This is a genomic window from Psychrobacter proteolyticus, assembly GCF_038155145.1.
GTDB lineage: Bacteria > Pseudomonadota > Gammaproteobacteria > Pseudomonadales > Moraxellaceae > Psychrobacter > Psychrobacter proteolyticus_B.
Map to the genome: position 1 here is coordinate 1 of NZ_JBAKAY010000007.1, position 57,671 is coordinate 57,671.

Genomic DNA, 57,671 nt, shown 5'->3' on the forward strand with positions numbered 1-57,671 from the left:
TAATAGTCTGTCAACTTCTTTTTTTAATTTGTTTCAACAAGTTAACTGGGTTATTAATGTGTAACCTACACACTAGCTACTTCCAGCTCGTCTTGATGAGGTGCGTATTATAGACGGTTTATCTTTTGTGTCAACCCGTTTTATTAATGTTTTTGAAGTTATTTTAGGAGATGAATAAATCTGTATTTCTTTCAATGGGTTATGATTTAATTAATTTCAATAGGTTTAGAGACTGACTATAGATGTGCTTTTAACTATACTTTCTATCATCAAAAACGCTTAGCTTTGTTAGATAAATACCTTTTACTATCTTTGAGCTTTATCTTCTATTAGTGCAACCATTTCTCTATTTCCATTTTATAACTTACCCATCTTTTCAAAAAACGCCTTATACGCCGCGACTTTCTTATCCAACGATAATGGATAGGCACGTGAGGTTGACGGTAATCTATATAAGGTTAAGTCATTAACATCCGTTTTTTTATTATTCGCATTCTGCCATTGATAAGGGTAATCCATACTTTGATTGGTTTTCGGATGCTTTGATTTAGCAATTGGCTCATCTAATAACCCAAGTAGCACTTCGGTCGCCTTACCTCCTGTCGTAAACAATGACGCTACCTTCGGCACTTGTGGCAAGATAACCTCTAAATCAACAGGTGTGACTACTGTTAGATTTTTATCCGAAGCATTACCCGTCTCACGGATCGCCTGCTTTACTGTCGGACAAGAAGCAATGCCACGTTCAAACATAAAATCTCGGATACGCTCAGGGTCAAAGCGTTTTTCATCGCCTACTCTAAAGTAGTCAGCATCGTCAAAAAACACTCGGCCATATATCCGCCACATATCATTATAAAAATTGGGATAATGAAAGCTCATCGCCCATTTATCAGCAGTCGGTGGAAACGTACCCATCATCATGACCGTGGCATTGGGCGGTAAGACAGGCTCGAAAGGATGGGTTTCAAGCTCTGTGGCTTTGCTATCAGACAATTTCGATTCAGTATCAGTGGTTTTTTGAATGCTTGGTGTTTTTATAGTCATGATATTCTTCATCAGAAAAGCGGTTTTTTTGGTATCATAGCAAGTCTAAACACTACCTCACTTATAATCACGTTATATAGTCAAACTTAGTCGGTTCAATCAGTTGACTTAAGACAGCGCGATATCATTTTACTTAGCCTGAATTGCTTAGGCTTTGATGGCAGCTGTGAACGCAAATATTGTCATTGCGATAAATGAGCACTGTCGTAAAGTAGTTAATTAGCTTGACTGTGAAGGATTTAACTTTACTATTTATGAGCTAAGGATATGGTTAAAGTGCGGTAAGTGTTTGTATCTTTTATACTAATAGCAACCGCAGTAACTGCGCAAGCATCAGACAAGAAACCAAGAGAGTACTTATGAGTGACTTAAACAGCGATTTAAAAATTACGGTAATCGATCATCCACTAGTCCGTCATAAACTCAGCCTTATGCGCGAAAAAGACTGTAGTACTTATAAATTTCGTACATTGACCAAAGAGCTTGCGCGCTTGATGGCTTATGAAGCAAGCCGTGATTTTGAAATCGAAACTTTCCCAATGGAAGGCTGGTGTGGCGAAATTACTGGTGAGCAAATCATCGGTAAGACGGCAACGATTGTACCGATTTTACGCGCAGGTATTGGCATGCTTGATGGGGTGCTCGACTTGATCCCTACTGCTAAGATTTCTGTGGTCGGCCTACAACGTGATGAAGAAACGTTGCAGCCAGTACCGTTCTTTGAAAAATTCGTGAGCCACATGGACAAACGTCCTGCGCTGATCATTGATCCAATGCTAGCCACGGGCGGCTCAATGGTTGCGACCATCGAGATGCTAAAGAAAAACGGCTGTACTAACATTAAAGCATTGGTATTGGTGGCTGCACCTGAAGGCGTACGCTTGGTAAATGAAGCGCATCCTGACGTGACTATCTATACCGCTGCATTAGACAGCCATTTAGATGAACACGGTTACATCATTCCAGGTCTAGGCGATGCTGGTGATAAGATTTTTGGTAAGCAGTTATCGAATAGATAAGTTGCATTAGGGTAAATAAAGCCGTCATCAAAATTATGGCAATAGCAGACAACATCAATAATAAGGAAAGATAATGAACGTATTGATTACAGGAGCGAGCGCGGGGTTTGGTAAAGCGTTGGCAGAACGTTTGGTTGCTAACGGCCATCGCGTGATTGGTTGCGCCAGACGCCTTGATAAACTGAATGCCTTGGCAGAGACTTTAGGTGAGACTTTTTTACCCGTCGTTATGGATGTGAGTGATACGGCTGCTATCCCGCAAATCATTGCTGACTTGCCTGATGATTTTAAACAAATCGATGTCTTGGTCAATAATGCAGGATTAGCACTGGGTACAGATCCTGCTCACAAAGCCAGTCTTGATGACTGGATGCGTATGACTGATACCAATATTAAAGGCTTGATGGCGCTGACCCATGCGGTCTTGCCAGCGATGGTTGAGCGTGACAGTGGTTATGTCATCAATGTCGGTTCAATTGCTGGTAGCTGGCCTTACTTTGGTGGCAATGTTTACGGCGCAACTAAAGCGTTTGTAAAACAGTTCAGCTTAAACTTGCGAGCGGATCTGATTGGCACCCAAGTGCGTGTGACCAATCTTGAGCCTGGTAATGTGGCTGGCACTGAGTTTTCAAACGTGCGCTATCATGGTGACGATGACAAAGCTGCCAAGGTGTATGACGGCTTTAAAACCATGACAGGTGGAGATATCGGTGATATTTTGTTATGGCTAATTGAGTCACCTGCTCATATCAACGTTAACCGTCTAGAAGTAATGCCAGTCGCCCAGACCTATAATGGATTGACGATTGCCAAGCAAGATTAATATTAACTGCTCGACTAGTTTTAGTGTCAATGTTGATTATCAATATAACACTTATCAACACCGAAGCTGTTAGCGTATCTCATAAGATCGAAGCAATATAGAGTCATCTATATTGCTTTTTTTTATGTCTTCAATAGCTTGCTCATTGACCAAACGCAAATCCTGAAAGTCCAAAATCAACATTTCGTTACGCAGACGTTCACTAGTGCGTTTATTGTGACGTATCGCAAACCCTAATACTTGCTTACCAGTGATGGTTATCTGATTAATAATTATCCTTGAATTATTCACTTTCAGCTTTTTGGACAAATTCTCAGACATTGTCTGAGCATTTATTATTGCCGTCGCTGGATTCACCGTAGTGGTTAACGTCTTAGTCTGTCGTACACTTTTGGGCATATCTCCTGCAAAAAACAATACCTGACCTAATGGTAAATACTGCGCATGCCGTACTAATTCTTGTCGGAACAATGCAGGCATATCTGTATTAAAACTGTCTTCTGTCTGCTGATAAAATGCGGTAAAGTTACGATGCAAATAACGCCCGAACACCGTAGTATTAATCCATTCTTGATAGACATCGTCTGCCAATAACTGCTTGGTAAAAGCACTGGCATCAATTGTGATATCTCTACTCAAAGTAGCAGACAACATCGATAGCAAAAGCGCCTGCGGACTGGTAAATGTCTGCTGCTGCCATACTTGTGGATATAGGCTACTATCGAGTAATGGCAATATTGATCTGCTCATGCACTTATATCCTTGTCAGTTGACGCTACTGCTTTTACCGCCAGCCAAATTCTATGCTATGGTCAGGCGACAGCTTTAATATAGCAGTCTTTTATTCGCGGTATAACTATTTTGTAGCTGTGTACTCTACCGCAATACTTTCTTAGCTAAATTGACCGAGACAGCTTGAAAAATCAAAGTGATATCACTCTATGAAAAAAGACCTCATACCCTTGCCTACTCCCTACCAGCTAAAGACCATTACTGTCCAAACAGCTGATGGAACGCTGCTGCCCGTCTCTGTCATTGGCAAAGGTAAACCTGTCCTATTAATGCACGCTTTTGGTATGGATGCGAGGCAATTTTTACCATTTATTTTACCGCTAATTCAGCACTACTGCTTTTACTTGCCTCATTTTAGAGGTTTTGGTTTGGCTAGTCATCTGACTTTACCAACGTTTGATTTTATTGAGCAATATGCACAAGATACCCAAGATGTGTTTGAATACGTGAGCAAAGAAACTGGCTTTGAGGCTTTTCCTGTGGCCGCGATATCGATGGGAGCATTGGTCATGTGGGCATATTTTCAGCGCTTTGGTACTCAGCGCGTCAGTCATTATCTGAACATTGATCAAGCACCGATTATTCATAATCAGCCAGACTGGCAAGGTGGCGGTGTATTCGGTACACGACAAACCGAATTGTTTGCGCAATTTACACGGTTGATTACTGACACTGCTCCTTATCTACAAGCCGAACAAGTGATTGACTTCCGTCACCTGCCCTATCGATTAAAAGTAAACTTATTAGACATGGAACGCTCTTTTTCTCTGCTCTCTGTCAGTAGCAAACCTTCGCAATTATTGGTAAAAGCCCTCAGTTATCGGGCACCACACAAAATCTCATTAATGGAGCACGCGACTTGGCAACATAAACTGCGCTGCCTATCAGCTTATGTTGCATTGCCCTACGATTACCGCGAGGTTTTGCCCACTATCAATATTCCGACTACTTTACTAATTGGCGCGCGCTCGCAATTATATAGTGCAGAGTGGCAACAGCGTTTGACCACTCTGCTGCCCAATGCGCACAGTATTATTTTGCCAACATCAGGCCATGCCGTGCCGATGGATGCGCCCGTTGCATTTTATAAGGTATTGAAAGAGTTTCTGAGCGCTTAATGATGGGTTTTTTATGAGCTAAATCTAATCTAAATTAGTGACTAGATATTAATCATTTAATGGCTTAATCAATTCAAATCGTGGAATTTCTTTACCATCGACCGTGACCGTTTCAGCGAACATCGCAAGCGGACGTACCCACACGCCATATTCACCATAAAGACAACGATATACCACGAGCGACTCTTCAGTCTCTGAGTGCCGCGCCGTATGCAGCATTTGGTAAAGGCTGCCTTTATAGTGGCGGTAAATGCCTTGGGGAATGGTTTTAGTCATAGCAAACTCCTACTATTAAAAAATGGCTGCTAATTATCGCTTCATAAAAAAGGTCGACAATGACTGCCGACCTCGCTCTTAATCATTTTTATAGATTATCTAACCAACCGTCACTTTCGCATAAGCTTTTTTACCTGCTTGAATCACGACCGTCTGACCTGAGGTTAGACTAAAGCCGCCATCAACGACTTCGCCATCTACTTTTACCGCGCCACGTTTTACCATGTCTTTGGCAGCTGAGTTGTTTTTAGCGAGCTTAGCTTGATTCAAGATCTGAGTGATAAATAACGCATTTTGCCCTTCTAGATCCAACATGATTTCTGGCAAGTCAACTGGTAGCTCGCCATCTGCTAAGACGTTACCGGCAGATTTGTGCGCATTAGCAGCGGCATCAGCATCATGGAAACGCTCGATTAATTCTTCGGCTAAGATACGTTTGATTTCTTGTGGGTTACGGCCACCTTCCATTTCACGCATCAAGCTTGCCACTTCCTCCATTGGCTTAAAGCTTAAAAACTCAAAGTAGCGATGGATCAGTGTGTCCGGCATCGACAGGATTTTTTGATACATGGTGCCTGGTGCATCATAGATAGCGACATAGTTGCCCAGTGATTTGGACATTTTGTTAACACCGTCTAACCCTTCTAAGATTGGCACAGTGATACACACTTGCTGCTCTTGGTCATAGCGTCCTTGCAACGTACGCCCCATCAACAAGTTAAAGGTTTGATCAGTACCGCCTAGCTCAACATCAGCTTTTAGCGCGATAGAATCATAGCCTTGCACCAATGGATAGAGAAACTCATGGATTGAAATAGGCGTTTGCGAGGCATAGCGTTTAGAGAAGTCATCACGCTCAAGCATACGTGAGACCGTCTGCTGACTGGCAAGCTGAATCATATCAGCAGCGCTCATGTCTTTGAACCACTCAGAGTTAAAAACCACGCGAGTTTTTTCTTTGTCCAAGATTTTAAATACTTGCTCAGCATAAGTCGTGGCATTGGCTTTGATTTGCTCATCGGTCAACGGTGGACGCGTGCTGTTTTTGCCAGAAGGGTCACCAATCTTTGCGGTATAATCGCCGATTAGAAAATAAATCTCATGACCCAAATCTTGAAAATGCTTAAGCTTATTGATCAATACTGTGTGACCTAAATGCAGATCTGGTGCGGTAGGATCAAATCCTGCCTTGATACGTAGCGGACGATTTAGCTTTAGCTTAGCCACTAAATCATCTTCAGATAATATCTCTTGCGTACCGCGCTGAATAAGGGCCAGTTGTTCTTCTAGGGTGTAAGTTTGATTGGTCATGATGCTCTCTATATATCACTTTAATTGGGATTTTTATGAATGACGGTTACTGGCTCAACACCTTAGGAAGTTTAGAACCTCAAAAGGTCAGAAAAAATGCTAGAATTTGACGGATATACTAGCGTTTTTTAAGGTAAATTGCCATGACCAACCCCGCATCGATTGCTGATACTGACCATAATGCCCTCGCAGACTTGCTTATGAATAATGGTTTGGATAACCCTTCAGACGATATTGATGGTTTGCCCTTTAATAATTCGAACTATGCCACCCTAACTGATGCACTTGAGCAAACGGTGTTTGAAAGCTTTGATGATGGTTTATATATTGGCATGATGTCTGGCACCAGTTTGGACGGTATGGATGCTGTCCTTTGCCAGTTTAATCCTGAGATGAGCAACGAAGACAACACTCAACCGCCGATGCGATTGCTTACGACCTATAGCCAAGATTTTCCGCCACGTCTGCGTGAAGTGTTACTGGCATTATGTCAGCCGAATGGTGTGAATCAACTCGTACCAGAGGCCGATGAACCAAACAGTGAATTGGATTGGTTCGGTTGGGCAAGTCGCACGTATGCTGAGTTCGCGAGTGAAGTGGTCAATACTTTATTGCAGCAATCAAATACCGATCCTGAGTCAGTGCTAGCGATTGGCTGTCATGGACAAACCGTACGCCATCGCCCGCAGATGGGATTCACGTTGCAACTGGTCGATGCCAATATCATCGCTGAGCGCACAGGCATCAGCGTGGTCAATGATTTCCGACGTCGTGATATGGCCGTTGGTGGTCAAGGCGCGCCTTTAGTACCTGCATTTCATCAGGCATTATTTGCCAATCCCGATAGCACACGTGTGCTATTAAACTTAGGTGGTATTGCCAATATAACCGTCTTGCCAGCCAATGAAAAAGACCAAGTTGTTGGCTACGATACGGGTCCTGCCAACTTATTATTGGATGCGTGGATATCTTTGCATACCGACAATGCTTATGATGCAGGTGGCGCTTGGGCTCAGTCTGGATCCATCATTGAACCGCTATTACAGCAACTTTTGGCACATCCGTTTTTTGCTCAGTCTCATCCCAAAAGCACAGGCCGTGAGGATTTTAACTTAACTTGGTTGCAGGGTGAGCTACAGGCTTTTGAGCAAGCCAATGCTAACATCAGTTACTCAGCAGCCGATGTGCAAGCAACCTTGACTGAGCTAACGGTCATCAGTGCCAGTACGCAAATCAATATGTTTGTCAGCACTTCAAAAAACAGCTCAGTATGTGTTTGCGGTGGCGGCGCATTTAATGACTATTTAATGGCACGCCTGCAAGCACACCTACCCCATTGCACAGTAAAAACCACTGAATATTTAGGACTTGCGCCAACATGGGTAGAGGCGGTTGCTTTTGCATGGTTAGCTAGACAAACATTGATGGGTGAAACTGGTAATTTACCAGCGGTAACGGGTGCAAATAAAGGCGTGGTATTGGGTCAAGTATGTTTTGCCTGACCAGTTAAATTTTAGTTTACATACGTGCACCTATGTGTTTTATAATGACTTTTGAAACGCCATCCTCTTAGGACCTGTAAGTATAGGATATATCGCATGAGCCAGAATAGTAGTTCACCTATCGACCAAGCCACCACTGATGACACAAATAATATGACTGCAGCACCTGTACATAAATCGCGTCAAAAACCACCTCACTACGAGCGTTCTGATGATACGCGTGTGGTAGTCACAGGTATGGGCGCCATTACGCCGCTCGGTCTAGACGTCGATAGCTCATGGACCAAATTGCTCAATGGCGAGAGTGGTATCTCACCGATTACACATTTCGATGCCACCGGCTACCGTGCGCAAATCGCAGGCGTGATCAAAGACTTTGATGCCAAGCAATATATGAATGCCAAAGATGCGCGTCGCTATGATGAGTTCATGCATTATGGGGTTGCCGCTTCTGCCATGGCCCTAAAGCACGCTGGTTTTATCGATGAAGTCAGTGCTGCTGATGCGCCTGTGCAAGGCGTTGACCAAGATCGCTTCGGTATTATTTTAGGTTCAGGTATTGGCGGTATCCAAACAATCGAAAACAGCCGTGATACCCTACACGAAAAAGGCGCGGGCAAAGTCTCACCTTTTATTATTCCAGGCTCTATCGTCAATATGGCCGCTGGACTGGTAGCGATTAAGCATAAGTTAAAAGGCCCAAACCTTGCGACCTCAACAGCTTGTACCACGGCGACTCATGCTATGGGTCTTGCTGCTCGTTTGATTGCTTACGGTGATGCCGATGTTATGTTGGCAGGCGGTAGTGAAAAAGGCTCTAGCCCACTTGGTATAGCTGGCTTTAGTGCTATGCATGCACTCTCTACGCGCAACGACGAGCCAACCAAAGCCTCGCGTCCATTTGATAAAGGTCGTGACGGGTTTGTCCTTGGTGATGGTGCTGGCGTGGTGGTATTAGAAAGCCTTGCTCATGCTAAAGCGCGCGGTGCAACGATATTGGCAGAACTAGTCGGGTTTGGTATGAGTGATGACGCCAGTCATATTACTGCACCACCAGAAGACGGTAGCGGTGCGGCAAGAGCGATGCAAAATGCACTAAATGATGCTGGTATCGAATCATCAAGCGTAGGCTATGTCAACGCTCATGGTACCAGTACCCCTGCGGGTGACGTGGCTGAGTCTATTGCTATCGAAACTGTATTCTCTCCTGTAAAAGACAGCATCCTAGTTAGCTCAACCAAGTCGATGACCGGTCACTTACTTGGTGCCGCTGGTGGAGTTGAAGCTATCTTTACAGTATTAGCCCTACAGCATCAGCATGTACCACCTACGATTAATCTAGATGATGTCGAGGACAACTGTAACCTTGATTATGTGGCTAATCAATCACGCAAAGTTGATAACTTGCAGTACGCAGTATCCAACAGCTTTGGCTTTGGTGGTACCAATGGCTCATTGGTATTTGCTCGCTGGCCTGTCAGTCAATAATAGCTACCCATCTACAGCGCAGCGCATGGTAATGAGTGCGTTGTAACGTTGGTGTCAGATTTGCTACGTTTGTCCACTTGCAGCCCCTTATCGTACTTGCGTATGATAAGGGGTAATTTTTGGAACATTTATGGAAGATACCATGTCAAGCTACTCATTTTCCCATCAGTTTTATCAACGCTGGACGTGTGCACCTGAGCCAGTACGCGCAGCGATTACCCAAGAACTAAAAGATATCACTACTCTACTGCAATCTGATACCTCATTTGAAGACTTCACTTTTAACACCCATGATTTAGATGCGCATGTAGACGAGCTATATGACAATTACAATGCAGAGCAAGCCATTGCTAAAGCAATCACGGACAAACAAGAGCAAGAAGACGCAGCAGCTGCAAAACAAAAACTAGAAGACGAGCAGAGGAAAAAAGAAGCAGAAGAAGCCACACGCAAGGCAGAAGCGACTCAAAAAGAACAAGAAAAAAATACGCAGTCAGCGTTAGAGAAAGACAACGAACTGGCTGCTACCGACGTAGCTAAAGTAAACACAGATAAAGTCGTGGCAGATAATGCCGTTACTGACGATTTTGTTACTGATAATTCTAGCGCAAAGACTGAAAAAAATGCATCAGAAGCAAAAAATACTGAAGGCAATGCTAGCGATAATAAAAGTGCTGATAACAAAACCATTAGCGAACAGGCACATGCGCTTAGTGATAACCACATTAAAGATATTAATAATAAAGCCAGTGCAGCGATTAATTTGGCCTTAAAAGACGCGAAGCTAGATGCAACACATCAACAGCTAATCCGCGAGCTAGAAACACAGGTCGATGACTATCTAAGTGAGCAAATGATGCTAATGTCTGAAAACCTAAAGTCTTGGCTACGTGCTGAGGTCACTCAACACTTTAGCGAGCAGAGTGATTCAACTACTAATAACGAAGCTGCTAAGAAAAATATTCACTAATAGTGATTGTTTTTCAGTGTTAGACGTATATTTAGAAACAGCCGCTCAGTACTAAGTACTAAATAATGAACACTAAAAAGCCCCGTAAATAATTTACGGGGCTTTTTAGTACTTTTAGTTAATGTTTTGAGCTTGGTATTAAATAGCTTTAGTACGTTCAGTCAACCATTCAAGCGCTGCACCTTCAACACGATCTTTTAGCTCTGCGAAGACTTGGCTATGATAGTCATTTAGCCAATCAATCTCGGTTTGATCCAACAGTGACGGCTCAATCAGACGCGTATCGATTGGGCAGTAAGTGATGGTCTCAAAGTTCAAGAAATCACCAAACTCTGTCTCAGTAGGCTTGGCAACTGGCGTATTCACTACCAAGTTCTCGATACGAATACCCCATTTGCCTTCGCGGTATAGACCTGGCTCATTACTAGAAATCATACCTTCTTTCATCGCACGCTCTTTTGGTGTGCTAGCGCTATAAGCGATGACTTGTGGGCCTTCGTGTACGTTTAAGAAATAACCAACGCCGTGACCCGTACCATGACCATAGTCCATCTGTGCTTGCCACAACGGCGCACGGCAAATAGCATCGATCAATGGTGAGGCGATACCATCAGGGAAATGAGCACGAGCTAGCGCAATGTGGGCTTTTAGCACAATAGTAAAGTCGCGTTTATGCTCGGCAGTGACTTGTCCAATACCGACTACGCGGGTGATATCAGTCGTACCGTTTTGATATTGTGCGCCTGAGTCAATCAGTAGCAATCCGCCTTTGCCCTCGGCCACATCAAGGTAGCTGAATTTTTCTGGCGTTGCACGGTAATGTGGCAATGCGCCATTTTCGTTAAAGCCTGCGATGGTTGGGAAGCTTGGCGAGACATAATGCGGCTGACGACTGCGCACGTCTATCAGCATACTATCAACATCTAGCTCACTTAAACGCTCGCCGTTTGCTAGACGCTGCTCAAATGTAGCAAAAAACTCAGCTAAGGCAGCGCCATCTTGACGCATCGCTTCACGGACATGATCGATATCTGCATCTGATTTTACAGATTTGAGTAATGTACTAGGCGCCATTTGCTCAATGAAGCCAACATCATCTGCCATTTTTGAGAGCGTACCTACTGCGACTTTGCTCGGATCTAACAGTAGTAAATCGTCTGGTGTTAATGCACTCAATGCCTCTTGCACAGCAGAATAGTCAGCCAATGTGATACCACTGTCTTTTAAACTCTGTGCAATATCTTCGTTTACTTTATTAATATCAACAAACAACGTTGCTTTGTCGGCGTCAATCAACATATGTGACAAGAATACAGGATTATAATCAACATCCGCACCGCGCAAGTTCGTCAACCAAGCGATATCGTCTAAGCTTGAAAGTAAATGATGGGTCGCACCCGCTTCTGCCATGCCTTCGCGCACTGCAGCTAGCTTTGAGGTGGCAGACTGAGCAAGGAACTGCTCATCATGAGCGTATAATTTGGCCGCTGGTAGTGCTGGACGATCTGTCCAAATCTCTGTCAGCACATCACGCTCAGTGATCAAAGTAATATCATTGGCATCAAAAGCATTTAACAGGCGATCTTGCTCAGCGATAGATAGCACATTGCCATCTACTGCTACGCTATCCCCTTCTTGCAAATGCTCGGCTAGCCAATCGATATGATTTGGCTGACCTGGCGCAAGCTTTTCTAAAGTAATACCTGTGCCTTCTAACTGGTCGGCAGCATGTACCCAATAACGGCTATCCGTCCATAGACCTGCAAAATCAGCAGTCACAACCAGCGTACCGACAGAACCGGTAAACCCTGATAGCCATAAGCGTGCTTGCCAGTACTCTGGTAGATATTCAGATAAATGTGGATCAGCAGAGGGTACGATAATTGCGGTGAGATCTTGCGCGGCTAAGGTGCTACGTAAGTTAGCAATACGTTCGTGAATGGCTTGTTTATTCATTGAATGTGTCCTTATAGAAATTATAAAAATATGATGATGGAGCGATTATTTACAATCGTCTTGTTCTAATAGTCATCTTGTTTGAGTTGTTAATACCGCTTTAGTTTTAATAAGATATTTATCATTGATAGCAATTATTCAAGCAAAAAATCTACTTATTTAGCTATCTAATTATGTTTGTTTGGGTAATTACTTCTACTTATTGAGAATAAAAAATTGAGATTAATATTGCGTCACTGGGGTTCACAGTGCCCTATCATTAGATGTTTGGGCAGATAGTAAGCTTTCAATGGCTTGTGCCAAATATCTCATCAACTAAAACAATAAAACGTGCTACCAGTAATGGTAACACGTCTCATCATGTGTCACTTGTGCTGTTGTTAATCACAAATGTACATCAGATTATCTTATTGCTTGGCCAATTGTTTCTCATGCTCGCTTTCTTTAAGCATTTTATTGATAGGTTTTGCTAGTATCAATAGTAGTACAGCGGTAACTACCAAGAAGATGGTCATGGTAGTAAATAGACCTGGTAAGCCTTCGATTTTGTCAGCAGATACATGCCCACCAAAGAAGGCGGCAACCAAGTTACCCATAGCGATAGAAGCAAAGAACAGCCCCATCATTTGGCCTTGCATACCCTCTGGCGCTAGCTTAGTCATGGCAGACAACCCAACTGGGCTTAATGCTAACTCACCTAGCGTCAATAATAATAAACTACCAACCAACCATAGTGGTGATGCCAAGCCAGCACCAGGCGATAAAATGCTTTTAGAGGCGAAAATCATCAAGGCAAAACCTGCCGCTGCGAGTAGCATACCGAGTGCAAACTTAGCCATACTGCTCGGCTCAAGTCCTCGGTTACCAAGCTTGACCCAAACAATACTAATGATGGGAGCTAAGATCAGAATAAATAAAGGGTTCAATGACTGAAACCAAATACTCGGTATCTCAAAACCTAAAACATTCAGATCAGTATAACGATCGGCAAATAAGTTAAAAGACGTTGGCTGCTGCTCAAAGCTTGACCAAAACAGCGTCGAGCCAATGATTAAAACAAAGCAAATTAGCAAGCGTAGTTTGTCTGTCTTATCCAATCGTGGTGAGATAAACATAATAGCGAAATACAAGATGACCACCGCAGCAATGATATACGTCATATACTCTGCAACCATCTCAGGATTGAACGATATCATGCCGGTAGACACTAATAGCACTGCGGCTACTAGCAAGGCGACAAAACCACCAACCCAGCGACCGATGTTTTTGTAATGGTCGTTAGATTTTTCCCACTCGGCTGAGATACCTTTAGCACGTGCATAACGCGTTAAGTTCTTTTGCGCGAAAAAACGATAGATCAATAATGAAACTAGCATACCCAAACCACCAACGCCAAAGCCGACATGCCACATGCCTTTTTCTTTGAATACGCCAACGATAAGTGCTGCCAATAACGCACCGATGTTTATACCCATATAAAATAAGGTAAAACCGCCATCACGGCGAGAGTCACCTTTGGGGTACAAGGCACCGACCATCACTGAGATACAGGTCTTAAATAACCCTGAACCCAAGACAATACAGATTAAACCAACAAAGAATAATGTCATGCCAAACATCGCTGAAAGCGCGATACACAAGTGACCAAGGGCAATAATAATACTGCCCCACCATAACGCACGCTCTTGACCTAACCAGTTATCTGCTAACCAACCACCTGGTACTGCTGCTAAGTATAACGAACCCGCAAAAATACCATAAATAGCAGAAGCGGTGACTTCATCGAAGCCAAAACCGCCACTGCTCACTGTTGCCACCATAAATAGAACTAATAGTGGACGGATACTATAATAGGAGAATCGCTCCCACATTTCGGTAAAAAACAATGAGCGTAAGGGCGCAGGATGTCCCATAAAGCCATTGTCTAGTGCTTCTAGCTCTGCTGCACTAGCCCCCGATTTTGTTTCTGTGCCCATAACTTTATTCCTTTAAAGATCATATTTGTAATGACCAAACCCCTGATTATTCAGATGGACGGTCATATAGGCGGAACATTGTTTCACTTGGTTATAATCAAGTAAAGAAAAAATTGGTCAAAAATTACACAAATACCTATAAAAAAAGCCCGCTCTCAATGGTTGAGAACGGACTCTTTGTATAGGTATCTAAGACAGTAATATTATGCTTATAGCACTGTTGATACAGACTTCATAATGCAGCTCATTTAACAATCGAGTAGCACTATTTTAGCTCATTTACATAGTCATACTACAGCTTACTGTGCTGCGGCCTCATCAGTAGCGTCGCTAGCGTTCCCAGCATCTACATCACTATCCGCTTGCTCAGCTGTCAAATCAGCATCGGCAACAGCAGCTTGGCTTACAGTACCAGAGGCAGTTGCGGTACCAGCTTCTGCGGTTACAACTGCACTATCCGCATCTGCCGCCGGGGTTACGGTTGCATCTGCTGCAGTATCAGGTGCTGTAGCATCTGACGCTTCTTCTGTTGTTGCAGCTTCTGCATCGGCTGGAGCCGCTTCTTCAGTAGCAGTGGCTTCTGCTTCATCTGCCGCAGCTGATGCTTCAGTTGTCTCAGCAGTGATATGCTCGCCTGCTGGACGCAAAAATGCAGAAACACCAATAAGTAAGACAATACCTAAGAACATGGCAATGCCACCTAAAGCGAATAACAGCTCTTTTTTTGGATTGTTATTAACGATACCTTCTGACATACCTTATCCACCTTGCACAAAATATTTGAAATATTGACCTATTATATCGCAATTTATACTGATTTGTGAAAACCCTTAAGTATTTAAAGGGTTTATTATCCACAATTTAAATATTCATTTTTGGCACTTGTGACAGCTAACTACTTAATCAGTTATCTATTATTCGCTATCAACACATCTTACTCAACAATACTACTTAACCAAACGTACTGGAGTCTTAGTACGTTTACCCAAATAGCTAAGTATCAGCAACAGAGCCATGATAAACAAAATAGGATACTGACCAAAGCGCATGAATGGCGTATTGCCAACTCGTGCCTGAATATCACCGCGCAATACAGTACGCTCAAACTGCGGTGCCCGCTCTACAATACGACCTTTGTGGTCAATAATAGCCGTCACACCTGTATTGGTCGCACGCATAAACCAGCGACCGTTCTCTAATGCGCGCATCTGTACCATCTGTAGATGCTGTAGTGGGCCTGCTGACGTACCAAACCAAGCGTCGTTTGAGATGGTCAATAAGAAGTCCGTGCCAATCGCGTTTTTGCGCGTGGTATCTGGATAAGCCACTTCGTAACAGATGGCTGCGCCTAAATTATGCCCTCGCACACGTAGCGGTGACTGCTGATCACTGCCGCGACTATAGCTCATAATGTCTTGGCTACCTGCCAGATTAGGCAGAATATCAAGCACGCCTTGGAATGGAATATATTCACCAAATGGCACCAGACGTTGCTTCTTATACAGCCCCTCTGCCTGTGCCCCTAGCGCAACCACGCTATTATAGAACGGCGGATATTTATCTGTACTGGCATCAAACGCTGCTTCATCCTTATAAGGAATACCTGTCACCCATGTCGTATCAGTCTCTTTGGCCATCGCGACCATTTCACTGATAAAACCAACAGCTTCTGTCTGAAACATAGGAATCGACGATTCAGGCCACAGCACGATGTCACGCCCCCACTCGTCACGGGTCAACGTTGCATAGATTTTTAGCGTCTCAATCTGATACTCGGTGAGCCATTTTAGGTCTTGAGGGATATTACCTTGAATCAAAGATACCGATAAATCAGGAGTACCTTTTGGTTTGGTCCACTGCGGATTGATCAACCATAGCGTGCTACTAATGATAAGCAAAGCTATCGATGGAATCATATAGCCACCGCGGCGACGCAACAGCTCAACGATACTGGCAGCTAGTAGTACCGCCACGAAAGAAACTGCAAAGACACCAGCCACAGGCGCGAGCGAAGACAGCCAATACTGCTCAGTAAACGCGTAACCAACGAATAGCCAAGGAAAGCCAGTAAACAACCAAGTTTTCATCCACTCTTGGAGTATCCACAGGGCAGCAAAAGATAACGGCTGCTTGCCGACCACACGATTAAAGATTAGCGCCAAAAAGCCATGGAACAAACCCATGCCTAGACCCATGAGCGCAATCATAATCAAAGCAAGCCATGCGGGTGTATCGCCATAAACGTGTATCGAGGTGTATAGCCAAAACGCGCCAACACACCACAGCCCCGTACCGTAAGCCTGACCAATTAGAAAGGCGCGGCGACCTGTCATCGCTGGTACCAATAACGCATATAAGATGGCAGGTGATACCAAGGCAACTGGCCAAATGCCATAAGGCGCGAGCGCGAGTATGAAAGCTGCCCCTGCCAGCCAAGCTATTAGTACCGTCAACCCCATATGTAAACCTTTTGGCTTATCGGGGTTCAGACGTTTTTGCAAATCAACAGTAGACAGACGCATAGCAGTTATCCAAAACCATATTTTCTAAAATTTCTCAGCTAAGCGATGAGATAACACTCACGCGAAACCTGACTGCATAATGCTTTATGCAGGGCCACAAATAAAACCCACCCATGATACCAGTCAAAACCTGCAAGTGGGTAAATTTGCGTAGCTAAAACCTCATTCTAAAGACCAAAAGGCAGAAAGCAAAAAACACGATTTTTCATCGTGTTTTTTATTAATTTGCTAACAAATTTTATTCATTGACCAACTATCATGACACTATACGCAAGCTAGTGGCTGCCTATCAATATCTGTTGCTCGGCATTGGTTTTGGTCAGCTCTAGATTTTGGATAAATCGCCCTTCTACATCGGTAATGGTAATTTTCCAATCATCTATCACAACGCTCTCGCCCTCTAAATCACCAACGAAGCCAAGTGCTTGCATGACCAAACCGCCCATCGTATCGACATCGGTATCGTCAAAACGACTACCTAGCTCATCATTACAGTCTTCAATTACTGTAGACGCTTGGACACGCCATGTATTTGGCTTTTCTGGATCAGGGACGATGTTATTGATATCGCTATCTTCATCAAAGTCATCGTGCTCATCGACGATGTCGCCAACGATTTCTTCCAACAAATCTTCCATGGTGACCACACCACCAAAGTTACCAAACTCATCAACGACAATCGCCATGTGTACTTGGGTACGCTGCAATGAGCGTAGCAAGGTATCAGAACGAGCCGTCTCACTGATATATAACGGCTGGCGCACCAAGTCTCTGAGACGCTTACTATCAATTTTGTCTTCTTGGTTGCGGACCATATGTACCAGAATCGGAATCAAGTCTTTTGCTAATAAGATACCGATGACGGCATCATCATCTTGACTGTCAAAAACAGGATAGCGCGAGTGAGTGGTCTCAAGAATAATATCCATCACTTCGGCAAGACTGGTGCTCTCGTGCAGACCAATTACTTGCGGACGCGGCGTCATGATTTCGCGGACTTGTGTCGCAGGCAAATCTAGCACGCCTTCTAACATATCGACCGTATCAGGCTCTAAAAACTGGCGCGAGTCTTGTACCAGACGAATCAATTCATCACGGGTTTCGGGGGCGGTCGATAGCCAGCGTTTTAAGCCGCGCATCGACCAACTACTCGGGCTGGGAGTGTCGTCAGACATGGTGGTGTGATTTAACCTCTTTAGTTAATAAAAATTAGAATAGTATTCAATAGAAAAACGAACAATACTCAATAAAAAAACAAGTAGAGCCTAGATGGGGATAAAAGTAGCAAATAAAACAGCTGGTTTGTTATTAATTACTGCATGAATAACAAATTTGCTAGTACAAATTAGCTTCACTTTATCGCAAGGCTCACCGACATTCAACGACAAATTCACTCAAATTGTATTGTCAGCGTGTTATAAACTTTGCTATGGTCAAAGCCTTTATTTATCAAAGCAAACCCTATGTCGCTACGTTCCGTTTTTTCTCGCTTACTCTCGTCGCGTTCACCCAGTCGACAGACAGACAGTCTTGGTTTAGAGAGTCTGAACTTAAAACGCAAAACATTAGAACGTAAACAGTCAAAGCCTACATGGCGCCAGCGTCTTGTGACTTTTTTAATTGCCGTTACGTTATTGTTATCAGCGCTATGGTTATTACTCGCGATTTGGTATCAATACGGCGTCAGCTCAGTATTGACGTGGCTTGCGACAATAGCGATTGTAGGTATATTAGCTGCGCTGCTAAGTACGCGTTATTGGGATGCCGTCACAAGAGTATTGCACAGCGACTCATTGTCTAATAAAAAAACAATTAGCAAAGGCACAGCAACCAAGCTACTTATCGGCATATATGGCGCTGTTTGGCTTGTGGGTCTAGGTTGGTTTTTTTCTATCGAACCTAAACAAGATCGAGAATGGATGGCTGAAGTCAGTCAGCGAGTCTCCTATGAGCGCGATGCGACTAACCCTGATTTGATTACCTTAACCAATGTTCGTAACTTTGATTGGCAAACTGAAGAAGACGCCACCGAGCACTGGGATACCCGTACAATTGATCTGTCTAAACTCTCTGGCGTCGATGTGACCAACTCTTATTGGATGGGGCCGCTAATCGCTCATACCTTAGTTAGCTTTCGATTTGAAGATGATAGACCACTTGCATTCTCATTTGAGATACGTAAAGAAGATGGCGAGTCTTTTTCAGCGCTTGCTGGGTTTTTTCGACGTTATGAGCTGAGCCTGATTGCTGCAGAAGAGCGCGACATCATCTATACCCGTAGCAATGCGCGCGGCGAGCAGGTTTATCTGTTTCCTATTAGCAATTTGCAACAGCATGAGGTGAGGTCGCTGTTTGAATCTTATCTGACTGCGGCTGATGATTTGAACGCTAAACCTGCTTGGTACAATACACTGATTAGCAACTGTACCAATATTATCTTTTATATGGCGCGTATCGTCAGTGGCGATCGTTTGCCATGGGATTATCGAATTTGGGTCTCTGGTTGGTTACCGAACTATCTATATGATGTGGGCATGTTGGATGCGGCTCCAGAAAAGGACAACCAGCCTTGGTCAATGAACACGTGGTATGAGCGTACCCATATCAACCCAAAAGCAAAAGGCTTTGATAATCAAGTCAACTCACAGTCTGATATCGATAGAGATAAAAACAGCCGTAAATTCTCACAGCAGATTCGTCAAGATATTCCGATACCAGCATTGGCTAACTCGCAAGCCAGTGCTGAAGCAAAGGCCAAATCTACTGCTCAGGCATCTAACTAACTGTAGACTAAGGGTTAACCCAGTTAACCACCCGCGTTTCCATCTCTTCATCAGACATACCGATTTCCGTGACACAGCGACCGGCGACGCCCACGTTGGCCGCTCGCATTTGTTGTTGTGTTACCACAGCATCCCCAGTCAATAATAAATGCCAACTTGGTAAGCCCTGCCCTTTATACAAACGCTTATAAGCGCAGTGCGATGGTAGCCACATCATCTTGGGTAAGTTGTCCATAGTCAGCTGAATACAGTCTGGTACGTGCTCCTGACGCGTTGCATAGTGACTGCAATATCCCGTCGCGCAGTCCATCAACTGGCAGGTGACATCGGTATATTCGACCAGCTCCTCATCCACATTGCCGCTTTCATCTTCATCGATGTATTTAATCAAGCAACAACTGCCGCAACCATCACACAGCGCTTCCCACTCGCTATGGTTTAATTCTGTTAACGCAAATCGCGACCAAAACTGCGGACGTAGTGGCTCAGACTCATACTTAGAGTCAGCATCAGCAGAATCGATATCGGTACTATCAGGGAATAAGCTCACCGATTGCGCAGGCTTGGCCGTCGCATCGAGATCTAAGTTCAAGTCAGATTGGTCATTATTTTTGTTTAACAAATTTATAGTCATAAAGTCGCAGTAGCATTTTGATAAAGAGCGTTACAGTATTATAGCTGTTTTTGCTAGACATGGGCGTTAAGGTAGTACGAGTTAGAAAAACGAACCATCACAATGACGAATAATTAAAACTCACAACATAAAAAAGGACAATAATATGTCAATTAAGACGTTTGAATTAATCAGTACTACCGAAAACGGTGTAGAACTTATCAGCTATGTAGCACTACCAGAAAACGCTTCAGATGAAAATCCAGCAGCAGGTATCTTGGTTGCACCAGAATGGTGGGGCGTGGTCGATCATCCAAAATCAGTGGTTGAGCGTTTGGCAGAAGCGGGCTATGCAGCAGTTGCTATGGACGTTTACGGTGAAGGCAAACTAACTACCGATGCGGCAATGGCAAATATGTGGATGGAGCAAGTACTGGCCGATCAAGACATGCTAATGGCACGCTGCCGCTTGATTTTGAATGATTTCAGCGATCAGTTATCAGTCGATGGTGACAACCTAGGCGCAATCGGTTACTGCTTCGGCGGTAAAGTCGTACTAGATATGGCTCGCGAAGGCATGCCGCTAAAAGCGGTTGCTACGTTCCATGGTAACCCAACGCCAAAACAGCCAGCAGACAAAAACTTTGCAGCAAAAGTGTTGGTCGCTCATGGCCGTGATGACTCAATGGTATCAATGGATGCTATCGAAGGTCTAAAATCAGAGCTAGACGCAGCCGATGTTGACTACACTATCGACGTTTATGACAACGCTAAGCATGGCTTTACCAATCCGCATGCTGATGAGCGCGCTGCTAAAAACGAAGTAGATCTTGGCTACAATGAAGCTGCTGCTAAACAAAGCTGGGAAAACATGCTTGAGTTTATGAAAGCCAATCTAGCATAAAAAATGATTTGGTATAAAGATCATCAAAAAGGGTAGCTTAATTATTAAGCTACCCTTTTATTTTGAGCGTCATTTTAGCATCTGTCTTTTAGTCCAGTAATCAGAGCAGTCTTGTACTTCCTATTAAATCACGTCATTATCACTTTACTATAAACTGGATTGAGTGACGAAGATGTTATATCTAATGGTGACCCAGTTGGGCTGGCTGGCTTTTACGATTTTATTGATCGTAGTGGTCGCGTTATATACTAGGATAGCTCGAAAAATCGAGCATCTACGCCGTGATGTAACGACGCTGCAAGCTGAGCTTGAGCAGCAAAGACAGCGTAGTATGACGCCTCCGTCGGCACCTTTAATCGATAAAAGCAATTACGCACGCAACACTGCTACTGACGATCACGACCTTAAAGGCAATGCTCCTAAAGACAGTGACGCTAAAGAAATAGCTTTTGATTCACAACACTCTTCTCCAGATAATCAGCTGCCTGTATCACCACCACCGCTTCCTACCGTTGCTTCAAACTCGACCATACATACAGCGTTAAATATATCTAATGATAAACCTATAAACAATAACGCCTCGATAAACACGCAAAACACAGCGCCTACCGCACCGATTGAGCCTGATGAACGCTCACTACTTATTGTGACCTCGCTGATTCATTCAATCAAAAACTGGTTTTTCGGTGGCAATTTAGTCGTGCGAGTCGGCGTATTGGTGCTATTGGTAGGTGTGGTGCTCCTGCTTCGCTTATTAAGCGAATATATCGAAATTTCGATTGCCACAAAGCTGCTAGTAGTTGGCGTTATAGGATTAGCATTGGCAGCGCTTGGGTTAAAGCTGACCGCAAAACGTTTCTCATATGGGATTACGCTACAAGGCGCAGGCTTAGCAATTGCCTATCTAAGTACTTTTTTTGCTTACAGCGTTTATGAAATTATTACTAGTATTCCAAGCTTTATCGGACTTGGGTTATTGTCTGCCATTACCATTGCTCTCGCCGTACGTCAAAACGCCTTCCCATTAGCATTACTGGCATTATCGGGTGGATTTTTTGCACCGATTTTGACCAGTGAAGATACTGGCAGCTTGGTTATCTTATTCAGCTATTATCTACTGCTAAACGTCACCATTGCTGTTATTGCTCATTATCGACCGTGGAAAATATTAAATCTATTCGGTGTGACTGTGACATTTGGCTTGGCATACTATTGGGGTATCAGCGAAAACCTGAGCGCCGTCATTGAAACGCAGCGCTGGTCATTGGTAGCGTTAGTAACCTTACACTGGCTGCTTTACTTGTTTGTCGTCATTCGTTATGCACAGCAAATCATCACCTATAATGCGCTAAACGAGAAAAACCTCAGTCATGCTGATAATACAAATGACACAAAACACTTGGACAAAGACCATGTAGGCAGCTCCTATGTATTCCCTATTGATACGGGCTTACTATTTTCAGTACCGCTACTGGCTTTTGGTTTATTTTCTGCCTTACTAAATGATATCTCTAACGCCCTTACGATTACCAGTGCCATTTTGGCTATGGTTTATCTTGGGATGGGCTGGTTGTTCATCCAGCGCAGTAGACGCTATGCTTTAATCACCGAAGGGATGCTGGCATTAGGATTAGGATTTTTTGCGCTCGTTATTCCGCTGGCGCTAGATGCTGAATGGATTGCTTTTGGTTGGTCTGTACAAGGGTTGGCGCTAGTATGGTTTGGACGACGCTCGCTGCGATCGTGGTCTGTATTATTCGGCTTACTATTACAGCTCGTCAGCATTGGTATGCTAGTGACAACAGCGATATTCTCTAGCAAAGACTATCCTGTTTTAGCCTTTAGTATTTCAGCGCTCGGTTATCTAGCGACCGTCTTTATATTACGTGCTAGCAATTCCCCTGCTGTGCTGCTTAATAGCTTAGATAGTAGTAACAACCTTAATAGCCTTAACAATAAAGGCACTACAACATCCTCAGTCATACAATCACTGGACGACACATCAGATGTATTGACCGGCTATGCGCGTGCGCTGGGTGTCAGTACGCAAGCTGCGCAGCAATGGCTGACCTCCATCGATAGTCAGAGCCGCGTATTCAAATTCGTTTGGCATAGCCCTAGATTCATCAAATTTTTGACATTGACCGCGATGGCTTGGATGCTACAAGTACTAATGCTTGATTTGCATCATTGGTTTGATATCTGGCAATCAAGCACGACCGTAATTGCACTAGCAGCACTCATCAGCTTGATCGCTTATTCGATCATCAATCGTTATCGTCCATGGGCAGAAATTAGACAGCTTAGTCATGGATTATTAACTCTGTTCTACTTCATGCTAATACTGCAACTACCACAAAAGTTTGAGCGAAATTTAACATGGGCAACAGCGGAATGGTTGGTGTTCCTAGGCTTAATAGTCGGCTGGCTGGTCATGGGTCAGCTATGGCTAAAAACATGGTCTGATACATTGTCTGATAATAAGAATACCTCACGTTATACTGCTGCAAGCTGGCTAGGTACGGGTATCTTACTTATTGCTGCCGCGGCGCATTATGGCCTACCAGACTCTGGTGGCGTAATGGCTTTCTTGTTTCCAGCAGTACTCATATTAATTGGGTTATGGTTCAATCATCGTTATCTCAGTCAAAATACAGAGAACACATCAACTAATAAAGTTTCGAAACACGGTCTACTGTATTGGTTTGATTGGCAACAGGCACTATTAGGATGCGCTGCCATTTTTGCTCCCATTGCTTTACTGTGGGTTGTGCTTACCAATTGGTCTTATGACGGTGTGATTTGGGGACTGTCTTATGTTCCATTATTCAACCTATATGACATCACATCGTGGCTGACGTTATCGGTTGGTTTTAGTCTGTATTACATCAGCCAACGCCGCCACAATGAAACCATTATCGAGCCGAGTGCAGCTGCCAAATCTAAGCGCGTATTCACCGCTGAGAACTTGCTAATTATATTGGGACTGATCAGTTTTTGGTTGATCTCCAGCATGCTGGTCAGAACGCTACACGCCTTTATTGGTACGCCACTTTGGAATGACTATCAAGGCGGCGCATGGCAGAGCGAGCAAGTACAAACAGGAATGACAATTTTATGGACGCTCTTGGCATTGGTCGCCACCATCATGGCGAGTCGCTATTGGCAGCGCGCGCTTTGGTTTATGGGTATTGGATTATTAGGAGTCGTCGTACTTAAGCTTGTCTTGGTAGATTTGTCACAGACTGAGGCAATTTGGCGAGTCATATCCTTCCTTGGCGCAGGCAGTTTAATACTATTAATTGGTTACCTTGCCCCATTACCACCCGCGCATGAGGAAACAGAAAACCAAAATCAGGCGTAATGACAAAGCTGGTTGGGTGAAATTGTGCCGTGAGCAAGGTGGTTCTGTAGTAAACTGGACACCATTAGAAAGTAAACGTTGATTGTTTTACTTTTAGCATTTTTTATAAAAGGTTATGAAAACAGATGGATAAGAGAGCAAGTATTCAGTGGTTCCCTGGGCATATGAACAAAGCCCGTAACGAAATCAAAGAAGTCATGCCGCAGATGGATTTGGTCATCGAGGTCATCGATGCGCGTATTCCATATAGTAGTGAAAACCCAATGGTCGCAGCACTACGCGGTGAAAAGCCTGTTATCAAAATCCTGAACAAAGCTGACCTTGCCGATCCTGAGTTGACGCAAGCTTGGATGGATTATCTCGAGCAGCAAGATGGGGTCAAAGCCATTGCTTGCGATACTGAAAAAGCCAATGATGTAAAACGCATCATCGCCATCTGTAAGCATCTCGTACCCAATAAAGTCGGGACTGGTCGTCAAATCAAAGCGATGATTATGGGTATTCCAAACGTTGGCAAATCAACGCTGATCAATACGCTAGCAGGACGCGCTGTGGCAAAGACAGGCGACGAGCCAGCCGTGACCAAGTCGCAGCAGCTGATTAAGCTCGACGATGACATCATGCTCTATGACACGCCTGGTATGCTATGGCCGAAAGTTGAAAACGAAAACTCAGGTTATCGTTTAGCAGCGACAGGCGGTATCCGTGATACGGCTTTTGACTTCGCTGATGTAGCCAGCTATACCGCTGAATACCTAATGCAAGCCTATCCTGAGCTGCTAAAAACCCGCTATAAAATTGAAGAGCTGCCAAAGACTGATTGGGAGTTTTTTGAAGTGGCTGGACGTAATCGCGGCTGTGTACGCGCGGGCAACCAAGTCGATACTTATCGTATGTCTGAGATTCTCATTAACGAATTGCGTAGCGCGAAGATTGGTCGCATCACGCTAGAAACACCAGCAATGACTGAAGCTGAAGAAATCGTCGTCGCAGAACAGCGCATCGCTGCTGAAGAGAAGAAAAAGGCGAAAGAGGAAGAAAAGCGCTTGCGTCGTTTGAAAACACGGAAGAATAGGAAGTAGGTTTAATAAACGTAAGACCAATCATGTAGAAGTGAAAATTTTCCCGTCAGGCAAAGAAACCAACCCTAGCAAATAATAAAACACCAACCCATGTTTCTTTGCCAATGGTGCAATTACTCTAGCAGCTTCTTGCATATTACTATCTGGCAGCGGCAGAGAGACAGCAAAGGTATCCTGTAGCTGTACATGAGCGACCGTTGCTCCAAATGCTAATGAGAGCTCGAATGATAAATCACCTTCATGGGCAAATTGCTGTAGCTCAGTGGCGAATTTTAATATGTTTTCACTATGAGCGCTGACCTCTACCTCTAGCAGCTGCGGTAGTAATACACCTGCACTATCGTAAGAGATAGGCAGATACTCATCGCCATCACCCAAACTCGCATCCCAAACATAAAACAAAGCATATTCAGTCATAATCAGCTACTCTAATGGCTCTACGGTAGATAAAATCTCTAAAAGCCTATCCCAACGCTCATTCATTCTATTCTTAGCATACTCGTTTGGTGAGTTATCTATCAGATCACGATACTGTATAACCAAATTATCGAAGTCCTCTCGACCTGCAAGTTTGGCTAAAATAAGGTGTTTATCCACACACTCACCATAGCTGTGCCCTCTTGCAATCCTGTTGTGCAGTAACAAAAAAAGTTGATTATAGCTGTCTATTTTATCTACTTCATCCAGTTTACTGGCAAACTCAGTATTGATAAACTCAGGAATCTGTTTTTGCTTATCTGCAAAGTTTCTATCGCATACATTAATGCAATGTAGCTTTAAATAAGGAAACTGCTGTCTAAGCTCAGTTGGCGGCGATACTTTGTCATAAATCTCTTCAAACGCTGATGATACAAAATAAGCATGAATTTTTAATCTAAAATAGCCGTTCTTACCTTCCGCTCCTCCGGTTAGACGCACATGACCATAAGGCATGGCTTTAGTACAACCATCGACTTTAAGAGAGTCATTAACGTTAGCGCTTGATATTTGGCTGGTTTGATAACCATAGCGTTCTAAGCAATCATGCATGAATGGGTGCAGTATTTTTTCAAAATCTTCTCTATCTCTGGGAACGTCTGCCTCTGGCTTATAGATGTCGGCAGACTGTTTTACAAGCGCCCGCTTTTCTTTTAGCAGTGTCATCCCTCGTGCGATGTTAGGCGGATAGATCGTACCATCTGGATAGGCGACCATACCCCGCGTGTCATAAAACACTAGCCCTAATTCTTCACATAAAGGGGCGATAACATCTAGCGCTTCACCGTGCATTGCTTCAGGTGTGGGTATGGCGACGCAAGCGGTCTTAGGATGTGTTTTCATCTCTAAATTTGTATTTACGTAGGCTTCATAAAAGACTTCTGAATAATCCGAGGTTCTGGCTTCGTCCACGAGACGATCTGCCAGCTCAATGATATTTGGGCTGATAGTATCCACTGGCTGCTGGCGCAAAGCTTCAAAGTCGTGCGTTGCTTGTTCCCATGAGCTGTCTTTACTTGGTATACAAGTAACTTGCTGGATATCCCAGACAAAAAAGGTTTGTGCTGACAAGATACTATCTCCTAAACTATTAATGGAAACACTGGTTCTACTTATTATCAAACCGAAAGTGCAAAACACATAATAACTAACTAATACTCTTCTTTAAAAATAACAAACCATTGCATAGCGAGTCAGCCCACCCCATAAATTAGTTAACCTTTTATGGTCTAATATTTTTTATTAATTGACAAGGATTATTCTTGCCTACTTTATTCTCTCAATCACCTACTGCTCTTAACTCCTTCGCCCCACGCCTACTCGATTGGTTTGCCGAAAATGGTCGCCATGATCTGCCTTGGCAACAGCACCAAACTGATACGCCAAATCCTTATATCGTATGGTTATCAGAAGTCATGCTTCAGCAAACGCAAGTGACCACTGTACTGCCCTACTTTGCGCGTTTTATGGATACCTTTCCGACTGTACAAGATTTGGCTGCAGTAGAATGGGATTTGGTTGCTGAGCACTGGGCAGGTCTTGGCTACTATGCGCGCGCACGTAATTTGCATAAAGGTGCTAAGCAGTTGGTAGAGGTCATCGCCGAAACGGGCGAGTTTCCGCAGACGCTAGCAGGATGGGAAGCGATTTCGGGCGTTGGACCATCGACTGCTGGCGCGATTATGTCGATGGGATTACATCATTATGGCGTCATCTGTGATGGTAATGTCAAACGAGTGCTGACACGTTGGGCCGCTATCGACGGCGATATCACTAAATCTGCTACCACCAAAGATTTATGGGCATTGGCAGAACGACTGACACCGACAGAGAACTCAGGACTATTTGCGCAAGCCATGATGGATATGGGTGCGACATTATGTACCCGTAGCAAGCCTGCGTGTCTATTGTGTCCATTGAAAGAAGACTGCCTAGCCCATGCGCAAGGGCGCGAGACTGATTATCCCGTCAAAGCAAAAAAACAGCCAAAGCCAAGTAAGTTTAGCGATGCGTTGCTGATAGAAAGCGTAGACGGTGAGATACTATGGCTACAACGCCCTAACAACGGCATCTGGGGTGGATTATGGAGTTTGCCATTACAGTTCGTGGAAAAAGTTGACGGTAAAACTAATAACAAGGCTACCGTTAAAAAGACACTAGCTAACGATGACAAACTATCGAATATGCCAAATGACGTACGTAGTAATGAAAAAGTATACGAAGCAGAATTTACCACTGCTGAGCAAATCATTAATGAGTGGCTCATAAAAAATGAACTGGTGGCAAAATCAGTTAGCAATACCTTGCTCGATGATGCTCCTATCAAGCATTCGCTGACGCACTTTCACTGGTATTTGACCCCGCGTAAATTGACGATTGACGCGACGCAGGTAACTGAGCTAAATCAAAAATTAGCAGCGGCTGAAATTGAATTTAAGTGGCTAACCGAACAAAAAGCGCAAGACAGCCTAGGACTGCCTCGCGCGATGGTTAAAATCTTAGAATAAAAATTGGAATAAAAAAAGCGACTCACTATTAATAATGAGTCGCTTTTTTATGATGATAATATAAAGATAACTAAGCCTACAGTACTCTAAGACTTTGGCACACGTAAACGCATGAGTCCTTCTTGTTGCACGGTAGCGACCAGTTTGCCATCTTGCCAAAACTGACCATGATTCAAGCCTTTCGCATTAGACGTGGTATCGCTCCACATGTCGTACAGCATCCATTTATTCAAATCAAAATCACGATGGAAATGCATTGAGTGATCGATACTAGCAGCTTGTAGACCACTGGTCATAAAACTCACACCATGTGACATTAGCCCTGTGCCAACCAAATAAAAGTCCGACGAGAATGCCAAGAGTGCTTGCTGAATAGCCACTGGCTGATTGCCCAATTCACGAATACGTAGCCAGTTTGCTTGCTTGGGTTTCATAGGTTCTGGGCTAATCGGATTACGCGGCTTAACTGGCTTAATCTCGACATGACGGCGGCGCATAAATCTTGCTTTTAGCGCTTCTGGCACTTTTCCGACATTTTCTTCTTTTAGATCTTGCTCTGTCAGCAAGTCTTCTGGCGGTGGATAGACAGGCATATCTTCTTGATACTCAAGCCCATCTTCCATCGGTGAAAACGAGGCAATCATTGAAAATATTACTTGTTCAACAGGTGGCTTACCGCGTACTTCTTTGTACTGAATAGCCGTGACTTCACGTGCAGACAAGCTACGACCATCACGCAATCGACGGACTTGGTATATCACCGGTTGGTTGATATCGCCACCACGCAAAAAATATCCATGCAGTGAGTGACAAGGTTTGTCTTTATCTAATGTATGCGCCGCTGCCATAATCGCTTGAGCGAGCACTTGCCCACCAAATATACGACTGCCCACATAGTCATGGCTTTTACCCTCAAACACATCAGGGGTAACTTCAATAAGCGCGATAGTAGCTAGCAGCTCATCAATCAGTTGTAGATTATCGGACATGACGATATGTTTCCTTATTTTTATCAAAAACGCTCAGCATCTGATGATATTGATGCCATATAGCCATCATATTTGAATGTAAAATAATGCGAGATCACTTGTTAAAATCTGTCGAAGGAGACCTTAAAATAAACATACAGACATCGTTAGCGATGTTATCACCGAATATTTATTTTCTATAGAAAAGGTAAACATCTTACCCAATATTGGTGGCTTTGACTAGTTACTGTCGGCTTACTCATAAGTATTGCTTATCTGTTTTTGCCAAACAAATCGCAACTAAGGAGCAAAACAAGTAATCTCAACCATAAAAAAACGAGATGTATAATAACACCTCGTTTTTGACAAATACGCCGATGTTTATGGCTTAACTGCTACGAGTACGCGAATAGAATCCGGTACTAATGACAGGTTACCAAGTGCTTGCTCACCTTGAGCTTTAAGCTGCTCTAAACGCTCAATCTCTTCAGGACGTACGTTTGGATTGATCGTCTGTAGATGTTTTAGACGCTTGATTTCACGTGACCACTGCTGGCTAAAGCGGCTACTTGCTTGCTCACCAATTTCAGCGATCTGCTGACGAGCAATGTCTTCAGCTTCGTAATAACGCTGCTCAATCACATCGCCGCGTACTTTAATGACTTGGCGGGCACGGTTTTTATCCAATCGCTCAACGTGCGGCATAATCATCTCAGCACTGATACGAGCCGATAAGTCACTGCCCTGCTCACTGATAAAGACACGGATATTTTGTGTGGACAAAGTCGCTGGCAGATTAAGCACTTTTGGCGCAATCGCTTCAACACGGAAATTCACCTCTAGCAGTACCATACCTTGCGGAACAGCGGCACTTTTTAGCATAGCAACTGTCGTGTTACCGAAGGTGCTAGTGCTCGCTAGCTCATAAATCGCACGCATCAATGGATGCTCGTGAGTGATAAATTCGATATCTTCACGTTGAAGCGCTTGCTCACGCTCAAAGGTCAGGGTCATACCGTCTTCATCACCAAGTGGCAAACCATCAATATAGTCACTGATCTCGGTGCTATCGATAGGTGCGATCACCCACGAGCCATCACGCTGGATATTATGATCGATATTAGCAGACGCAAAGAAACGCTCAATGAAATGCGGTAGCAAATTATTACCATCGAAGTCACGCATAGCATCGGCGATACGACCTGCGACACGCGGACGGCATGAGTTGTACTCTAACAGGCGATCACGACCAGCTTGTAGCTGTGCTTCTAGTCCCAAACGTGTCTGTAGCGCCTCGTCAATGATGTCTTGCAAGATGACATTGTTTTCAGCGGTATCAGCACCCTCAAGCATTGGTTTTAGCTCTTGGATATATTGCTCTTGTACACTTTGGGCAGTTGGCGATATCTGATTGAACATGTTCAGCGCATCGTTATACCACTGATACAGACGCTCTTGCGCTGTACCCTGTACGTAAGGCACATGTAGCATGATTTGCTGTGTCTGACCGATACGATCTAGACGGCCGATACGCTGCTCTAAGGTATCTGGATTAGCAGGCAAATCCCATAGTATTAACTGGCTTGCAAACTGGAAGTTACGACCTTCTGAACCAATTTCTGAGCATAGTAGTATCTGCGCACCTTCACTATCTGCAAAGAATGCGGCCGCTTGGTCACGCTCAAGCAAAGTCATCTGCTCAGTAAAGATAGCTGTTTTGATACCTGCATGCAGACGCAGTACCGCTTCTAAACTCTCTACCGTCGCGCCACTACGAGCAATTAATAGCACTTTTTGATGCTTAAGCTCACCGCGTAAGATATCAATCAACCAAGAAACACGTGGATCATTTTCTAGCCAGCCACCATCTGGTTGGTTTTCTTCGCCCCATAGCTGCTCACGCAACTTACCATTGGTTTGATAGCTGTCTTTCCATGCTTCAGGTAATGGCAGTGGATATGGTTGGCTACTACGCCCGTAGAAACCTTTGACACTCTCACGCGTATTACGGAACAAAATACGACCTGTACCATGACGATCTAATAGCTCGTTTAGCGCATGTGTACGCAGCTTTTCATCTTCATTGATTGAGGACAACTCTTCAATACTAATATCTAATAAGCTACTTAAGGCAGCGATTTGGCCTTCATTCAATGGCTTTTCTTCTATTAAGACACCAGCAACTGCTGCTGTCTCTGCAAAAGCTTCTTGACCATCGATAAACTCATCTAAATCATCAAAACGATCTGGATCAAGCAGACGCAAACGGGCAAAGTGACTTTGCGCACCAAGCTGCTCTGGCGTTGCTGTCAATAGCATCACGCCTGGCGTTTCTTCAGCGAAATCTGCAATCAAGTCATACTTATCATTGCCGCCCTGTGCTTCATCCCAATGCAGATGATGCGCCTCATCAACGACCAATAGATCAAACCCTGCATCCATCGCTTGATCATATAAATCTGGGTGATCGAGTAACAGATCCATACCACCAATAATACATTGCTCAGTGGCAAAAACGTTTTGTTCAGGATCGTGTTCTTTAATAGCCGCAGTACGCACTAGATCAAACAAGGCAAAGTTTAGATTAAAGCGACGACGCAGCTCAATCATCCATTGATACTGCAAGCTATCGGGCACTAAAATCAACACACGCTCAGCTTTACCCGTTAGCAATTGCTGATGAATAATCATGCCCGCTTCGATAGTCTTACCAAGGCCAACTTCATCAGCCAGTAGTACACGCGGTGCGATACGCTTGCCAACTTCATGTGCGATATATAGCTGATGCTCGATGATATCGACACGTGCACCCATTAGGCCTTTTAGTGGATGGCCTGCCAACGCTGACTGCATGCGCAAGATATCTTGACGCAGCTCATACCAATCACCACGTTCAATGCGGCCAGCAAGCAAACGCTCAAGTGGCTTAGCCAACGTGATATTGGCAGCAAGGCGGGTTTCCATGATGCCGCGCTCGTGCTCATCGACGCCATATTTCAGTACGCCCATTACTTCATCAACGGCATTGACCGTATAGCTTTTGCCATCTTGATCGTAGATACTATCGCCCACCTTAAACACCACGCGCGATAATGGCGCAGAGTTTTTTGCGTAGACGCGTGTCTCTTCACTTTGCGGAAATAAAATATGCACACATCGGTCGTCAACATCGATGACCACACCTAAGCCAAGCTCAGACTCCGTATCAGATAAATAACGTTGACCAACGGCGAATTCAGTACTGTGCAATGAAGCAATAGAGATAGTCATAAGGCGATGTCTTTTGTACTCAGATAATGAAATTTAGATAGCAATGGTAGATTGTGATAGCGGTAAGATTACAAAGAACATAAATCGTCAATAGACGCAAAATAAATGTCGTAATCTTAGTAGAGCCAGCAGCTCAGTCACACCATTATATAACGTTAGCGGGTAGATGAGTGCGTTAAGTTGAATTTTCAAGAGCAGATTTATACAAGATGACGCGAATGCTAAGCATAAGTTGGTCATATAAAACAATAAGATAACGACTCGCAAGTATAGAAAAAACATTTACATCAGAAAATTGTTTCTATACTGTTACTTTATGAAAATAGATGTGTTTTTCGTTACGTCAATTGTTCATGTTTATAACTAAAAAATAGTATTTAGCACTTTCCTTCTACTTATCGACCGCTATCAATGTTCACAGGTAGATGGATTTACTACTTGTTATAGGGACTTAGTTTGTAGATAAACATATGGGTTGCGCCCTTCCTTAGAAGTAACGGCTTCACATCGTTATGCCATTTGTTCAGACATCTAGAAATCAAGTTATTCAGTATTAATAATCGCAGCTCTTTTTATACTAAAAATACTGCTAATCGTATTTTTTGTACTTTATACAATTCAAGGATGAATACATTTATGAGTGCCTCCAAAAAAGTTGGCTTATTTAACCAAGTCAGTACCCAAGTTACCATTATTTTGTTTCTTGCTTTTGCCGTTGTTGTTGCCGTTGTGGTTTACATTGTCGAAAAAGAAGGCTATGAAAAAATCAGACTTGAGTCAGGAAAATTAGTGGCTCAACGAGGGAATACCGCCGTCAACAGCATCTCGGCAGATGTCAATCGCGTCATGCGTAGCGCGTTGCAACTACAGCAAAGCGCTCAAACACTGCCAATCGAAGAAAATATTTTGCAGACTAGCACGGCTAACGCTTTTGATAAGCGGGATTATAGCTTATTAGGTAGTGGTGGTATTTGGCCTGATAATGGTGCGCTCGGAGACAGTACGGCGACCCATCCCTTTTTGATGGTGCGCCAAGATGGCGATTACCGAGCAATATTAACGGATCCAAACCCTGCTAACCCTTATTACAATGAAAACTGGTTTAACAAAGTAAAAGTACTCAGACCTAATGGCTGTATATGGGCTGACGTAAGCCCCACTCAAACCAAAGGTGAATTGGCAATGAGCTGCGGTGTCGCTATTGAACGTGACAATCAGTTTTGGGGTGCAAGTACCGTTAACTTTACGCTCAACCAGCTACAAGAAAACATCGTTAAGCTGAGTGAAAGCTCTGGCTCAGGTTATATTTTATTGATTGATAACAGTAATAAGGTTATCGCCTCATCTAACCCTGAACGCTTAAAATATATTGACGAAGAAACTGGTGTCCCACTGGATATCAAACAAGTCATTGATTCAGACCCTGCGTGGCAACCTATCTTAGATTTTTTAGATGCTCAGCATAGCGAGATTATCAAACAAATTGCCGCAAAAATGCCTCCTGAAATACAACAAGTCATTGCAACACTTGATAAAAATGAAGCTACTGCTGTTAGTAGTTCTGAGCTTATCAACTACGCCGCTTATTTGAATGCTAATGAAAGCAATACAAGCACGATGGACAGTCGCTTGCTACAAAGCTTCGATCTAACCAATGACAGCTACTACAATGGTAGTCAGGCATATGTTTTCCAGATTCCTGAGACCTACTGGAAACTAATCGTAGTTCAACCAGATGCTGCCGTTAATGCTATCGCAGATAACTTAAGCAAAAACCTGATCAACTTAATCATGCTAGCGCTATTTATAACCGCTGCACTGATCTATTTCATGCTGACATTCTTAGCTTTCAAACCATTGAAAAAGACCACAGACAAAATCACTCTCGCAGAAAAGCTAATCGATGATAAGCAATATAACAAGCTTAGTGACGTTAAATTTGCAGGCGGACGTAATGAAATTGGCCTAGTAAACCACTCTATCAGTGAGCTACTCCATCGTATCCAATCTAATGAAGGTAAGCTTGCCAATATCAATCAACAGCTAGAGGTTAAAGTCGAAGAACGCACCGCTGAACTGCAAGACACATTAAAAGAGCTGAAAAATTCTCAGCTACAGCTGATCCGTTCTGAAAAAATGGCCACACTTGGTCAGATGGTTGCAGGCGTTGCTCATGAAGTAAATACACCTTTATCTTATGTACAAAACAACCTCGAAATCATCGGTCAATTGACTGAGCAATACGAAGAGCTGATTGAGTTGGTACAAGGGTTAAAAGGCGTTCAATCTGAAGCAGCTGCTGCTGATGACAAAATAGATAAACTGTTAGCAGATATTGTCCGTGCTTCGGATGAAATCGAAGAAGATGATTTATCGTCTGAGCTAAAAGAGCTGATTAAAGACTCTTTGTTTGGGGTGGAACAAATTACCGAGATGGTACTTAACTTACGTAACTTTGCACGCCTTGATGAGTCAAAAGTGAAAACCATTGATGTACGCGAATGTATAGAATCTTCTCTCAAAATTGCTGGGAACTCTATCAGACATCAAGATATTGTCACCAATTTTGGCCCAACACCTGAAATCAAATGCTCACCATCGCAAATCAATCAGGTATTAGTCAACCTATTAAACAATGCTTCGCAAGCAATGGAAGGCAACCCTGATGACAAGATTGAGGTGCGTACCTACGCTGATGAAACCAACGTCTACATTGAAGTAACTGATAATGGTAAAGGCATGAGCCAAGCAGTATTGGATCAGATATTTGAGCCCTTCTTTACTACAAAAGCGGCAGGTGAAGGCACTGGCCTCGGCATGGCAATCAGTCAGCAAATCATGGAACAACACAATGGTACGATTACCGCTACATCTACTGAAGGTGTTGGCACGGTGTTTACTTTAACCCTACCCATCAACAATAATTTAACGGAACAAAGTATGTCGGCATAAGCAACACGCTTATTATATTGTCGGCGCAGCTCAGTTGTGCGCTGTGCTGACAACAGACATAACACTTACAATCTAGCCTCTATTATTCATCGTAAGGATACGATCATGAATGAAGTTAAAGACAACATACAACCCTCTGCTCTAAGTACTGGACCTAAACCGAAAATTGCGTTTATTGACGATGAACAACGCATTTTACGTTCTATGAAACTCCTCTTTCGTAAAACTCATGATGTTTTTATCACGACCGATCCCACTGAGTATATCGACTATATTAAAAACAACCATGTATACGTAGCAGTCAGTGACCAACGCATGCCTGAGCGTGTCGGTGTCGATATCTTACGTGAAGTAAAAGACATATCACCGTCTACCATGCGTATTTTATTAACAGGCTATGCCGATTTGAATGCCATTATTGGTTCTATCAACGATGGAGAGATTTATCGTTATTTGACTAAGCCCTGCAAGTCTGAAGAACTCATCGCTGTGGTTGGGCGTGCCACTGAAATCGCGTTGACCTATAATCCAGATGAAGATGCCGATCAGATTGATAGCTCAGACAATAAGCAAACCTTGTTGGTTATCGATGAAACAAATGAGCTAATCGAACAAATTCGCAAGCAGTTCTCCAATAACTATAAGGTACTGCATGCTGAAGGCTTAGAAGAGGCTTATGACTATCTGGCAAACTACGACATTGGTGTATGTATTACTGACATCAATGTTAGTGGCGAAAACATCGCACCAATAATCTTCACTTTAAAGCAAGATGCACCGCATTTGGTCGTTTTGGTGCAAACTGAGTTTCAAGATGCAGGTTTGTTGATTGATTTAATTAACAAGGGTCAGGTCTATCGATGCTTGCCGAAGCCGATGCGCGCGAGCTTGCTAGAGATTAGTGTTAATCGTGCTTTTCAACATCATACTAAACTCAAAGCGAGTCCTGACTTAGTAAAACGTTATGAAGTCGAACACGACCCTGACAATGATGTGCGTATTGATTTGAGTAATCGCGTACGCAGTTTCATTGGCAAATTGCGCAAGCGTTTTTCTTTTTAGTATCTGTTATTAGCAATGTTTGCAAAGTTAGCTTGATAGCGCTTGTAATGCAAGCTGTATCAACGAAAAAACTCATTATCTAACTATAAGACCTCTACTTCGATATTGAAATAGAGGTCTTTTTTTTGTTTAAAATAACATCCATTTTATAGATACTGCTTTCACGCCAAAAATAGAGTGAAAATTCCTTTTTACTGCTTGCTTCTTTTTGACTAAAAATATCAACGTGCTACATTAAGCCGATAAGGATTCATGCGATAGCCGTTTATTCGCTAATTATCTATAAGACAACAATAAATAAGGACTAGCCATGCAAGCCGTTTTTTTAGATAAAGGTACTTTTTCTGAGGGTATTGATTTGCCTGCGCCAATGGGTGTGAGCGATTACATCACTTATAACGACACGCCAAAAGACACGGCTGTTATCATTGAGCGTTGCAAAGATGCTGACATTATTATCACCAATAAAGTGCAAATCGGTGCAGAAGTAATAGAGCAACTACCAAAACTTAAGCTTATTCAACTGACTGCTACTGGCATGAATAACGTTGATCAAGCCGCTTGCGATAAGCACGGTGTTGCGCTGTTCAATGTCGCTGGTTATGCGGTCAAAAGTGTGCCTGAGCATACCTTTATGCTGATGCTAACCGCCATGCGTGCTGGTATTCATTATCATCAGAAAGTCGCTGATGGTACATGGCTAGCAAATGGCAATTTTTGCCTGCTGGATATTCCGCTGATTGATTTGGAAGATAAGACGTTAGGTATTATCGGTATTGGCACCATCGGCAAGCGCGTAACCGAAATCGCTCGTGCCTTTGGTATGACCGTACTGTGGGCGGAGCATCAAGGACGTGAACCGCGCAGCGACGACTATACCGCGTTTGATGAAGTATTAGCGCGTGCGGATGTGATCAGTCTACACTGTCCATTGAATGAACAAACTGAGCATCTTATTAATAAAGATACTCTGGCAAAAATGGTTAAACAGCCGCTCATCGTCAACGTCGCACGTGGCGGCATCGTTGATAGCCAGGCATTAACTGACGCGGTTAATAATGAGCAAATCATCGGCTATGCTAGCGATGTGTTTGAACAAGAACCGATCGCTGATGATGACCCACTGCTCAGTATCAGTGACCATCCGCGTGTTATCTTTAGTCCGCACAATGCATGGGGCAGCAAAAGCGCCCAAGAGACCTTGTGGCAGATGTTAAGCAAGCAAGTCGCTGATTTCATCACTAACCATCATCAATAATTACCAAGATACTAACGACTAAATCGTAACCAATCGTCTTTTATCTTGCGATACTTAAGCATGATTCGATCGCTTAGATAGTTATTGGTCACGAACCAAGGATAGCGATCGCCTTGCTTAGGTAGCTCGTCTTTGCCGCGTCTGACATAACCAGACGATAGCGAACCCATCACGGTATCTGCTTGAGCACAGGCTGTCATATCGGCAGTCTGTGCTTGTGGTAATGCGACTTGATAGCGATTTTTGTGCATATACCCCAGCAGCCTCACTACATACTGACAGGCCAAATCGATTTTTAGTGTCCACGAGGCATTGGTATAGCCAAACAGTGCCGCCAGATTAGGCACGCCTTCTATCATGACTGCCTTATAAGTCATACGCGTGCCAATATCGACAGCTTGACCGTCGATATATACCGCTGCCCCGCCCAACATCTGTAGCTTTAAGCCAGTCGCGGTAACGATGATATCAGCGTCGAGATGCTGACCAGATTGCAGCATAATCCCTGTTTCAGTAAAGTGGCTGATTTGATCGGTCACTACTGTTGCGCGTTTGTCCTGCAGGGCTTTGAATAAATCACCGTCAGGTACCGCACATACTCGTTGATCCCATGGATTATAGTCAGGCATAAAATGCTTGCTATCAACGCCGCTACCTTTTAACTCTTTTTTCACCCCATTTTTTAAGACTGCTTTCATCACCTTGGGTGCGTGAGTCGCAACTTTGTACAGGCCTTGCTGTCTCAACACATTGCGCGCGCGCAGTACCGTATAAGCTTGCTCTTTTGATAATGGTGAAAACTTGCCAGATAGCCAGTCAATAGCATGGTCATCACCCGGCACGCTTGCCACATAGGTCGGCGTACGCTGCAGCATCGTGACATGACGCGCACACTGATTACTGTCTTTATCTACTAGCGCAGGTAGCAACGTCATCGCTGTGGCACCACTACCAATAACGACGACTTTTTTATCATTATAGTCTAGATTATTCCAGTGCTGCGGATGAACGATTTGACCGTGGAAATCCTCCTCTCCATCAAAATGAGGGCGATAGCCTTGCTCATAATCATAATAACCAGTGGCCCCTACGATAAAGTTGGCAGTCTTAACAAACATCTCACCGCTTGCATGGTTTTTAATAGTTGCTGACCACTGTTGATCCTCACTAGACCATGATATCTGCTGAACTTCATGCTGATAGTGGATATGTTCGGTCACCCCAAACTCGCGTGCCGTATCAGCGATATAGCGTTTGATATCATCGCCTGCTGCAAGCATTCTATAATCAAGCCACGGCTTAAAGTTATAACCAAAGGTCAAGGCGTCAGAGTCAGAGCGAATCCCCGGATAGGTAAATAAATCCCATGTACCACCCAAATCAGCACGCTTTTCTAAGATAGCAAAGCGCTGTGGAAGTTTTTGCTTATTAGTCGGTTTTGCCTGCTTTTGCTTTTTGGGAGCTTTATGTCCGAATAAACCTTTATGCTGCTGTTGCTGTAAACGGCAAGCCATACCAATACCTGCAATACCCGCACCGATAATCAATACTTCATAGTCGGCTACCTTATCCGTCTTTGAACTTCTACCTTTAAAACGGTTTTTGATAGCCTGTTTGGTAGTGGTGATATCAAGCATACTTTCATCCTTGTATTTGCATGACTGGCATTTTGTAGCTGGCTTTAGAGCCGTTATTTATCGCATCTATTAACAGCACGCGGCAAAATCTAATTCTTAAAATGGGCAGGGACTTTCCCAGTCCATCCAAGCACCCAGTACCGGATGCTTTAAACGTAATTGCTGTGCATGTAAGTTCAATCTTGGGGCTATCTCTAGTGCGGCACCTTCAGCATAAATCGGATCGCCAATCATCACATGATCGACATGGACCATATGTACGCGTAGCTGATGGCTGCGGCCCGTGACTGGCTTTAGCATAACCCGAGTGACTGCCTCGCCATTACAGGTTTCATGAGCCACAACTTCGTATAGCGTTAGCGCATGCTTTGACCAGTCGTGATCGACGATATGGCGCGGTTTGGTACTTGGCTCATAACGCACTGGCACGGATATCTCACCAGTTGCTCCGACCTGCTTCCACTCACCAAAGACACGCGCTTGGTATTTCTTTTGCGGTAGACGCTCAATGAATTGCTTACTGATATTGGTTTGCGCTGCTGCATTTTTTGCAAAAATAATCAGTCCCGACGTGTCCATATCTAAGCGGTGAATCAATTTTACGGCTGGATTGGCACGCTCAAGACGAGCAAGCAGACTGACTTTGAGTGTTTTACCATCGACGCTTAATAGGCCTGCAGGTTTATCAACTACCCAAATATCATCGTCTTCGTAAACCGTAATGTCTTGCGCAAAATTTTTAAAAAATTCAAGCGGATAAGCGCTTTCTTGGGCATTGAGTGCATTAACTTCTTCATCGGTAAAAGGCATAAATTTAACTACTTATGTAAATTGGTTTTAAGATAAGGATTTTTGATGGTTAATCTTTTGGACATGATAGCTATATTTGGCACGATAGCCATTTTAAGAACAATGGTTATTTGGATAAAAGGGCAAAAATTTGGCTGATTTTTAACGTTATTAATACCGCTAGCTGCCAATCACTAGCTACTAATCAATAACTACTATATAAACGAGGTAAACATAAAACTTCTATCGCACTGAGATACATACTTTGATAAGGATAATCGTATTAAATAACAGATTAGACACTCTTGTGCTGCACCGTTTCGATTTATTGTGCTAATACTAGTTGTTAAACAATTTAACCAGCCTGTATCTGTCAAATTAGGGCAAACATGTTAATATAATGGCACATTTTCACCCCTTCTAAACAATTCTTTGACCACCAACTGATTTATTATTAAACCAATATATAGGTTGATGAGTGGTGATAGAAGTAATAAAACAAGAGAGATAAAATTATGTCAGACCTTATTGTACATACTACCGACACAGACTTTGATCAAGACGTTCTACAATCAGACGTACCTGTATTAGTAGACTTCTGGGCGCCATGGTGTGGTCCTTGTAAAGCCATCGCTCCTATTTTAGAAGATCTAGCGACTGAGTACCAAGGTAAAGTTAAAATCGTGAAAGTAGACGTAGACAACAACCCTCAAGCGGCTAGCCGTTTCGGTATTCGTAATATCCCAACGCTATTTGTATTCAAAGATGGCGAAAAAGTTGATTCAGTAATGGGCCTACAGCCAAAAGCTGAATTGGCTAAAGTACTAGACAAGCATTTATAAGTTAAATTTGCTCGCTCTAGGTTACCTTGAGCGGGTAAAATAGAATAACTGAGAAAGCCATTATCTAACCAAGATAGTGGCTTTTTTGCTTGTTTTTTGTGCAAAAAACTCGATAATGTGACTTTTTTGGCAAAATTTATTGACAACGCTATTGTGAAGACCGTATAGTCTGCTGACAAGAGAAAACCAACTGTTTTCCTAAGTATCTTGTCGCTATTCTCCTCGTGTTTATCAACAAAAACACAATCGTCATTATAAACACCATTGCTGAACAAAATGACTAAACGCAATTACTGATATTGAGTTTTTGACGCAGACTCTTATGTAGCCTTTTTTATCCTTATTTCTTATTACCTTGCATCCAATGATGGCAATGCGTACATAAGCAGACATATAAAACCAAAACTACATAAAATACAGCGCTGTGCACACACCCATATCATCATATTACCGTTATTTTAATCACTGTCGTGACTTGTGCTGCTAATGGCATCTCTCATCTGATCAATTGCTAATGACCTATCTATGAATCTTACTGAATTAAAGAAAAAATCAATCGCTGAGCTATTGGCTATCGCCAAAGAAATGGGTCTTGATAATATGGCGCGTAGCCGTAAACAGGACATTATCTTTGCTATTCTAAAAACCCATGCGCGTAACGGTGAAGCCATTTATGGTGACGGTGTACTTGAGGTTCTTCCTGATGGTTTTGGATTTTTGCGCTCATCAGAAGGCTCATATTTAGCCGGTCCTGATGATATTTATGTCAGCCCTAGCCAGATTCGCCGTTTCAGTCTAAAAACTGGTGACAGTATCGCTGGTACGATTCGTCCACCAAAAGATTCTGAGCGTTATTTTGCATTATTAAAAGTTGGCGAAATCAACTTTGATACGCCAGATCGCTCACGTCATAAGCTTATCTTTGAGAACCTGACGCCCCTATTCCCAACTGAGCATTTAAAACTTGAGCTTGGTAACGGAACCACTGAAGATTTGACTGGTCGTATCATCGATCTAATCGCTCCGATTGGTAAAGGTCAGCGCTCTATCATCGTCGCACCGCCAAAAGCGGGTAAAACGATGTTGCTACAGACCATCGCGCAATCAATCACTCGTAATAATCCTGAATGCTATTTGATCGTACTATTGATTGATGAGCGTCCAGAAGAAGTCACCGAAATGGTACGTACGGTACGCGGTGAAGTGGTCGCCTCTACCTTTGATGAGCCGCCACAGCGTCACGTACAAGTTGCTGAAATGGTCATCGAAAAGGCCAAACGTTTGGTTGAACACAAGCAAGACGTGGTGATTTTACTTGATTCAATTACACGTCTAGCACGTGCTTATAACACGGTCATTCCATCGTCAGGTAAAGTATTGACGGGTGGTTTAGATGCCAATGCCCTAGAACGTCCAAAACGTTTCTTTGGTGCTGCGCGTAACGTGGAAGAAGGTGGTAGTTTGACCATTATTGCCAGTGCATTGATTGATACTGGTAGTAAGATGGATAGCGTCATTTTTGAAGAATTTAAGGGAACGGGTAACCAAGAGATTACGCTTGAGCGTGACTTGGCTGAAAAACGTGTATTCCCTGCGATTAATATCAAAAAATCTGGTACACGCCGCGAAGAGCGTCTATTGGACGAAGACAAACTGCGTAAAGTATGGATTTTACGTAAACTGCTTCAACCGATGGATGGCGTACAAGCCACTGAGTTCTTGTTGGATCGCTTAAAAGAAGCGAAGACCAATGATGAATTCTTTGAGCAAATGAAGCGTAAATCACAAAACTAATTCTTAGTTAGTTTGCTAGAGATATTCAGCTTTGATTCAATATTAAGACTACCTATAGGTAGTCTTTTTTATAGCAGTATCGAAGTATTAATAGTTAAACCCATTAGGACGTAATCTGCACTGTCGTTCACAGGCGTTGCTGATGATACAGTACGGCAACATCGCTTACATCTCGTTTGCAAAGTTTAGCGTTTTTACTACGACTATATTATTAGTAACCGACTATTATGACAGACAGTAGGGATATACTTGAAAATATCATAGACACAGTATTTTGAAGGTATTGTATTTTAAACTTGATGACTTAATAGGTGATAATATGAAATTTGCTAAAACGATCGCAATGACTGCAATTACTAGCTCAGCACTAATCATGACTGGTTGTAACTCTTATAGCGGTATGAGCAACACAGCTAAAGGTGCTACTGCTGGCGCAGCCGCTGGTGCTCTTATTAAAAGTAAAGGCGACAGCAAAGATATCGCTCGTGGCGCATTGGCTGGTGCAGCGATTGGCGGCGCTGGTGGTTATGTTCTTGACAACAACTAAATCTTTCTACGCTGATATTATTTGACAATTGATTGAGTAATATCAGATAAAAGATAATAAAAAAGCCTGCAGCGAATTGCAGGCTTTTTTATGTCTCAATTTTTATTATAAGTCCATGCACTAAACTTATAATAAAAAATATCAGTATTAGAAATACATCATTAGTCAAATACACGATTATTAATATATATGGCCATTAAAGTGCACCGCTGAACGTATCACAAGATTGTACATTACCGCTTTCTAGACCACGGGTGAACCATTCGACACGTTGTTGACTGGTACCATGAGTAAAGTTATCAGGTACTACTGCACCACCACTCGCTTTCGCTAGACGATCATCACCAATTTGACCAGCTGCATTCACCGCTTCGTCAATATCACCAGCTTCTAAAAACTGTACACGCTCTTGATTACGCTGTGCCCATACACCAGCAAAACAATCTGCTTGTAACTCTTGCAATACTGATAGCTTATTGGACTGTGCTTGGGTCACTTGCTGACGAGCTTCATTGACCTGTTGGCTAATGCCCAATAGCGTCTGAACATGATGACCTACCTCATGTGCTATCACGTAGGCCTGTGCGAAATCGCCAGCCTTGCCTTGGTTCTCTTCACCACCAGAGCCTTGCTGATCGCCTGAAATGCCAAGATTCTGACGCATCTCTACGAAGAATGACGTATCCAAATAAACAGTCTGATCCCCTGGACAATAAAATGGACCTGTTGCAGAGCTAGCACTACCACATGCCGAACTGACCTGGCCATTAAACAAAATCAATGATGGCTCTTGATAAGTGCTACCAGCTTCATTAAAGATTTGATGCCAGACTTCTTCTGTATCTGCCAATACAACTTTCACAAACTGCGTATCTCGGTCTGTGCTAGTTGCAACCTCAGTAGATGATTCACTACCACCGCCTGTGACCGCTTGGCCTGTCTGTAATGCGGTCATTGGGTTTACCCCAAATACCAACCATAGAATACCAGCGATAATAATACCGCCAATACCACCGCCAATCATCTTACCGCCACCTGTGCTAGAGCGCACATTCGAACTGCCTCGTCTACCTTGCCATTTCATAATTCTATTCCTCAAATATAGATTGATTCACTATTTCTATTAACTACTATCTCTACTAGCCACTACTTTTATTAATTATTACTTATGTTATATATTATTTGGCCAGCTAATTCACGCTATGACCTAGTCTACTATCCTAAAAGCAAGTAGAAACCTATAAAATTGCTAACTTAACTATAATTTATGTAATATAAGACGACAATCGGACTACTTAATTCAATTCTTACCCATAAAAACGAGGCTAATATCGACAATTTTAGACAAGAAACAGGAACCAGAAAAGCTCTCCATCCTTCTCATGTCTTTGATTATACGTCGATTAATCTAGCTTCTTGTATTAAAAAGTATATCGGATAGAGAAAGTAAAATATTATTTTAAATTTTATTGTTACTTAATTGTACAGGCTATTTCTATTTACTTAGAAAACATATAGAATGCGTGGAAGCTGAGTAGCTGTGACTAAGACTAGTTGAATTCTGAGAAATCTCGGATTTCGACCTTTGTTGCTGCTACTGCTCATTTCATTTTTCCGGAGAAAACCATATGAAACTTAAATTACTTGCTCTAGCTGGTATCATGACTGCAACTATGGGCCTTACTGCCTGTGATAGCAGCAAAGAAAACGCTGCTGAAGATTTATCTGACGCGCAAGAAGAAGTGCAAGACGCTTCTGAAGAGCTAAACGAAGCTGCTGCTGAAGGCGAAATGACTGCTGATGCTGACGCTGCTGTTGCTGGCGCTGAAGCTGACATCGCTGATGCACAAGCTGCAACTGCTACTGACGAAATGGACGCTGAAGTTCCTGTAGACGGCGATACCACTAGCGTAGACGTAGCTAGCGAAACTGATACTGCTGCTGTTGAAGCTTCTGACGAAGTAGTAGTTGAAGAAGCTCAGTAATTTATTGTTCATACAATAGATCAACTGTAGTAAAAAAAAGAGAGCTTATGCTCTCTTTTTTTATGTCTACCATTTATGATATTAGTATGATTTTACTTTATAGATAATCCTAATATAGGATACGTGCTGCAATATCGAAATACATAGATGTACGCAAAAATAACTAAGTACAAATACGCACTAGCATTCTTATAAACTCACGATAAAACAGACACACTATCGTTCAGCGCACTGCCAAACTAGGTATTAACTATCAAACAAACGCTCGTCAACCTTCTGACGAAATTTTTGCCCTGTCTTAAAAGTAACCACACGGCGCGCGGATACTGCAACAGGCTCCCCTGTTTTCGGGTTACGGCCTGGACGGCTGTTTTTATCTTTAAGCTCAAAGTTGCCAAAGCCTGAAAGCTTGACCTCTTTGCCATCAATCAAACTCTCTGACAGCTCATCAAAAAAGTTCTCCACCAGACAGCGGCCTTCTTGGCGTGTTAGGTTTAGGTGACTCATCAAATGCTCAATCATGTCAGATTTGGTTAAGGTGCTCACAGTACGACTCCTATGCTATGTCGTGATGTCGAATATCATGGTTTAGCGGTATGAGGGTTAAGGCTAGCTATTATAAAGGTTTTTTGACCATTTATTAACAAAGTCTTTATTAAAATCCTTTATTAATAACCACTTAACTTATTCTATGAATAGCAATGCTCCGTAGCCTCGTGGTAAAAAGACTACAGAGCATTGGGTATAATACTTACTAAATGTTAGCTGTCGCGCAGCTGTACTGAATGCTGGTCAGTTAGCGCTTGTACCACTTTATCTGTGGCAGTCTTGACGGCTTCGTCAGACAACGTTTGCGTACTATCTTGCCATATCAATGCAAACGCTAGTGAGCGCTGGCCTGCTGGTACTTTGTCACCTTGATAAACATCAAATAACCAAAGATCAGTCAACAAATCACCTGCCGCAGTTCGCACCGTTGTCTCTAGTGTCTGCAAACTGATGTCACTGTCTACCAAGATAGCAATATCGCGGCGTACTTGCGGGAACTTGCTTGGTGTCGTGATAGCATGCTGCTCACGTGCAATCGTCAATAGCGGTGCCAGTGACAATTGAGCGACCCATGTAGTCGGCAAATCTAATTGCTTAGCAGTATTTGGGTGCAACTGGCCCAACCAACCAACATATACATCATCGATATATAACTCAGCGCTTTGTCCTGGATGCAGGAAGCTCAGCGTGCTACGCTCGTAGCGGATACGTGCGCTATCGATTTGAGCTGGTAGTAGCTGCTCAATATCATGCTTTAGATCATAAAAATCTAAGGCGCGGTTTTGATAAGCTTGCTCGCTCCATATATCACCAACTGCGACTAAAGCAATACTTGGCGTTTGTACTAAATCACTAATACTTTGTCCAACAAAGCTAAGACCCGTTTCAAAGAAACGTACACGTGGCTGTTGACGATTCAAGTTATATTGCACGCAAGGCAGTAGGCTCGATAGCAAAGTACGACGCATAACCGCCAAATCACTAGAGATAGGGTTTGCCAGTGCCAACACTTCCCCTAGCGCTTCGTCGTCAAGCAATGCTTCTAGTTTTGCATCACTAAAGCTAAAGCTGATCGCTTCCATATAGCCGTTGTCGACCAATGCGAGCTTCATCTCATGCGTCAAATCTGCAGTATCATCATAATCCATGCTGACTTGCAAATGTGGCAGGACACTTGGAATATTGTCATAGCCATAGATACGAGCAATTTCTTCGATTAAATCCTCGCGGATACTCATATCAAAACGATAAGATGGCGGCTTGCAAATCAGTGAATCGCTCTGCTGCTCTACGTCAAAACCCAATTGGGTCAAGATACGTACCATCTCAGATGGTTCAATATCAATTCCAATGACATCACGAACTTTCGCGATTGGCAATGTAATCGGTGCGCGTGCTGGCAAATGCTCAAGGTTTTCGGCCGTGACTATTTGACCTGCTTCCCCGCCAGTAATACTGGTGATTAAATCACAAGCTCGTGCCAACGCCAATGCTGGCAATTCAAAGTCGACGCCACGCTCAAAACGCTGTGATGCGTCCGTATGTAGCCCAAAACGGCGTGCGCGCGCAGCGATAGCGAGCTGATTAAAGAAAGCACTTTCTACAACGATATTGGTAGTGCTATCAGTGACACTGCTACGCTGACCACCCATGATACCAGCCAGTGCCAAGGCACCTTTATCATCAGCAATCACAAGCTCATCACCCGTCAAGATAACGGTTTGCTCATTTAGCAAAGTAATGGTTTCATCAGGCTGTGCCAAACGTACAACGATATCACCTTCGATCGTGTCTGCGTCAAACGCATGTAACGGTTGACCCAATTCCATCAATACATAGTTGGTCACATCGACCAAGAAATTGTGTGAACGTAGACCAGACTGTACCAGCGCATCTTGCATCCATTTTGGAGTATCGATGCTACGATCAATATTACGAATCGATTGCAACAGATAGCGAGGGCACGCTTCCTTTGCATCGACTGTCACAGCTGGTGTTGCGGCAGTGCCAGCGGTATTGGACGAGATTTCTGGCGTTTGTACAGATAAATCGTTGATGACAGATATTTCACGAGCGATACCACGTACGCTAAAGCAATCACCACGGTTTGGGGTGATTGAGATATCCAATACTTGATTATCTAAACCTAGATATTCACGGATATCTGTACCAACTGGTGCACCTTCAGGCAGCTCAAGCAAGCCATCTATATCATCGACTAAATCAATTTCAGAGGCGCCACATAGCATGCCATTTGAAGCCACACCGCGTAGCTTACTCTTTTTGATTTTAAACCCTTTCTTATCATCGCTTGGCAATACCGCACCAACGGTAGCAACCGGTGCTTTCATGCCGACGGTCACGTTAGGAGCACCGCAGACAATTTGTAATGGCTCAGCGTCACCGATATTTACCTGAGTAACACGTAATTTATCTGCATCAGGATGCTGCTCAACGCTGATGACTTCACCGACAACCACACCGCTAAAAGCACGGGCAACCGCATAGCGATCATCAATCTCAAGGCCTGCCATAGTCAACTGTTCGGCTAACTGTTCGCTAGTATTTGTAGGGTTTACCCACTGACGTAGCCACTGTTCGCTAATTTTCATAAATATCTCGGATCAGAATTTTATAATAAAGATGTTGGAGTAAAGCTTGGCGAATTCGCTTGCTATAGTCAATCCTATATAAATTAGATACAGCGTCAGGCTCGCTCAGTCTACGATTTGTAGCACTTTCACTCACTTTCCTTGGATCTAAATTATCTTGAACTAACTATATAGGTATAAAGAAAACTCTAGCCAAATTGCTTTAAGAAGCGCACGTCATTTTGGAAAAACAAGCGCAAGTCATCAATACCGTAATACAGCATCGCAAAGCGCTCAATACCCATACCGAAAGCAAAGCCAGTGTATTTGTCGCTATCGATACCGCAATTGGTCAATACTTGTGGATGCACCATGCCGCAGCCCATCACTTCAAGCCACTTACCATTGTCATCTAAGATATCCACTTCTGCAGACGGCTCAGTGAATGGGAAGAACGACGGACGGAAACGTACGGTCAGCTCTTTGGCAAAAAACGCTTCTAGAAACTCACTAATCAAACCTTTTAGCTCAGCAAAAGTGCTCGACTCGGTGACCATAAGGCCTTCTAGCTGATGGAACATCGGCGAATGAGTTTGGTCTGAGTCATTACGATAAACACGGCCTGGGCAAATGATGCGAATCGGCGGTTCGTTCTTTTCCATGGTACGAATCTGGACAGGACTGGTATGCGTACGCAATAGATAATGCGCATCAAAATAAAAGGTGTCATGCATCGCGCGCGCAGGATGGTGCGACGGGATATTCAACGCTTCAAAATTATAGTAGTCGCTCTCAACTTCGGGGCCAGTTGCAACATTGAAACCCGCTTGAATAAAGTACTGCTGCATACGCTGAGTAATCATAGTTACTGGATGCAGATGACCTTTTTGACCACCGCGAGCAGGCAAAGTGATATCGATGCTCTCACTTTCTAGCTTGGCATTGAGCGCGGCGACCTCTAGTTGCTGCTGCTGATCGGTTAATGCTTGCTGAATGCGGCTACGTACTTGATGCAACCAGCCGCCATAAGTTTTTTTATCATCAGCATCGAGCTTGCCCATCTGCTTTGACCAGCCCGTTAACGGACTCTTTTTACCAGTCAATTGCACACGCAAATCTTGCAGTGTACGCGCATCAGTTACTTGTAGGATTAGAGCTTCAGCAGCACTCGCAAATTCGGTAAGCTGAGCTTCGGTAAGCTCATTGAGCTCTGAAGACAGGGTCGGTAGCGCCGACAAGTCGTTGGTGGCAGCAGGGTTAGTCATAAGACGCATTATTCCTGATTTGAACGGACTATTAATTGTAGGGATTTGACCAAATATTGCAAACCATTTATCCAATTATGTTTATATAAAAGATTAATATAAAGGCTGGTTAGAAAAATGGCTTGAATATTTAGACGATAATAAGCGTATTTCTGCTCGACAAAGTTCAATATAGAGCACACTTAAAATAATTTAATATAAAAAAAGCCACCGACCAGCGGTAGCTTTTATTAATATCATACTATTAATCAATATTAGTCCTATCCATTTAGACAATTGCTTATAAATAATTATTTAAAAGCATCATACCTAAAGGACGGTTAATATTTAGGCCAATTCCGCTTTTGCTTTTTCGACCAATGCTGTGAAAGTCGCTGCATCATGCATAGCGATGTCTGCTAGAACGCGACGATCGATTGCGATGTTTGCTTTTTTCATGCCATTGATGAAGCGGCTATAGCTTAAGCCGTTTAAGCGTGCACCAGCATTGATACGTGCGATCCAAAGACGACGGAAAGTACGTTTCTTGTTGCGACGGTCACGATAAGCATATTGACCAGCTTTAGTCACTGCCTGTACCGCTACGCGGTAAACACGTGAACGGGCACCGTAGTAGCCTTTTGCGCGCTTTAAGATTTTTTTGTGACGGCGATTTGCCTGTACACCACGTTTTACACGGGCCATAATTTACTCCAAGATTTTTTAATCACTGTTAAGCGAGTGATGATGCCGTTAAATAACAAACATCATTGTCAGATTGCAAAGTCAAATATTTTCAATCAAAGATAGATGACGGTAGGCTATTAAATGTATGGGCACATACGACGAACTGCTGCTTCGTCAGACTTGTGCACCAACTTAAGACCACGCAATTGGCGAATACGCTTAGCTGATTTCTTGGTCAAAATATGGCTTTTGAATGCTTGCTTACGCTTGAAGCCATTCGCTGTTTTTTTGAAGCGTTTAGCTGCGCCGCTTCTGGTTTTCATCTTAACTTTCATGATGATTTGCCTCTTTTTCTGTTTTAGAACCTGGTCGTCAAATAGTCACACTGAATAATCGTTATATAAATAACCACTAAACCTCTATTTGCCTCGAGGTGGGAGGCGCTATTTTAGCAGATAGTGCCTTGTTTTGCCAAGTAAAGTTTTGGCGAGGTTTTAGTAGACAATATAGACAAGTAATCAGCATCAAATAAGCGGTAGCAGCTCTCTTAAAAGCCTTAATAAAACGGCTGATTTTCATCCAAATAGATTGAATGTCAGCCTAAGCTGTGCTTAAGTAGAGACTGAGCTATATCTTCATATAAACACTATTAAAACCACCTTATTCACTATGAATATTTACGCTGTAATGTATAGCTACAACGATAACAATGCTGCCAACATATAGCGCGATAAGTAGAATAATCTTTGGCCATCACTCTAGGAGATAGTGTGTCAAAACAAGAGTTAGTATTCGACGACGACTTGTTTGTTTTTGAGACAGTGATGCGTGTACGTCATACGGAAGCCGACGCAGGACAGCACATGACGGTCGAATCTCTGACAGCGCTATTGTCCGAAGCACGGTTAAGGTTTCTATACGCTAAAGGTGTCAAAGAAATCAACGCAGACCATCAAGGCTTAATTATAGATAAATTGCAGCTAGATATTGTAAGCCGTATCCGCGTACGAGAAGAGCTGTTGTTTGAAGTTGGTGTTGAGCCAATATATGATAATGGCGGTAATATAATCCTAAAGGTCACGCGGATGCACACGGGCGAAATAGTAGCAAAAGCGCGCCAGCATTTTAGAGGTTACGACTTTAACCTCAATAAAGTGACTAAGCTTGATAATACGATTAAAGAAGCGTTGTATCCGCATTTATTTAGACTGTAGAATCGCTTATTATAAATAGTATGCTGTTCATTTAGATTTAGCATAATTGCACTCTATAGCGCATTTAGCTGACATCATATTGCTAGCTATTAGTATATTGCAGAGCATTTCAGATAATCTCCCCGCTTTAATCATAAGTAGTATAATTGCTTATCACTCTTTTTCACTTTCTACCTATAAGATGACAAATACATTATGACTTTACCTGCTTGGCTGACTGCCGTAACTTTTAATGATGATGGTTTGATTCCTGCAATTGCTCAAGATCATCAGACAGGTCGTATTTTGATGATGGCGTGGATGAATGCAGAAGCATTACAGCTCACTGCACAAACACAAACAGCGGTTTATTTTTCACGCTCGCGTGCCAAACTGTGGCATAAAGGTGAGTCATCAGGTCATACGCAAACTGTGCATGATATTCGTCTAGACTGTGACGCAGATGTGATTGTGCTTAGTGTCACTCAGGCTGGCGGCATTGCTTGCCATACGGGACGCGAGTCGTGCTTTTATCAGCGTTTGGATTTATCAGGTCAAACGCCTGAATGGCAGACCGTCGATAAAGTATTAAAAGACCCTGCAGATATTTATCATTCTGATGAATCTACTAATGACACTCATGAAACTGAAAACACTGGCGCGAATACTGACTCGGATACTATCCAAGCACAATCTGATACTGCTCAAGCACAAGTCGATAAAGCCTCTGTACTACAGCAGCTTGATAGCGTATTAGCAGAGCGCAAACAAGCCGATGCCGACAGCTCTTATGTGGCCAGCCTGTACGCCAAAGGATTAAATAAGATATTAGAAAAAGTTGGTGAGGAGAGCACAGAAAGTATCATCGCTGCCAAAGATTTTGCTAACTGCGATGAGAGTACAGACAAAGCAAGCTACGATGAAGCGCGTCATGAGCTGATCTATGAAGTCGCCGATGTCTGGTTCCATACCTTGGTTGGGCTAGCATGGTTTGATATAGAGTCGGATGCCGTGTTAAACGAGCTAGGCAGACGTTTTGGGTTATCCGGTATCGATGAAAAAGCCGCTAGATAAGCCTAAACAAAGAATAAACGTCTATTTTATTTGATTATTGTTGCTTTCACCTATTTGTAATAAGTGCAGGTTATAATATAGCTCTGTTTTATCTCGCATTATATGTCGATGCTTTTTGTTTGCTAGATAGACCTTTTTGCAAATTAAAAGCAGGCATATAAAGACTAAAATCCAAGTCACAAAACCAGGTCACAAGGATATCATTATGGGTAGTTTTTCTATTACACATTGGCTGATACTATTGGTCGTTGTCGTTGTCGTGTTTGGCACCTCAAAACTCAGAAATGCTGGTAAAGATTTGGGCGGTGCTGTCAAAGGTTTTAAAGAAGCTGTCAAAGATGAAAATACAGAGCATGCCAAAAAACACGCGGTTCTTGACCACGATGCGACGGCACACACTGAAGAGCGCTCAACCACCAAGGTTGATGATAAGCATAACGTATAGCATCTAAACAGTGACATCGGACCATTATGTTTGATATCGGGTTTTCTGAACTACTTCTCTTCGGCGTTATCGCCCTAATCGTACTGGGCCCAGAAAAACTGCCACAGGCAGCGCGTACGGCTGGGCAATGGTACGCCAAAATTCGCCGTACAGTCTCAACATTGCAGTCTGAAATAGAGGCTGAGCTTGACTTGGCTGAGACACGTCAGCAAATGCAAAAAGAGCTCGCCAAAATTCGCCAGACCGAAGCCGAAATGAGGCGCGAGATGGCTGAGATGCGCGGTAATATGAAAGCTTTTGAAAGCTCACATAGTCCTGCTTCGATAGCTTTTGAAACCGCTACGAATGCTGAAAACAGCAAAGGCGCCGAAGCTCATGAAAATAACCGCACACAAAAGCAGCAATCAGCCACGCCAAAAGCCTTCGACTATGCTTATGCCTCTGACGAGCAGCCAGATACATTAGAAAATGGTCAATTATCGAAGCGCGGTCATAACGGTGACAATATAAATGATCCAAATGTAGATAATGTAAATGCGAGTGACAACGCCAAGGCAGCGCCAGTTGTTCAGACCATCACTACCCGTCCATGGGAGAACATGTGGTTTCGACTTGGCGCTTATGATAAAGCACGTCGGCTCCCAATGCCGCCATATGTGCCAAACTATAAAGCGGATGCCCTACTCAACAGTCCTGCCAACATGCAGACTTCTGACCATAAGCAGGAGACTGATTGATGTCATTATTCAAGCGCAAAAAAAGTCGTCAAGAGAAAATCGCTGTTTCTGCCATTACTGATCAAGATGTTATTGATCAAGAAGCTATTGATCAAACCACTTTTAATAAAGACACTCTTAATCAAGATACTTCAGCAACGACTAATACCGCTCAAGATAAAAAATCAGAGGATGTTTTAAGCCCTTTGGCTGACATGCCTATTACCGAGCATCTGATTGATCTGCGTCGGCATTTGATCAAAATATGTGTGGCGGTACTGATAATATTTTTAGGTTTGGTCGGCTATTCGCGCGAGCTATACAACTTTTTATCTGACCCATTAGTTGCGCAGTTACCTGCCAACTCAACCATGATTGCCACCGATATCACGTCAAACTTTATGGCACCGATACGTCTGACCGTATTTGTAGCTGCATTTTTGGCGATGCCCTACATTCTTTATCAAATTTGGTCATTTGTAGCGCCCGGTCTGTATAAGAAAGAAAAGAAAATCGCTATTCCAGTACTGCTATCTTCTATATTTCTGTTTTATGCTGGCGTGGCTTTTTCTTACTTTATTGTGCTCAAAGGGGTCTTAAAGTTCTTTATCATGTTTGCCCCGCAAAACGTACTACCCATGACGGATATCGACAGCTATCTCAGTTTTGCCTTAAAATTATTTATGGTATTCGGCTTAACGTTTGAGATTCCAGTTGTCACTTTGCTATTGATATTGGCAGGTATTGTCTCCATTCAGAGCTTAGAAGAAAAACGTCGTTATATCATTGTGGGCTGTTTTGCTGTGGCTGCCGTTGTCACGCCACCCGATGGCGTATCGATGCTCATGCTAGCGATTCCGATGTGGTTGTTGTTTGAGCTTGGTTTGTTTTTGGCAAAGATTTTAATCAAAGAAGAGCCCAGTCCTACTCTCGTATCGACAGACAAAGAATAAAACACTTATCAGTCTAATCTAGACTAAAATAAAGTTATTGATTACATATAGCTATGCGTTAAACTACCACTACACCGTTTTATTCTTGCCTCATTAGTAAGCTGATTGCTTACTATCACGTTTTAGCATCACCATCATCTATAAGCCATTGTTTACCCAGTGGCTTTTTTTGCCCCTTTTATTTTTAATCAATTTTTGTATTTAGGTAGCTTTATTATGTCCGCATCTATGCCAGCTTATATGAGCGATCCCACTGACGAGCAGCTGAGCGCACTAAATATGGCGATGGATCACAAGTCGTTTAAAGTGGTTGCTTATGCGGGCGCCGGTAAGACAACGACACTCAAGCTAATCGGTGAGCGCTTACGTGGACGCGGACTGTATCTGGCCTTTAACAAAGCGATTGCCAATGATGCTCGGTCAAAGTTTCCGCCGCATGTAGAGTGCCGTACTTTTCATTCATTAGCTTATCGTCATGTCGCTCGTGATATTACCGCCAAGCTATCTTTGCCGCGCTTTTCACCCAAGCGCCTCGGTGATGATTTGGGACTACAGCCTGTACAAGTGCGTCGGCAAATGGATGGGGTCAATAAATACATTACGCTGACACCCGCACGATTATCGCGGTTCGTCAGCGATGCGGTAAGTAATTTCTGTAGCACGCATGCCAGCTACCCTGCGCCAAGGCACATACTGTTCCCAAGCTGGCTCGATGACTCAGATGCAGAGCAGCTGCGCGAGATGCTCTACCCTGCTGTTGAGCAGCGTTGGTTACAGTCGATTGATGCGCGTCACCCTGCTGGTATTGGCCATGATATTTATCTCAAGCTTTGGGCATTGTCTAAGCCTAGTATCCCAGCGGACTTTATCTTATTTGATGAAGCACAGGATGCCGATCCATTGATGATGGGTATCTTGACCCAGCAGTCAAGACAAGTTATCTATGTGGGCGATGCGCATCAGCAAATTTATGAATGGCGCGGCGCGGTCAATGCGATGAAAAAACTGCCATTGCCGCAGACATTATTGACGCAGTCTTTCAGATTCGGTGAGCCGATTGCAGAAGTGGCCAATACTCTATTAAAAGCGCTACAAGAAGACGTACCGCTAAAAGGCAATCCGAATAAACAGTCCTCTACCGATAAGGGCATGGTACATAGTAAGAAAGATGCTATTTTGTGCCGTACCAATGCGGCTGCCATGTCACAACTGTTGACAGGATTAAAGCACGGGCATCGCGTGGCGCTACAAGCAGATACCGATCGTATGCTCAAATTCTGTCAAGCAGCCGAAAACTTAAAAAATGGTAAATCGGCTTACGGTGTACCTGAGCTGGCGTATTTTTATAATTGGGGTGATGTACAAGAATATGCCGAAACCAATGAGGGCAGCGATCTCAAAACACTGGTCAAACTGGTCGATGACCACGGTACCAATGTCTTGAGCCAAGCGGTCAATAGTCTGACCAGTATTGAAAATGCTGACTATGTCATCTCTACCGCTCATAAAGCTAAAGGGCTCGAGTGGGGAAAAGTGCAGTTAGATGATGATTTTTACTACGATGTGACCACCAACGCGGTTAAGATCAGTCCAGAAGAGCTGCGTTTGCTTTATGTCGCCTGTACTCGCGCGCAAAGCAATTTGGACATTCATAATATTAAAGACTTGATATCAGGATTGCAGACGGGCAAAAAAGTGATTTTTGGTAATACTTAATTACCCTCCACCTTTGTCAGCCTCAAGTTTTATTCAATCTCTCATAGTCACCCTTTAGCAGTGAATCACCAGCATGAATAATAGCCAGCAACTTCAAACGCGTCAAAATACCATTACTAAGTTATTTGCGGATCCTGTGCGTTTGCTCGCACCTATGGAGGGCTTGACCGACCCATTAATGCGCCAAATTTTAACCCAAATTGCGTCTGACTTGGGTCGTCCTTATGATTGGTCGGTTAGTGAGTTTATTCGTATCACACAGCACATCTTGCCTGCGCACGTGTTTTATAAATATGTGCCTGAGCTACATCATAATGCCAAAACGGCCTCTGGTACGCCTATTCATGTACAGATTTTGGGTAGCGAAGCGCAGCTTATGGCAGAAAACTCCACTTATGCTTGCGAGCTTGGTGCACCTGCGATTGATATCAATTTTGGCTGTCCTGCAAAAACTGTAAATAGCCATCGTGGTGGTTCTGTATTGTTAGATGAACCTGAAACCATGTATCAGATTATCAGTGCCGTACGTCAAGCCGTTCCCGCTCACATACCAGTATCAGCTAAGATTCGTCTGGGCTATACCGACACTAGCCGAATGGGTGATATTCGCGGCGCAATTGCTTCTAGCGGCGCTGATTGGCTCACCATCCATGCACGCACTAAGACCCAAGGCTATAAGCCACCTGCCTATTGGGACAAAATCCAGAGCTTTAATACGCTCGATATTCCAGTTATTGCCAATGGGGAAATTTGGAACTTTGAGCATGCGCAAAATTGTATGACACAAGCAGGTACACCGCATTTGATGTTAGGTCGCGGCGCAGTAACGCGTCCTGATTTAGTGGCACAGGTTGATAATGATACTGAAA

47 protein-coding genes (1 of these 47 running past the window's edge) are annotated in these 57,671 nt (G+C 43.3%); 25 read left to right on the plus strand and 22 right to left on the minus strand.

Translation table 11 applies throughout. The features are described 5' to 3' along the window. Nucleotides 1-357: 357 nt before the first annotated feature. Nucleotides 358-924 (minus strand): DNA glycosylase, encoded by a 567-nt coding sequence (locus V6252_RS09895; RefSeq protein WP_367179724.1) that lies wholly within the window; start codon nt 922-924, stop codon nt 358-360. 482 nt (nt 925-1,406) lie between these two features. On the opposite strand from V6252_RS09895, the gene upp reads away from it, so the two are divergent. Together upp and V6252_RS09905 are read left to right on the plus strand one after the other, a co-directional pair. Next, entirely contained in the window at nt 1,407-2,066 is a 660-nt protein-coding gene (gene upp / locus V6252_RS09900; RefSeq protein WP_057761878.1) for a uracil phosphoribosyltransferase, read from the plus strand. Between the two features lie 73 nt (nt 2,067-2,139). Then, complete coding sequence (locus V6252_RS09905) at nt 2,140-2,889, plus strand: SDR family NAD(P)-dependent oxidoreductase (RefSeq protein WP_341610281.1); 750 nt, start codon at nt 2,140-2,142, stop codon at nt 2,887-2,889. Nucleotides 2,890-2,958: 69 nt separating this feature from the next. On the opposite strand, the gene V6252_RS09910 is transcribed toward V6252_RS09905, so the two are convergent. Next, nucleotides 2,959-3,639: a hypothetical protein gene (locus tag V6252_RS09910; protein ID WP_341610282.1), complete on the minus strand. Its 681-nt coding sequence runs from the start codon at nt 3,637-3,639 to the stop codon at nt 2,959-2,961. Between the two features lie 191 nt (nt 3,640-3,830). On the opposite strand from V6252_RS09910, the gene V6252_RS09915 reads away from it, so the two are divergent. Further along, complete coding sequence (locus V6252_RS09915; RefSeq protein ID WP_341610283.1) at nt 3,831-4,799, plus strand: alpha/beta hydrolase; 969 nt, start codon at nt 3,831-3,833, stop codon at nt 4,797-4,799. A 48-nt stretch (nt 4,800-4,847) separates the two neighbouring features. Here V6252_RS09915 and V6252_RS09920 read toward each other — a convergent pair whose 3' ends face one another. Both V6252_RS09920 and tyrS read right to left on the minus strand, forming a co-directional pair. Beyond that, nucleotides 4,848-5,075 carry a DUF1653 domain-containing protein gene (locus V6252_RS09920; protein ID WP_341610284.1) on the minus strand — a complete coding sequence of 76 codons (228 nt, stop codon included), beginning with the start codon at nt 5,073-5,075 and terminating at the stop codon, nt 4,848-4,850. Nucleotides 5,076-5,174: 99 nt separating this feature from the next. After that, complete coding sequence (gene tyrS, locus V6252_RS09925; protein ID WP_341610285.1) at nt 5,175-6,386, minus strand: tyrosine--tRNA ligase; 1,212 nt, start codon at nt 6,384-6,386, stop codon at nt 5,175-5,177. A gap of 200 nt (nt 6,387-6,586) precedes the next feature. Between tyrS and V6252_RS09930 the strand changes: the two genes are divergently transcribed. The 3 genes from V6252_RS09930 to V6252_RS09940 all read left to right on the plus strand — a co-directional run bounded on the left by V6252_RS09930 (nt 6,587) and on the right by V6252_RS09940 (nt 10,346). Further along, nucleotides 6,587-7,888: an anhydro-N-acetylmuramic acid kinase gene (locus V6252_RS09930; protein WP_425355876.1), complete on the plus strand. Its 1,302-nt coding sequence runs from the start codon at nt 6,587-6,589 to the stop codon at nt 7,886-7,888. A gap of 153 nt (nt 7,889-8,041) precedes the next feature. Next, the gene (fabF, locus tag V6252_RS09935; protein ID WP_290178579.1) at nt 8,042-9,376 is read left to right on the plus strand and encodes a beta-ketoacyl-ACP synthase II; all 1,335 of its coding nucleotides are present in this window, start codon (nt 8,042-8,044) and stop codon (nt 9,374-9,376) included. Between the two features lie 130 nt (nt 9,377-9,506). After that, nucleotides 9,507-10,346 carry a hypothetical protein gene (locus V6252_RS09940; RefSeq protein ID WP_341610287.1) on the plus strand — a complete coding sequence of 280 codons (840 nt, stop codon included), beginning with the start codon at nt 9,507-9,509 and terminating at the stop codon, nt 10,344-10,346. A gap of 138 nt (nt 10,347-10,484) precedes the next feature. Here the strand turns inward: V6252_RS09940 and V6252_RS09945 are convergent, their stop codons facing one another. The 5 genes from V6252_RS09945 to V6252_RS09965 all read right to left on the minus strand — a co-directional run bounded on the left by V6252_RS09945 (nt 10,485) and on the right by V6252_RS09965 (nt 17,975). Next, nucleotides 10,485-12,302 (minus strand): aminopeptidase P family protein, encoded by a 1,818-nt coding sequence (locus V6252_RS09945; RefSeq protein WP_341610288.1) that lies wholly within the window; start codon nt 12,300-12,302, stop codon nt 10,485-10,487. A gap of 407 nt (nt 12,303-12,709) precedes the next feature. After that, the gene (locus tag V6252_RS09950; protein ID WP_341610289.1) at nt 12,710-14,278 is read right to left on the minus strand and encodes a peptide MFS transporter; all 1,569 of its coding nucleotides are present in this window, start codon (nt 14,276-14,278) and stop codon (nt 12,710-12,712) included. A 299-nt stretch (nt 14,279-14,577) separates the two neighbouring features. Further along, nucleotides 14,578-15,033: a hypothetical protein gene (locus V6252_RS09955; protein WP_341610290.1), complete on the minus strand. Its 456-nt coding sequence runs from the start codon at nt 15,031-15,033 to the stop codon at nt 14,578-14,580. A gap of 192 nt (nt 15,034-15,225) precedes the next feature. After that, nucleotides 15,226-16,800: an apolipoprotein N-acyltransferase gene (lnt, locus tag V6252_RS09960; RefSeq protein WP_341610291.1), complete on the minus strand. Its 1,575-nt coding sequence runs from the start codon at nt 16,798-16,800 to the stop codon at nt 15,226-15,228. A 275-nt stretch (nt 16,801-17,075) separates the two neighbouring features. Continuing rightward, nucleotides 17,076-17,975, minus strand: coding sequence for a CBS domain-containing protein (locus V6252_RS09965; protein ID WP_057761902.1), 900 nt, complete (start codon nt 17,973-17,975; stop codon nt 17,076-17,078). Between the two features lie 288 nt (nt 17,976-18,263). Between V6252_RS09965 and V6252_RS09970 the strand changes: the two genes are divergently transcribed. After that, nucleotides 18,264-19,583 carry a DUF4105 domain-containing protein gene (locus V6252_RS09970; protein WP_341610292.1) on the plus strand — a complete coding sequence of 440 codons (1,320 nt, stop codon included), beginning with the start codon at nt 18,264-18,266 and terminating at the stop codon, nt 19,581-19,583. 7 nt (nt 19,584-19,590) lie between these two features. Here the strand turns inward: V6252_RS09970 and V6252_RS09975 are convergent, their stop codons facing one another. Beyond that, complete coding sequence (locus V6252_RS09975) at nt 19,591-20,106, minus strand: YcgN family cysteine cluster protein (protein ID WP_341610399.1); 516 nt, start codon at nt 20,104-20,106, stop codon at nt 19,591-19,593. Between the two features lie 256 nt (nt 20,107-20,362). Here V6252_RS09975 and V6252_RS09980 point away from each other — a divergent pair, with 256 nt between their 5' ends. The 3 genes from V6252_RS09980 to ylqF all read left to right on the plus strand — a co-directional run bounded on the left by V6252_RS09980 (nt 20,363) and on the right by ylqF (nt 25,546). Continuing rightward, on the plus strand, nt 20,363-21,100 hold the full coding sequence (locus tag V6252_RS09980) for a dienelactone hydrolase family protein (RefSeq protein ID WP_102092069.1): 738 nt from the start codon (nt 20,363-20,365) through the stop codon (nt 21,098-21,100). A gap of 172 nt (nt 21,101-21,272) precedes the next feature. Continuing rightward, entirely contained in the window at nt 21,273-24,464 is a 3,192-nt protein-coding gene (locus V6252_RS09985) for a DUF2339 domain-containing protein (RefSeq protein WP_341610293.1), read from the plus strand. 125 nt (nt 24,465-24,589) lie between these two features. Continuing rightward, nucleotides 24,590-25,546: a ribosome biogenesis GTPase YlqF gene (ylqF, locus tag V6252_RS09990; protein WP_296210189.1), complete on the plus strand. Its 957-nt coding sequence runs from the start codon at nt 24,590-24,592 to the stop codon at nt 25,544-25,546. A 21-nt stretch (nt 25,547-25,567) separates the two neighbouring features. On the opposite strand, the gene V6252_RS09995 is transcribed toward ylqF, so the two are convergent. Both V6252_RS09995 and V6252_RS10000 read right to left on the minus strand, forming a co-directional pair. Then, nucleotides 25,568-25,963 carry a hypothetical protein gene (locus tag V6252_RS09995; RefSeq protein WP_201607897.1) on the minus strand — a complete coding sequence of 132 codons (396 nt, stop codon included), beginning with the start codon at nt 25,961-25,963 and terminating at the stop codon, nt 25,568-25,570. A 6-nt stretch (nt 25,964-25,969) separates the two neighbouring features. Then, the gene (locus V6252_RS10000) at nt 25,970-27,094 is read right to left on the minus strand and encodes a hypothetical protein (protein ID WP_341610294.1); all 1,125 of its coding nucleotides are present in this window, start codon (nt 27,092-27,094) and stop codon (nt 25,970-25,972) included. Between the two features lie 191 nt (nt 27,095-27,285). On the opposite strand from V6252_RS10000, the gene mutY reads away from it, so the two are divergent. Continuing rightward, nucleotides 27,286-28,530 carry an A/G-specific adenine glycosylase gene (gene mutY, locus V6252_RS10005; RefSeq protein WP_341610295.1) on the plus strand — a complete coding sequence of 415 codons (1,245 nt, stop codon included), beginning with the start codon at nt 27,286-27,288 and terminating at the stop codon, nt 28,528-28,530. An 86-nt stretch (nt 28,531-28,616) separates the two neighbouring features. Here the strand turns inward: mutY and V6252_RS10010 are convergent, their stop codons facing one another. Together V6252_RS10010 and rapA are read right to left on the minus strand one after the other, a co-directional pair. Then, nucleotides 28,617-29,519 carry an acyl-CoA thioesterase gene (locus V6252_RS10010; RefSeq protein ID WP_057761915.1) on the minus strand — a complete coding sequence of 301 codons (903 nt, stop codon included), beginning with the start codon at nt 29,517-29,519 and terminating at the stop codon, nt 28,617-28,619. A gap of 360 nt (nt 29,520-29,879) precedes the next feature. After that, nucleotides 29,880-32,768: an RNA polymerase-associated protein RapA gene (gene rapA / locus V6252_RS10015; protein WP_341610296.1), complete on the minus strand. Its 2,889-nt coding sequence runs from the start codon at nt 32,766-32,768 to the stop codon at nt 29,880-29,882. Nucleotides 32,769-33,404: 636 nt separating this feature from the next. On the opposite strand from rapA, the gene V6252_RS10020 reads away from it, so the two are divergent. From V6252_RS10020 to V6252_RS10030, 3 genes are all read left to right on the plus strand, one after another. Further along, nucleotides 33,405-35,720, plus strand: coding sequence for a sensor histidine kinase (locus V6252_RS10020; RefSeq protein ID WP_341610297.1), 2,316 nt, complete (start codon nt 33,405-33,407; stop codon nt 35,718-35,720). A 105-nt stretch (nt 35,721-35,825) separates the two neighbouring features. Continuing rightward, nucleotides 35,826-36,782 (plus strand): response regulator, encoded by a 957-nt coding sequence (locus V6252_RS10025; protein WP_341610299.1) that lies wholly within the window; start codon nt 35,826-35,828, stop codon nt 36,780-36,782. A 310-nt stretch (nt 36,783-37,092) separates the two neighbouring features. Continuing rightward, on the plus strand, nt 37,093-38,040 hold the full coding sequence (locus V6252_RS10030; RefSeq protein ID WP_341610300.1) for a D-2-hydroxyacid dehydrogenase: 948 nt from the start codon (nt 37,093-37,095) through the stop codon (nt 38,038-38,040). An 11-nt stretch (nt 38,041-38,051) separates the two neighbouring features. Here V6252_RS10030 and V6252_RS10035 read toward each other — a convergent pair whose 3' ends face one another. Both V6252_RS10035 and V6252_RS10040 read right to left on the minus strand, forming a co-directional pair. Beyond that, nucleotides 38,052-39,554 carry a flavin-containing monooxygenase gene (locus V6252_RS10035; RefSeq protein WP_425355877.1) on the minus strand — a complete coding sequence of 501 codons (1,503 nt, stop codon included), beginning with the start codon at nt 39,552-39,554 and terminating at the stop codon, nt 38,052-38,054. A 219-nt stretch (nt 39,555-39,773) separates the two neighbouring features. Beyond that, nucleotides 39,774-40,487, minus strand: coding sequence for an RluA family pseudouridine synthase (locus V6252_RS10040; RefSeq protein WP_341610302.1), 714 nt, complete (start codon nt 40,485-40,487; stop codon nt 39,774-39,776). 494 nt (nt 40,488-40,981) lie between these two features. Between V6252_RS10040 and trxA the strand changes: the two genes are divergently transcribed. The 3 genes from trxA to V6252_RS10055 all read left to right on the plus strand — a co-directional run bounded on the left by trxA (nt 40,982) and on the right by V6252_RS10055 (nt 43,649). Then, entirely contained in the window at nt 40,982-41,308 is a 327-nt protein-coding gene (gene trxA, locus V6252_RS10045; protein WP_057761928.1) for a thioredoxin, read from the plus strand. A gap of 525 nt (nt 41,309-41,833) precedes the next feature. Then, a complete protein-coding gene (gene rho / locus V6252_RS10050) occupies nt 41,834-43,102 on the plus strand; it encodes a transcription termination factor Rho (RefSeq protein WP_055125334.1) in 1,269 nt (422 codons plus the stop codon). Between the two features lie 319 nt (nt 43,103-43,421). Next, nucleotides 43,422-43,649 (plus strand): hypothetical protein, encoded by a 228-nt coding sequence (locus V6252_RS10055; protein ID WP_057761930.1) that lies wholly within the window; start codon nt 43,422-43,424, stop codon nt 43,647-43,649. Nucleotides 43,650-43,845: 196 nt separating this feature from the next. Here the strand turns inward: V6252_RS10055 and ypfJ are convergent, their stop codons facing one another. Then, nucleotides 43,846-44,733, minus strand: a complete 888-nt coding sequence (gene ypfJ, locus V6252_RS10060; RefSeq protein ID WP_341610303.1) for a KPN_02809 family neutral zinc metallopeptidase — start codon at nt 44,731-44,733, stop codon at nt 43,846-43,848. A 544-nt stretch (nt 44,734-45,277) separates the two neighbouring features. Here ypfJ and V6252_RS10065 point away from each other — a divergent pair. Beyond that, nucleotides 45,278-45,634: a hypothetical protein gene (locus tag V6252_RS10065; protein ID WP_057761933.1), complete on the plus strand. Its 357-nt coding sequence runs from the start codon at nt 45,278-45,280 to the stop codon at nt 45,632-45,634. A 246-nt stretch (nt 45,635-45,880) separates the two neighbouring features. Here V6252_RS10065 and V6252_RS10070 read toward each other — a convergent pair whose 3' ends face one another. The 5 genes from V6252_RS10070 to rpmI form a co-directional block, all read right to left on the minus strand. Then, complete coding sequence (locus V6252_RS10070; RefSeq protein ID WP_057761935.1) at nt 45,881-46,180, minus strand: integration host factor subunit alpha; 300 nt, start codon at nt 46,178-46,180, stop codon at nt 45,881-45,883. A 215-nt stretch (nt 46,181-46,395) separates the two neighbouring features. Next, entirely contained in the window at nt 46,396-48,795 is a 2,400-nt protein-coding gene (pheT, locus tag V6252_RS10075; RefSeq protein WP_341610305.1) for a phenylalanine--tRNA ligase subunit beta, read from the minus strand. Between the two features lie 188 nt (nt 48,796-48,983). After that, entirely contained in the window at nt 48,984-50,039 is a 1,056-nt protein-coding gene (pheS, locus tag V6252_RS10080) for a phenylalanine--tRNA ligase subunit alpha (RefSeq protein WP_341610306.1), read from the minus strand. Nucleotides 50,040-50,366: 327 nt separating this feature from the next. After that, nucleotides 50,367-50,723, minus strand: coding sequence for a 50S ribosomal protein L20 (rplT, locus tag V6252_RS10085; RefSeq protein ID WP_011281252.1), 357 nt, complete (start codon nt 50,721-50,723; stop codon nt 50,367-50,369). Between the two features lie 119 nt (nt 50,724-50,842). Continuing rightward, nucleotides 50,843-51,040 carry a 50S ribosomal protein L35 gene (gene rpmI / locus V6252_RS10090; protein ID WP_057761939.1) on the minus strand — a complete coding sequence of 66 codons (198 nt, stop codon included), beginning with the start codon at nt 51,038-51,040 and terminating at the stop codon, nt 50,843-50,845. Nucleotides 51,041-51,475: 435 nt separating this feature from the next. On the opposite strand from rpmI, the gene V6252_RS10095 reads away from it, so the two are divergent. The 7 genes from V6252_RS10095 to V6252_RS10125 all read left to right on the plus strand — a co-directional run. Continuing rightward, nucleotides 51,476-51,919: an acyl-CoA thioesterase gene (locus tag V6252_RS10095; RefSeq protein ID WP_102093896.1), complete on the plus strand. Its 444-nt coding sequence runs from the start codon at nt 51,476-51,478 to the stop codon at nt 51,917-51,919. A 195-nt stretch (nt 51,920-52,114) separates the two neighbouring features. After that, nucleotides 52,115-52,972 (plus strand): bifunctional phosphoribosyl-AMP cyclohydrolase/phosphoribosyl-ATP diphosphatase HisIE, encoded by an 858-nt coding sequence (hisIE, locus tag V6252_RS10100; protein WP_341610308.1) that lies wholly within the window; start codon nt 52,115-52,117, stop codon nt 52,970-52,972. A gap of 205 nt (nt 52,973-53,177) precedes the next feature. Then, on the plus strand, nt 53,178-53,417 hold the full coding sequence (tatA, locus tag V6252_RS10105) for a Sec-independent protein translocase subunit TatA (RefSeq protein ID WP_057761945.1): 240 nt from the start codon (nt 53,178-53,180) through the stop codon (nt 53,415-53,417). A 26-nt stretch (nt 53,418-53,443) separates the two neighbouring features. After that, the gene (tatB, locus tag V6252_RS10110) at nt 53,444-54,154 is read left to right on the plus strand and encodes a Sec-independent protein translocase protein TatB (RefSeq protein WP_341610310.1); all 711 of its coding nucleotides are present in this window, start codon (nt 53,444-53,446) and stop codon (nt 54,152-54,154) included. Then, nucleotides 54,154-55,086: a twin-arginine translocase subunit TatC gene (gene tatC / locus V6252_RS10115; protein WP_341610311.1), complete on the plus strand. Its 933-nt coding sequence runs from the start codon at nt 54,154-54,156 to the stop codon at nt 55,084-55,086. Before tatB ends, tatC begins: the two co-directional genes overlap by 1 nt. Nucleotides 55,087-55,302: 216 nt before the next feature. Further along, nucleotides 55,303-56,802, plus strand: a complete 1,500-nt coding sequence (locus tag V6252_RS10120) for a UvrD-helicase domain-containing protein (protein WP_057761950.1) — start codon at nt 55,303-55,305, stop codon at nt 56,800-56,802. A 73-nt stretch (nt 56,803-56,875) separates the two neighbouring features. Further along, a protein-coding gene (locus tag V6252_RS10125; RefSeq protein WP_341610312.1) for a tRNA dihydrouridine synthase crosses the window boundary here: on the plus strand, nt 56,876-57,671 show its 5' portion. 239 nt of this gene lie beyond the right edge of the window; the window shows 796 of its 1,035 coding nt (coding positions 1-796); it begins with the start codon at nt 56,876-56,878; the stop codon falls past the right edge of the window.

What these genes read in the sequence shown, in the direction of transcription:
- V6252_RS10035 (WP_425355877.1), bottom strand. Translation starts at nt 39,554, where the DNA reads ATGGCTTGCCGTTTACAGCAACAGCAGCATAAAGGTTTATTCGGACAT.
- tatB (WP_341610310.1), top strand. Translation starts at nt 53,444, where the DNA reads ATGTTTGATATCGGGTTTTCTGAACTACTTCTCTTCGGCGTTATCGCC.
- ylqF (WP_296210189.1), top strand. Translation starts at nt 24,590, where the DNA reads ATGGATAAGAGAGCAAGTATTCAGTGGTTCCCTGGGCATATGAACAAA.
- V6252_RS09980 (WP_102092069.1), top strand. Translation starts at nt 20,363, where the DNA reads ATGTCAATTAAGACGTTTGAATTAATCAGTACTACCGAAAACGGTGTA.
- V6252_RS09905 (WP_341610281.1), top strand. Translation starts at nt 2,140, where the DNA reads ATGAACGTATTGATTACAGGAGCGAGCGCGGGGTTTGGTAAAGCGTTG.
- rapA (WP_341610296.1), bottom strand. Translation starts at nt 32,768, where the DNA reads ATGACTATCTCTATTGCTTCATTGCACAGTACTGAATTCGCCGTTGGT.
- V6252_RS10020 (WP_341610297.1), top strand. Translation starts at nt 33,405, where the DNA reads ATGAGTGCCTCCAAAAAAGTTGGCTTATTTAACCAAGTCAGTACCCAA.
- rpmI (WP_057761939.1), bottom strand. Translation starts at nt 51,040, where the DNA reads ATGAAAGTTAAGATGAAAACCAGAAGCGGCGCAGCTAAACGCTTCAAA.
- V6252_RS10055 (WP_057761930.1), top strand. Translation starts at nt 43,422, where the DNA reads ATGAAATTTGCTAAAACGATCGCAATGACTGCAATTACTAGCTCAGCA.
- V6252_RS10030 (WP_341610300.1), top strand. Translation starts at nt 37,093, where the DNA reads ATGCAAGCCGTTTTTTTAGATAAAGGTACTTTTTCTGAGGGTATTGAT.
- fabF (WP_290178579.1), top strand. Translation starts at nt 8,042, where the DNA reads ATGACTGCAGCACCTGTACATAAATCGCGTCAAAAACCACCTCACTAC.
- V6252_RS09945 (WP_341610288.1), bottom strand. Translation starts at nt 12,302, where the DNA reads ATGAATAAACAAGCCATTCACGAACGTATTGCTAACTTACGTAGCACC.
- V6252_RS09895 (WP_367179724.1), bottom strand. Translation starts at nt 924, where the DNA reads ATGATGATGGGTACGTTTCCACCGACTGCTGATAAATGGGCGATGAGC.
- V6252_RS09950 (WP_341610289.1), bottom strand. Translation starts at nt 14,278, where the DNA reads ATGGGCACAGAAACAAAATCGGGGGCTAGTGCAGCAGAGCTAGAAGCA.
- V6252_RS09930 (WP_425355876.1), top strand. Translation starts at nt 6,587, where the DNA reads ATGAATAATGGTTTGGATAACCCTTCAGACGATATTGATGGTTTGCCC.
- V6252_RS09915 (WP_341610283.1), top strand. Translation starts at nt 3,831, where the DNA reads ATGAAAAAAGACCTCATACCCTTGCCTACTCCCTACCAGCTAAAGACC.
- pheT (WP_341610305.1), bottom strand. Translation starts at nt 48,795, where the DNA reads ATGAAAATTAGCGAACAGTGGCTACGTCAGTGGGTAAACCCTACAAAT.
- V6252_RS10025 (WP_341610299.1), top strand. Translation starts at nt 35,826, where the DNA reads ATGAATGAAGTTAAAGACAACATACAACCCTCTGCTCTAAGTACTGGA.
- pheS (WP_341610306.1), bottom strand. Translation starts at nt 50,039, where the DNA reads ATGACTAACCCTGCTGCCACCAACGACTTGTCGGCGCTACCGACCCTG.
- V6252_RS10065 (WP_057761933.1), top strand. Translation starts at nt 45,278, where the DNA reads ATGAAACTTAAATTACTTGCTCTAGCTGGTATCATGACTGCAACTATG.
- V6252_RS09920 (WP_341610284.1), bottom strand. Translation starts at nt 5,075, where the DNA reads ATGACTAAAACCATTCCCCAAGGCATTTACCGCCACTATAAAGGCAGC.
- tyrS (WP_341610285.1), bottom strand. Translation starts at nt 6,386, where the DNA reads ATGACCAATCAAACTTACACCCTAGAAGAACAACTGGCCCTTATTCAG.
- hisIE (WP_341610308.1), top strand. Translation starts at nt 52,115, where the DNA reads ATGACTTTACCTGCTTGGCTGACTGCCGTAACTTTTAATGATGATGGT.
- V6252_RS09995 (WP_201607897.1), bottom strand. Translation starts at nt 25,963, where the DNA reads ATGACTGAATATGCTTTGTTTTATGTTTGGGATGCGAGTTTGGGTGAT.
- V6252_RS10040 (WP_341610302.1), bottom strand. Translation starts at nt 40,487, where the DNA reads ATGCCTTTTACCGATGAAGAAGTTAATGCACTCAATGCCCAAGAAAGC.
- lnt (WP_341610291.1), bottom strand. Translation starts at nt 16,800, where the DNA reads ATGCGTCTGTCTACTGTTGATTTGCAAAAACGTCTGAACCCCGATAAG.
- tatA (WP_057761945.1), top strand. Translation starts at nt 53,178, where the DNA reads ATGGGTAGTTTTTCTATTACACATTGGCTGATACTATTGGTCGTTGTC.
- rho (WP_055125334.1), top strand. Translation starts at nt 41,834, where the DNA reads ATGAATCTTACTGAATTAAAGAAAAAATCAATCGCTGAGCTATTGGCT.
- V6252_RS09910 (WP_341610282.1), bottom strand. Translation starts at nt 3,639, where the DNA reads ATGAGCAGATCAATATTGCCATTACTCGATAGTAGCCTATATCCACAA.
- ypfJ (WP_341610303.1), bottom strand. Translation starts at nt 44,733, where the DNA reads ATGAAATGGCAAGGTAGACGAGGCAGTTCGAATGTGCGCTCTAGCACA.
- V6252_RS09965 (WP_057761902.1), bottom strand. Translation starts at nt 17,975, where the DNA reads ATGTCTGACGACACTCCCAGCCCGAGTAGTTGGTCGATGCGCGGCTTA.
- rplT (WP_011281252.1), bottom strand. Translation starts at nt 50,723, where the DNA reads ATGGCCCGTGTAAAACGTGGTGTACAGGCAAATCGCCGTCACAAAAAA.
- V6252_RS09955 (WP_341610290.1), bottom strand. Translation starts at nt 15,033, where the DNA reads ATGTCAGAAGGTATCGTTAATAACAATCCAAAAAAAGAGCTGTTATTC.
- tatC (WP_341610311.1), top strand. Translation starts at nt 54,154, where the DNA reads ATGTCATTATTCAAGCGCAAAAAAAGTCGTCAAGAGAAAATCGCTGTT.
- V6252_RS10010 (WP_057761915.1), bottom strand. Translation starts at nt 29,519, where the DNA reads ATGTCCGATAATCTACAACTGATTGATGAGCTGCTAGCTACTATCGCG.
- V6252_RS09985 (WP_341610293.1), top strand. Translation starts at nt 21,273, where the DNA reads ATGTTATATCTAATGGTGACCCAGTTGGGCTGGCTGGCTTTTACGATT.
- upp (WP_057761878.1), top strand. Translation starts at nt 1,407, where the DNA reads ATGAGTGACTTAAACAGCGATTTAAAAATTACGGTAATCGATCATCCA.
- V6252_RS10120 (WP_057761950.1), top strand. Translation starts at nt 55,303, where the DNA reads ATGTCCGCATCTATGCCAGCTTATATGAGCGATCCCACTGACGAGCAG.
- V6252_RS09970 (WP_341610292.1), top strand. Translation starts at nt 18,264, where the DNA reads ATGTCGCTACGTTCCGTTTTTTCTCGCTTACTCTCGTCGCGTTCACCC.
- trxA (WP_057761928.1), top strand. Translation starts at nt 40,982, where the DNA reads ATGTCAGACCTTATTGTACATACTACCGACACAGACTTTGATCAAGAC.
- V6252_RS09940 (WP_341610287.1), top strand. Translation starts at nt 9,507, where the DNA reads ATGGAAGATACCATGTCAAGCTACTCATTTTCCCATCAGTTTTATCAA.